This window comes from Acidobacteriota bacterium (assembly GCA_009861545.1).
Lineage (GTDB): Bacteria > Acidobacteriota > Vicinamibacteria > Vicinamibacterales > UBA8438 > WTFV01.
Genome location: VXME01000135.1, coordinates 1 through 57,671, shown reverse-complemented (window position 1 = coordinate 57,671; position 57,671 = coordinate 1). Strand labels below are relative to the sequence as shown.

The window sequence follows — 57,671 nt, the reverse complement described above, 5'->3', positions numbered from 1 at the left end:
GGTCCGATCCCCGAGCGCCGAGGAAGCGGTACGGGTGCTGCTCGAGGCCGGCGCCGACGTCGACGCGGTGAACGAAGCCGACTTCACGGCGCTCCACGGCGCCGCTTTCCGCGGACTGAACGAAGTCGTGGAGTACCTGGTGGCGCAGGGGGCCGACATCGACGCGCGGGACTTCCGCGGACGGACCGCCTATCGGATGGCGGAAGGCTCGAAGCAGTCGTTCCAGTTCCAGAGCTGGCCGGAGACCGCCGCGCTGCTCGCGGAGCTCGGCGCCGACACGCAGCTCGGCATCCCCGGAACCGTCCAGGAACGCCTGCGCGACGTACCGGCCGCCGGCGCGAACGATCAGCCCTGACCGGGAGAGGAGATCAGCCCCATGCGATTCAGCACCGGAATCCGCGCTTCCACGGGACGATCGCGCCGCACCTTCCGGGTGGCCGCGACACTGGTCGCGATGGCGCTGGCGTCGACATCGGCCCCGGCCCAGGAGCGCAGCGCCGCCGCCGACTGGCCAACCTACAACCGGGACCTCGCAGGAACGCGCTATTCGCCCCTCGATGAGATCGACACGTCGAACGTCGCGTCGCTCGAGGAGGTCTGGTCGTACCGGTTCCATCCCGAGGACGGGTTCATCGAGGGACCGAGCCCGGCCGAGCTCTTCCAGCAGGTGACGCCGATCGTGGTCGACGGCGTGATGTACCTCGCGTCGGGCAATCGGGTGGTGGCCCTGCGGCCGGAGACCGGGGAGGAGATCTGGCGGCACGAGCTGCGCGAAGGGCTCGCATCGTTCCGCGGCGTCGCCTACGGGCCGGCCACCGACGCCCACGAGGCCCGCATCTACTTCACCAGCCTGTCGAAGGTCATCGCCCTGAACGCGGCGACGGGCGAGCGCGATCCCGCGTTCGGCGACGGAGGCGAGGCCGCGGTGCGCATCCCCTACACCGGGGTGCCGGTGGTCTACGACGACACCCTGATCCTGGGCTCGAGCGCCTTCGGCCCCGGCCAGCGGCACATCGCGCCCCATCTGAACCAGCCCAGGGGCGGGGGGGAGCCGACCCGGGCCTGGCCGCGGGCCCTCGACGCGACGACCGGCGCCCTGCGCTGGGAATTCCCGACCCTGCCCACCGAGAGCGACTTCGGCAGCGAGACCTGGGGCAACCAGAGCTGGCGCGACCGCATCGGGAACAACGTGTGGGCGTTCACGCTCACCGTCGACGAGGAGCGGGGCCTCGTCTACATGCCGGTGAGCAGCCCGGGGTCGAACTTCTACGGCGGCGACCGCCCCGGCGACAACCTCTTCGCGAACTCGACCATCGCCATCGACATCCGCAGCGGCGAGCTCGCGTGGTACTTCCAGAACATCCACCGTGAGCTGTGGGACTACAACCTGCCGCCGTCGCCCGGCCTGATGGACATCGAGCGCGACGGCGAGGTCATCCCCGCCCTCGCGCAGGTCGGCAAGTCGGGCTGGATGTTCATCCTCAACCGCGTGACCGGCGAGCCCGTCCACGGGGTGGAGGAGCGGCCGGTGCCCGCCGGCGACGTGCCCGGCGAGCAGTACTCGCCGACCCAGCCGTTTCCGCTCGCGCCGCCCGCGGTGTCGCGGGTGAGCATCGGTCCCGACGACGTCGTCACCGCCGACGACACCACGCCCGAGCACGCGGCCGCCTGCCGCGAGTTGTGGGACACGATCGGCTACTACAACGACGGGCCCTATACGCCCATCCGCTACCGGCAGGAGGGCACCCCGCCGTCGCTCGTGTTCCCGGGCACCGGCGGCGGCGTGAACTGGAACGGCACCGCCTACGATCCCGAGCTCGGCTACATCTTCGTCAACTCGAAGGACCAGCCGATCAGCGGCTGGATGACGGAGAACGAGCTGTACCCCTCGGACACCGACGACCAGGTGGCCTTCGTCCGCGAAGCCGGTCCGCCGTTCGAGGCCCCGATCTTCGACGCCGACGGCGAGCGGCTCGGCGCGCTCCCCTGCTTCAAGCCGCCCTGGGCCCGCCTGGTCGCGGTCGAGGCCGCCACCGGCGAGATCGCGTGGGAGGTGCCGCTGGGCATCGACGAGCTCCTGCCCGAAGGCAGGCGGCGCGTCGGCAGCCGCAACGTCGGCGGCCCCATCGTCACCGCCGGCGGCCTCGTGTTCATCGGCGCCACCGTCGACCGCCGTTTCCGAGCGTTCGACTCGCGCACCGGCGAGGAGCTGTGGTCCGCCGCGTTCGACTACAACGTCGAGGCGGTGCCGATCACCTACGCGGGAAACGACGGCCGGCAGTACGTCGCGGCCAACGTCTCGGCGCCGGCTACCGGCGAGCCGCGCGGGAACGAGCGACTGGTGGTGTTCGCGCTGCCGGACAGGTAGTCGGCACCCGGCTTCAAGCCATGCGGCCGTCCAGGCGTCGGCGCAGCGGGTCGGCCCATGTGGCTGCTGCCGATGCGGCCGAACCCGCTGGCGTCCGGCCAGCGGGTTGGCCGGGGATGGTGCCGTGGGAAGAGATTACGGGCTCCATCGAGCACTACATGTTGTAGCCATGGTTTTCCGTGCCCACTTTATTGGGGTACAATGCCTTGTGGCGCAAAATCCCCTTGGCGAAATCGTGCTGGCACGTTATACTCGCTTGCTGGGTGAAGCGCTTGGCCTGCCCCGTGGGGCGGGGAACCGTTCTCGCACGTCGTCCACCTGTCACTGGGAGTTGCCGAGGGGTGGAATCAATCCGGCCGTATTCCCACCGGGGCCACTCAGGAGGTAGGAAGCAAAATGAAACTTGGCATGAAGAGACCCATGATCGGGCTGGCTCTCGCCGCCACCCTTCTCGCGCCCGGCCTTGCGGGCGCCCAGGACTCGGGAACGATCAGCGGCACGGTCACGGACGCGACGGGTTTCGTCCTGCCCGGGGTCACCGTGGAAGCGCGGGACGCGGCGGGGGTCGGCGAGATCACCTTCACCGACGGCGCCGGCCAGTTCACGTTCAGCGGGCTGGCGCCGGGGACCTATGAGGTGATCTTCACCCTCCCCGGCTTCGACGCGCCCGCCCAGGTCGTGGAAGTGGGCGCCGGCGTCACCGCCAGCGTCGACGTCGTGATGGACATTCTGCTGCAGGAAACGGTGGCGGTCGTAGGCACGCGCGCGGAACCGCGGTCGATCGCCGCCTCCCCGGTGCCCATCGACGTCATCACCGCCCAGGACTTCACCAGCCAGGGCGACATGGACCTCACCAACCAGTTGCGGACGGTCGTCCCGTCGTTCAACGTCAACACGCAGCCGATCAGCGACGCCGCCACCATCGTGCGGCCGGCCAACCTGCGCAACATGGCGCCGGATCACACGCTGATCCTGGTCAACGGCAAGCGCCGCCACCGCGCCGCGGTCATCGCCTGGCTGGGCAACGGCGTCGCCGACGGGGCGCAGGGACCGGACCTGTCGTCCATTCCCTCCATCGCCCTGCGGCAGGTCGAGGTGTTGCGCGACGGGGCGGCTGCGCAGTATGGCTCCGACGCCATCGCCGGCGTCATCAATTTCGAGTTGAAGAACGCGCGCTCCGGGGGCAGCATGGAGTTCCGCAGCGGCCAGTACTTCGACCAGAACGACGGCACCCCGGCGACGTGCGGCCCCGTCGGCCGCTCGTGCAACGGCATCGGGGGCCGCGCGCCGAGCTACACGTTCGCCGGCAACGCAGGTCTGCCGCTCGGCCCCGAAGGGTTCCTGAACCTCAGCCTGGAGTACGGCGGCGTCCAGCCGACCAACCGCGCGGTGCAGGACGGCGGTACGATGGCGGTGATCAACGGCGGCAACACCAACGTGCGCGACACGTCGCGCGTCTGGGGCGTGCCGCTGGTCGAGGACGACCTGAAGTTGTTCGCCAATTTCGGCAGCGGGGGCGAGCAGGCGGAGTTCTACGGCCACACGAGCTACGCCAGCAAGGTGGTGACCGGCGGGTTCTATTTCCGCAACCCCAACAACCGCGGGAACGTGTACTCGGAGGACGGCGGCGAGACGCTGCTGGTCGGCGACGTGCTGGCGGCGCAGGGCATGGGCTCGGCCAACTGCCCGACCGTGAACGTCACCAACGGCACGCCGGATCCGGTCGCCTTCGCGGCGGTCCGCGACGATCCCAACTGCTTCACGTTCCACCAACCGTTCCTGGGCGCGCAGAACGGTCTGCCGGGCGGCTTCACGCCGCAGTTCGGCGGCGACGTCTACGACTACTCGCTGGTCTCCGGCGTGCGCGGGACCACGCTGGCCGGGGTCAACTGGGACATCAGCGGCAGCACGGGCCGCAACCACGTGCAGACCTTCATCTTCGACACGGTCAACGCGTCTCTCGGCCCGGAGAGCCCGACCCGGTTCGAGCCGAACCTGCTGCAGCAGACCGAGACCAGCCTCAACGCGGACATGTCGTACGCGGCGAGCGACATGATCAACGTCGCCGGGGGCCTCGAGTGGCGGAACGAGCAGTACCACCTGGGCGAAGGCGACCCGGCGTCGTGGGCGATCGGCCCGTTCGGCGCCCAGGGCTTCAGCTCCGCCTCCAACGGCTACAACGGCACGCGGCCCGAGAACGCCGGCACGTGGGACCGGGCCAACGTTGCGGGGTACGGCGACATCGAGATTCACGGCGTCGACAACGAGTGGAACCTCGGCGCCGCCGTCCGCATCGAGGACTTCTACGACAGCTTCGGCACCACGATGAACAGCAAGCTGTCGGGTCGCTACGGCTTCACCGACATCTTCGCGGCGCGCGCCGCGGTCAGCAGCGGGTTCCGCGCCCCGACCCCCGGCCAGCAGAACGTCCTGAACGTGACGACCGAGTTCGACTACGAACTGGGCGACCTGATCAACAACGGCACCATTCCGTCCACCTCGCCGGTCGCGGCGTTGCGGGGCGGCGTGCCCCTGCAGCCGGAACAGTCGATCAACTACTCGCTCGGGACGGTCGTCGACACCGGTCCGTTCACGTTCACCGCCGACTACTTCCGGATCAACGTGTCCGACCGGCTCACCATCACGCGGAACTACAGCCTGTCGCCGGAAGAGGTCGCGACGCTGCTCGCCGGCGGGATTGCCGAAGCCGGCAACCTGGCCGCGTTCCGCTTCTTCGTGAACGACTTCTCGACCCGCACCCAGGGACTCGACCTCGTCGCCACATGGACCCCGCTGGCGCTCGGCGCCCGGACGACCTTCAGCGGCGTCTTCAACTTCACGGACACGGAAGTGACCGAGTTCGGCGCGGAGCACATCGACCAGGACCGCATCGCGGCGCTGACCCTGGGGCTGCCGCGGATGCGCTGGAACATGGGCATGAACCACTCCGCCGACCGCTGGACCCTGATGGCCCGGCTGCACTACTACGGCTCCTACTGGGATCGGGAGGACGCGCGCTCGGCGTTGGGCGGCGCGATGTCGTACCTGTATCCGCTGTACTCCGGCAAGCCGCTGGTCGACCTGGAGGTCGGATTCCCGTTCAGCGACTTCACGCTGTCGGTCGGCGCGCAGAACATCTTCAATACCTACCCGGACCAGAATCCGGGCGCCGTCGCCGGCGTGGGCAACCGCTACGGCCAGTTCGGGCCGTTCGGCTTCAACGGCGGCTACTACTACACCCGCGTCAGCTTCGGGTGGGGCGGCTGAGGTGGCCCCCGGACACCACGACGACGTTCGTGGTGTCCGGGCCTCGACCGCAGCCCTGAATCGGAGACGGCATTCCGGCAGTTCGGACCGCGGAATGCCGTCAGCCGAACAGCCGGCCAGCAGAACGCGTTCAACGTGACCACCGCGTTCATCGGCGGGCAGTTGGCCAACCAGGGCGTCGTCCCGGCCACGTCCGCAGTCGCGATGGCTCGCGGCGGCGGGTTCCAGAGCTCTGTCATCGACGACTTCCGCACCGCGACGCTCGAGCAGGGACTGCCGAACACCCGCCGGAACCCGGTGTTCGGCAACGGTCAGACCTGCTTCGCGTCGCGGAATCGTGCAGCCACTAGCGAAAACGCCGATGTAATGATAGTGTAGACACGAATTTCGGCTGCATGGGAAAGGGCCTTGATGCACCGACGGAACCGCAGGATTGAGTGGATCTGTCTGATCCTGGGCGTGTTCTCGGTGCCCATTGCGGCTTCCTCCCAGGACGCCGCCGTCCACGGCACGGTCACCGACACGACGGGCTTCGTTCTTCCCGGCGTGACCGTGGAAGCGCGCGACGCGGCCGGCAATCCGGCGGGAACCGCCGTCACTGACGGCGCCGGCCGGTTCACGATTCCCTTGCCGCCCGGCGCCTACGCGGTGACGTTCACGCTGCCCGGCTTTCAAGAGACCGTGCGCGACGCCGTCGAGGTCGGCGCCGGAGCCACGGTCACTCTCGACGTCGAGCTGGCGGTGGAGCTGGAGGAGCGCGTGGTCGTGGTCGGCAGCCGCGCGCAGCCGCGATCGGTGACCGAATCGCAGGTGCCGATCGACGCCATTCCCTTCCAGGACGTCGCCAGCCAGGGCCTCACGACGCTCGACTACCAGTTGCGGACCCTGGTTCCCTCGTTCAACGTCGCCACGCATCCGATCAGCGACGCGGCCACCCTCGTGCGGCCGGCCAGCATCCGCAACCTCGCGCACGACCACACGCTGGTGCTGGTCAACGGCAAGCGGCGCCACCGCTCGTCGGTCATCGCCTGGTTCGCCGGCGTGACCGACGGCTCGCAGGGACCGGACATCTCGACCATCCCGACCATCGCCCTGCGGCAGGTGGAGGTGCTGCGCGACGGCGCCTCGGCGCAGTACGGCTCGGACGCCATCGCCGGGGTGCTCAACTTCCTGCTCAAGGACAACCCGACGGGGGGCAGCTTCGAGCTGAACACCGGCACCTACCGGGCCGGCGACGGCGACGCCTACAGCGTGGCCGGCAACGTCGGGCTGCCGGTCGGCGCCAACGGCTTCGCCAACCTCAGCCTGGAGTACGGCAACGCCGATCCGACCAACCGCAGCGTGCAGCGCGCCGACGCGGCGGCGCTCATCGCCGCCGGCAACACCGACGTCGCCGACCCGGCGCAGATCTGGGGCAACCCGACCATCGAGGACGACCTGAAGCTGTTCGGCAACTTCGGCAGCCTGCTGGGCAGCGGCCTGCAGTTCTACGGCCACACCAACTACGCCAGCAAGCGGGTGACCGAGGGGTTCTACTTCCGGAACCCCAACAATCGCGCCAACATCTACAGCCTCGACGGCGGCGAGACCCTGCTCATCGGCGACCGGCTCGCCGCGCAGGGCATGGGCTCTGCCAACTGTCCCGTCGTGCGCGTCACCGACAACGTGCCGGACCAGGCGGCCCTCGCGCAGGTGGCGGCCAACCCCAACTGCTTCTCGTTTCGGGAGATCGCGCCGGGCGGCTTCACCCCGCGGTTCGGGGGCGTGGTCACCGACCTGTCGGCGGTGGCGGGGCTGCGGCGAATCGCCGACAGCGGCCTGACCTGGGACGCCAGCGCCAGCTACGGCTCGCACGAATCGGACTTCTTCTTCCAGAACACGGTCAACGCCTCACTCGGCCTCGACACGCCGCGCGACTTCGACCCCGGCCTCTACCAGCAGGAGGAGGTCAACCTCAACTTCGACGTTTCCTACGCCGCTTCCGACATGGTGAACTTCGCGGCCGGCACCGAGTGGCGCGACGAGAAGTTCACGATCGGGGCGGGCGGGCGGCCGTCGTGGGAGGTGGGTCCGTATGCGGCGCAGGGCTTCGTTTCCGGCTCCAACGGCTTCCCCGGCTTCCCCGACTACACCGCCGGGGCCTGGAACCGCAGCAACGTCGCGGTCTACGGCGACCTCGAGCTGCGGGAACCAGACGACCGGTGGTCCTTCGGCGGCGCGCTGCGCCTGGAACACTTCGACCTGTTCGGCGCCACCACCAACGGCAAGATCTCGGCCCGCTACGCACTGACCCCCCATGTCGCCCTGCGCGGCGGGGTCAGCACCGGGTTCCGGGCACCGACGCCGGGCCAGCAGCACACGCTGAACGTGCAAACGACCATCGACCCCGAGACCCTGCAGCTCGTCGACAGCGCCAACGTGCCGTCCACCTTCCTGGCCGCCACTCTGCGGGGCGGGGTGCCGCTCGAGCCGGAGACGTCGGTCAACACGACGGCCGGCGTGGTAGCCGACAACGGGCCGTTCACGCTGACCGCGGACTACTTCCGCGTCGACGTCGCCGACCGGCTCGCCCTGTCGCAGACCTTCACGCTCACCGAGGACGAGCGCGCCCTGCTGCTGTCGGAGGGCATTGCCTCGGCCGGCACGCTGGCCTTCTTCCGGTTCTTCATCAACGACTTCGAGACCCGCACCCAGGGCGTGGACATCGTGTCCACTTACACGCCGCCGGATCTCGGGGGCGACACCGTGCTGAACTTCACGTTCAACTACACCGACACCGCGGTGACGAAGGAGACCGACCTGCTCGGCCCCGGCGAGGTGCTCGGCCTCGAGCGCGGCGTGCCGAAGACGCGCTGGAGCATCGCGCTCAACCAGCAGCTCGCGCGGGTCCGCCTGCTCGGCCGCCTCAGCTACTACGGCTCGTGGGTCGACCACTTCGACGCGCGCTTCGTGCGCGGTCCGGACTCGCCGCTTCTGAACGGCCGCTCCATCGTCGACCTCGACCTCAGCATCCCGCTCGGCGAGGGCGTGACGCTGTCGGTCGGCGGCCAGAACATCGCCGACACCTTCTCGGATCGGATGGACCTGTTCGCCGAGATCTTCGGCCTCCCCTACAGCCAGTTCACGCCGTGGGGCCTGAGCGGCGGGTACTACTACGCCCGGCTCAACTACGGCTGGGGCGGCTAGCGCGCGCCGGCCGAAGGCGATCGGAGCAGTACGCAGCGTGAACCGGCCTGCAACGACCAGGATGATCGCGAGACTCGGCCTCGCACCGTAGCGGGTGGTCGTGGTCGGCAGCCGGGCGCAGCCGCGCTCGGTGACCGAGTCGCAGGTCCCGATAGACACCATCCCCTACGAGGACGTCGTCAGCCAGGGCAGCACGGACGTCGGGGATCAGTTGCGGACGCTGGTCCCCTCCTTCAACGTCAACCCGCAGCCGGTGGGCGACGCGGCCCGGATCATTCGCCCCGCCAACCTGCGCGGCCTCGCGCCGAACCACACGCTGGTGCTGGTCAACGGCAAGCGCCGGTACCGGGGCGCGGTCATCACCTGGATCGGCAACGGCTTATCCGACGGGGCGCAGGGCCCGGACATCTCCGCGATCCCGTCCATCGCGTTGCGGCAGATCGAGGTACTGCGGGACGGCGCGGCGGCGCAGTACGGCTCGGACGCCATCGCCGGGGTGCTGAATTTCCAGCTCAAGGACGATCGAAGCGGCGGCAGCCTCGAGCTGCACACCGGGGGCTACGGCGCGGGCGACGGCGGCGCCTACACCGTGGCGGGCAACGTCGGGCTGCCGCTGGGGCAGACCGGCTTCGCCAACCTCAGCATGGAATACGGCAACACCGCCCCGACCAGCCGCAGCGTGCAGCGGGACGACGCGGCGCTGCTGATCGCGGCGGGCAACGACGCCGTGGCCGACCCCGCCCAGATCTGGGGATCGCCCACCATCGACGACAACGTCAAGCTCTGGGGCAACTTCGGCCACCTGTTCGCCGGCGGCGTGCAGGCCTACGGTCATGCCAACTACGCCAGCCGGCGGGTGGAGAGCGGTTTCTTCTTCCGCAATCCGAACACGCGGGCGGCGGTGTTCAGCGCCGACCGGGGGCAGAGCCTGCTGATCGGCGACGCGCTCGATGCACGAGACGGCACCCTCGACGGATCCGCCGGCTGCCCCGGCGGTGCCGGTCTCGGCAGGAAGGCCCGACCAGACCGCCCTCGCACAGGTGTTCGCGGATCCGCACTGCTTCTCGTTCCAGGAGCGCTTCCCCGGCGGCTTCACGCCGCAATTCGGCGGCGACGTCCTCGACGCGTCGCTGGTCGTCGGCCTGCGCGGCCAACTCGCCGGGCACATCCTGTGGGACGCAAGCGCGAGCGCCGGCTCCAGCGAAGCGGATTTCTTCATCTACGACACGGTCAACGCCTCGCTCGGGCCGGCGACGCCGACGATGTTCGATCCCGGCCTCTACCGGCAGGACGAGATCGGACTCAACGTCGATCTCGGCTTTCCCGTCAACGATCGCGTGCACCTCGCCGGGGGCGCCGAGTGGCGGGACGAGCGCTTCACGATCGGCCTGGGCGACGAGCCGTCGTGGCAGATCGGCCCGTACGCGCCGCAGGGCTTCAGCGCCGGCTCGAACGGCTTCCCCGGTTTCAGTCCGATCGCGGCGGGGGCCTGGAGCCGGGCCAACACGGCCCTCTACGGCGACATCGAGGTGCGGGGCCGCGACGACGGGTGGTCGTTGGGCGGTGCGCTGCGCCTGGAGGACTTCGAGGACTTCGGCACGACCACGAACGGCAGGCTCTCCGGACGCCTGCGCCTCGCCGCCGGCGCCGCGCTGCGAGCCAGCGCGAGCAGCGGCTTCCGGGCGCCGACCCCGGGCCAGCAGAACGCCTTCAACGTCTCGACCGAGTACGACCACGAGCTGATGGACCTGGTCAACAACGGCACCATCCCGTCCACCTCACGAGTTGCCGGGCTGCGCGGCGGTGAGCCGCTGCAGCCGGAACGGTCGATCAGCACCACGCTCGGCGCGGTGGTCGACGCGGGGGCGTTCAACCTCTACGACGAATGGTTCGACTCGCGGGACCTCTACGTCTACCACGGCGACGCGGTGGTCGACCTCGAGGCCGCGTACGCGATCAGCGAGTCGACCACCCTCACCATCGGCGGCCAGAACGCGTTCGGCAACGACCCGGAAGAGAATCCGATTGCCCGCGCCAAGGGCAACCGCTTCAGCGTGCAGACGCCGTTCGGCGCCAACGGCGCGTTCTTCTACGTGCGGATCAACTACGGCTGGGCGTCCGGCGGCTGATCGATTTCAGTCGACCAGCGCGGTGTCGGGAAACTGTGCGTACCAGCCGAACCAGAAGGCGCGCTGGGCCGGGACGCGGACCAGACGCACGCCCGCGTCGTCCTCCCGCGCGAGCGCGTCCTCGGACACCTGCCAGGCTCGTCCGGCCGCGTCTACCGCACGCCCGTCGTCGAGGCGCTCGAAGCGCACGGCTCCCGCGTCGTACACCCGGTTGGCCCCCTGCTCGCTGGTGACGATCACCAAGTTGCGGCCGGCGAACTCGTGGTGGAAGACACGGTTGCGCAACAGGAAGCGCGCGGTGACGGCCAGCGGCAGCAGCTCGCCGGGGCGTTCCGGATCCGGCAGACGCAGGACCAGCACCTCCTCCTTGTTCCGAAGGCGCGCGTCGCGGCGCGAGACCGCGAACATCAGGTCGTCGCTGCCGAAGTAGGTCCGATAGGCGGCGCCCTCGGCATAGTTGCGCCGGTGGCCGGTATCGAGCGACAGCACGGTGGTCTCCGGATGCCGGCGCCGCCACTCGCCCCAGGTGGTCGTCACCACCGCGCGCGGGCTCAGTCGCAGGCCGCTCCCGACCAGCTCGCCGACCACCGGGACCCCCTCGAACGTGTTCCAGAGGCTCTTCGTCTCGCGATCGAACATCAGCTTGTTCGACCGATAGAGGAGCCCGCTCGTCCCGAACGTCAGGTGCCGGCCGTCCGCCACGCTACCGAACGGGATCACGGTCCCGCACAACGTGCAGTAGACGATGGTCAGCTCCTCGCCGCCCAGCCGGTCGAGGGCCATTTCGTGCCAGGCCAGGATGCGCTTCGGGTAGGCGCGCGCCTCGCCGCCGACCGCGATGCCGAAGACGATGTGCTCGTCCGCCAGGTAGCCCGCGTCGGCGGCGTCGAGCCGCGCGGGGTACTCCAGCGGCGGTATGCCGTTCACCCCCACCCCGCCCCACTCGATCTCGTCGAGCCGGATGCGCGACGCCACCCCCCGCGGGAAGAACTCCGCGAAGCGCGGGTCGATCCGGCTGTACCACTGTCCCTTGAAGTAGCCGTGGTCGGGATGCGGGTCGTAGGGCAGAGACCAGATCCACTGCTGCCAGCCCGCCAGATCGCCTCCGAAGCGCTGCCCGGTCTGCTCCTGCAGGAAGCCGATGAGCGTGAAGAAGTGGACGAACCCCTGCCCGGGCGGGCGCAGCAGCCACGCCAGGTCCCAGACGATGCCGGCGTAGGCGTCACGCCACTGCGCACCGAGCTGCTCGAACGCGTCCCGGGAACGCGGCCCGCCCGGCACGCCGGCGTCCAGGAACAGCTGGATGTCCGGGTGCAGCTCCTGTTCCGCCGGCTGGGCGGCGGCGGGGGCGGCGAACATCAGGGCAAGGCACCCGATAACCAAGGTACGTCGTGGGACGTCGTGCATGGCGCGCATGGAACCTCCGCCCATCAGCGACCGTCGTTACTCGAGGTCCGGCGGGACCCTACGACGATGAACCTGCCGGGGCGGCGTCAGCGCATCGGTCCGGGCATCGGCCGCGAGCAGCAGCTCCTTCAAGTCCGTCTCCTTCAGCGGTTCGGCCATCGGCGCCTCACCGCACGCGCGGGCGGTCGTCCGGATCGCACAGGTCGCCGAGCTTGCCGGAACCGCCGCAGTAGCTCACGTCCTGGATCTGCACGGGGATGCCGTCCGGGTCGGGAAATATCAGCTCTTCGGCCGGCGGATCGGAATCGGCGCGCATGCGCACCCGCGCCTCGATGCCGTGCTCGGCCAGCCGGGCGACGATCTCGGCGGCGTCGAAGCCCTCCATCCCGAGGCAGTAGTGGTTGATGTGCGGCCGGTCCCCCTGCGAGAACGCGATGAACTGCGGGCCGTCGCCGATGCCCAGTACCGGCACCGCGGGCGCGTCCCAGTCGCGCTCGGTTCCCTGCGTGGTGACGAGCGGCAGTCCGAGCACCCGCTGGTAGAACTCCACCGACCGCTGCACGTCCGAGACGCTGAGGGTGACGTGATTCATGGTGCGCACGCGGATCGGCGCGGGAGCCGCGCCCTGCTGCGCCGCCGCGCCGCCCGCCGGGCGCGCCATCATCAGCGCGGAAAGGGCGAGCACGAGCTCCCGACGGGACATTCCGCCGCCTTCGTAGCGCCTGACGAGCTGTTCGATGGCTGCACTCATGATCTTCTCCTTCGGATGCACGGGCTGCGCACCTGGATCGCCTTCGCTGGGGTCAGTCTAGACCGGCGGGCAGGCCCATCGTCCGCCCGGACGAAACGACAGACCGGAGTCGCCGATGTCTCGGCGTGGCTGGCGCGATAGAGGAAGCGCCGAACACTTGCTACTCGCCGGCGCCCAGGCGGCGGAGCAACTCGACGGTGCTGTGGTGCGGCGCCGCGTTGCGGCCGCGGACCCGGCCGCGCTGGGCGAGGGCCAGCGGGGTCCGCCCGTCGGCGTTCCTGACGTCGAGACGCGCCCCCTGCGCGACGAGGTACTCGACGACGCTGTCGTATCCCCGGCCCGCGGCGCCGTGCAGCGCGGTGTTTCCCTCGGCGTTGGCGACGTTGACGTCGATTTCCCGATCGACGGCGATCGTCACCGCCTCCAGCATCATCCGCTCGCGCAGCGCCGGATCCGGCTCGCGGCGCGTGCTCTGGACCGGTGCGCTCTCGGCGATGCGGGAGAGGCGGTCCACCGAGAACAGCGGATCCCTGCCGCCCAGGCCGGCCGCGGCCATCAGCGCGGTCGTGGCGCCCTCCTCCACCTGCACGCGCTCGTCCCGGATCGACAGCGATCCGGGCCAGTACCTGGGGTAGTGCACCACCAGCGGATCGGCGCCGCGCTCGAGAAGCAGGCGCATGATGTCCGGGGCGTTGAAGCGCGCCGCCAGCCAGAACGGCGTGGCGCCGACGTAGGACGGATGCAGGTAGAAATCGACCGCGTCGCGCCGGACCGGGGTGGAGCGCCGCACTCCGGCGTGCGGATCCGCGCCGTGGTCGAGGAGCGCACGCGACAGCTTCGCGTCCTTGTGCAGGATGGCCGCGTGGAGCGCCGTGTAGCCGGCGTCGGCGGCGTTCGGATCGGCGCCCTGCTCCAGCAGGAGAACCGCGACGTCGCCGTGTCCGCTGTGGGCTGCCACGACCGCCGCGCTCGTGCCGTAGGGCGGCTGGTCGTTCACGTCGGCGCCGGCCGCCACGAGCAGCTTCGCCGAGGCGAGATCACCCACCCGTGCGGCGAACAGCAGCGGCGTGTAGCCGCCCTGCGGGATCTGAGTGACGTACTCCGGGTTCCACGGCTCGGGCGTCGTCTTGACGACCTCGGTCCAGACGTCCGACCGGGCATCGACCGCCGCGCCGTGGTCGAGCAGCGCCGCGACGACGTCCGGGTGCCGCTGGGCCACCGCCCACATCAGCGCCGTCTGGTTGCGACCGCCGGTCGCCGCCGGGTCGGCCCCGGCCTCGAGGAGTTGACGGGCCACGTCCGCCGCACCGACCCGGGCCGCCGTCATCAAGGGGGTCTCACCGGAGAGGAGCGGTGCGTTGGGATTCGCACCCGCGTCCAGCAACCGCCGCACCACGGCGGCGCTGCGGTTCTCGGCCGCCGCCCACAGCGGCGTCACGCCGAGATCGTTCGCCGCGTCCACGTCGGCGCCGGCGCGGATCAGCAGATCCGCCAGATCGACCTCGTCCCAATAGGCGGCCCAGTGCAGCGCCGTCGCGCCGTCGCCCTGGTGGGCGGTGACGTCAACACCCTCGTCGACCAGCGCGCGCACCACGCCCCAGTCGGCGCGCTGCGCCGCGTCGGCCAGCGGCCGCTCCGCCGCCGATGCGCCCGTCAGACTCGCAACGACCAGCCCCGACAAGACCGCAAATCGTCGACCAATCATCCGGCCCCCCGTCATCTGCATCGAAGTCCAGGCCAGTGTAGAACACTTGCGCGCTGCGCGCCGCCTGCGGCGCAACCGGTCGAGAAACCGGTCTCGAGGCCGCCCGCACGTCTCGAACGCGCAGGAGCGGCTGATCCTGCGCCGCGACACCCACATCGACGATCTGGCGAACAATCGCCAACCCGATCTACGCCGAAGTGGTGCCCCGGCACCTGAACCACGCCGTCCAGATGGGACCGCCGCAGCGGATGGCGTGGTACGTCGACGCGGACGGGCGCCCTGGACGTGGCCGGCCTGAATCTACCCGGCTACATGCTCCCGGATGGCGTCGCAAACGTCCGCAACGATGTTGCGCCCCTGGAAAACCCCACCTCGCTCACCCACGAGGTCGCCGTCGGCATCCCACAGCAGCATGGAGTGCGTGACGTCTTCATACTCGAACCAGACCGTGAAGTCGGCGCGATCCTCTCGCGCGGTCGGCACGATCCCCGCGCACTCGTCGCGCTGATCGAAAAGCGTGACGTACTCGTGTCGGGTCGGACCGTCGCTGATCTGGTTGGTGGCGAGCGGCGCCACGAAAACACGGTACGACGTCTGTGCGGCGGGCGCCGCCGACGGCAGGCCCAGCCACGCCAGCACGCCCAGACTCAGAAGCAGTCTGTTCATGTCACACCTCTGTCTTGCGTCACACCTCCGACAGCGTGTCGATCGGCAGCCTCGTCGTGCTGTCGCCCAGCCGGTCGAGCGGCAGGTCGAGCTTGTCCATCAGCGTCATCAGCAGGTCGGCGTTGGACGTGTCGCCCGGATACCGGAGATGCCGGCCGCCCTTCAGCTTGCCGGCGCCGCCGCCGAGGAGAACGAGCGGCAGGTTGACGCCCAGGTGCCGGGTGCTGTTGGAGATGCCCGCGCCGTATAGGATGGTCATGTTGTCGAGCAGCGACCCGTCGGCGTCCTCGGCCGCGCGCAGGCGCGCCAGGTAGTCCGCGGTGAGCTTGGCGTGGTACGCGTTGATCTTCGACATGACGGCGATCCGCTCCGGATCGTCCTCGTGGTGCGAAAGCGGATGGTGCGCGTCCGGCACCCCGATCTGCGGATACGAGCGGGTGCTCTGCTCGCGTCCCATCATGAACGTGACCACGCGCGTCAGGTCGGCCTGCAGCGCCAGGAACTGCAGGTCAAACATCAGACCCAGGTGCTCCTCGAAGACGCGCGGCGGCGCCGACGGCTGCTCGGTGAACGACGGCTCGACGTCGCGCTGCTGCTCGGCGAGCCGGATTCGGCGCTCGACGTCGCGGACCGCCTCGGTGTACTCGTCGAGCTTCGCTCGGTCGCGCGGGCCGACCGCCACCTTCAGGTCGGTCAGCTTGTCGGTCACCGAGTCGAGGATGCTCTGCTTCTGCCGCCGCCGCGCCCGCCGCACCGCCGGGTCGGCCGAGCCGCTGTCGCCGAACAGCCGCTCGAATACCGCGCGCGGGTTGTTCTCCATCGGCAACGGCTGGGTCGGCGTGCGCCACGAGATGGTCTGGGTGTAGGCGCAGCTCAGGCCGGCGGTGCACTGGCCGGCGTTGGCGAACTTGTCCATCGACACCTCGAGCGATCCGAGCTGCGTGGTCTTGCCCAGCTCGCGCGCGAGGATCTGGTCCATCGAGGTGCTGGCGAGCACGTCGGTCTCGTTGACCCCGCCGCGCGGTGTCCCGGTGAGGAACGACGCCGAGGCGCCGGCGTGCACGTAGGCCCACGAGGCGCGGAGCCCGGAGACGACGAGAAGCTGGTCGCGAAACGGCTCGAACGGGGCCAGGATCGGCGTCAGCTCGAAGTCGCGGCCCTCCTTCTCCGGCGTCCAGTACTGCATCGCCATGCCGTTGGGCACGTAGATGGCCTGGAAGCGGTGTATGGGCTTCGCCGCGGTCTTCGCCAGCGCGGTGAACGCGGGAGACATCGCATCGAGGAACGGGAGGCCCAGCGTCACGCCGAGGCCCCGCAGAACGGTCCGGCGCGGCAGTGATTTCCTGCTGATGGTCATGATGGCTTCCTTGATGTCCTTAGTTTGCGCCGTCCGCAGGCGCCGCGTTCCGCATCAGGAACGCCGGGCTCTTGACGATGCCGGCGATGAGCGCCGACCAGCGGTAGTCGTCGGCCGCCGCGTCCCGCACGACGGCGCGGACGGTCGGCCTGTCGACGTGCTCCAGACCGCGCCCGAGGGCGTAGGAGAGGAGCTTCTCGGTCACCGTGCCGGCGAACCGCTCGGGCCGCTCCAGCAGCAGCCCGCGCAGGCCCGCCATCCCCGCCACCGTCCGGCCGTTCGGCATGGTCGCAGTGGCGTCGATGGGATTGCCGAACTCGTCCGTCGTGCGCCAAGCCCCCAACCCGTCGAACTGCTCCAGCGCGAAGCCGGGTGGATCGATGGAGGCGTGACAGGTAGCGCACGCCGGGGCCTGCCGGTGGCGCTCCAGCCGCTCGCGCACGGTGGCGGTGCGGCCCCCGTCGCCCCGCTCCGGCAGCGCCGGCACGTCGGCCGGCGGCGACGGCGGCGGCGCACCGAGAATGGTGTCGAGCAACCACTTGCCGCGCAGCACCGGCGACGTGCGGGTCGGATACGAGGTCAGCGCCAGCAGGCCGCCGTGGCCGAGCAGGCCGCCGCGCTGCTCGCGGTCCGGCAGCCCGACGCGCCGGAAGCGCGACCCGTAGATGCCCGGAATGCCGTAGTGCCGCGCGAGCCGCTCGTTGACGAACGTGTAATCGGCGTCGAGCAGGTCGAGCACGCTGCGGTCCCCGCGCAGGGTGCTGGCGAGAAACAGCGTCGTCTCCTGCCGGAACGCCTCGACCAGGTTGTCGTCGAAGTCGGGAAACGGCACCGGGTCGCCGGTGACGTCCTCCAGATTGCGCAGGTGCAGCCACTGCATGGCGAAGTCGTCGACGAGCGACCGCGCGCGCGGATCGGCGAGCATGCGGCGGACCTGCGCTTCCAGCACCGCAGGATCGGTCAACGTGCCCTGCTCCGCCGCATCGAGCAAGGCGTCGTCCGGGATGCTGCCCCACAGGAAGAACGACAGCCGCGAGGCGACCTCCACGTCGCTCAGGCGGTAGGGCGCGCCGGGCGCCGCGCCGCTCGGATCACGCTCGATGCGCAGGAGGAAATCCGGATCCACCAACATCCGCTCCAACGCGAGCTGGATGCCGGCGTCGAAGCTGCCGCCGTCCTCGCGTCCGCTCTCGAAGAAGCCGAGCAGCGTGTCGACGTCTACCGCCGTCACCGGGCGGCGGTAGGCGCGCCGCGCCAGCCGCGAGACGATCTCGGTGGCGCACGACCGCTCGTCCTCGAACGCCGCGGTCTCGGGCCGGCAGGTGAAGATGGCGTTGCGGCTCGGCGTGTCGCCCGGCCCGGTCACGCGGTACGGACCGCCGATGGCGACCGCACTGACCGCGGCGTTGCCGTGGTAGACCTCGTCGTTCGAGAGGACCTCGCCCGCCTGCCGCGGCTTCAGGATGCCCTCCGGCTCGCGGACGTTGCGCACGAACGATACGCTCACCGTGCGCGGACCGGCCTGCACCGGCACCCGCACCTCGAGACGTTCGTCCGCCGACTGCAGGTACGCCTCCCATTCCGGGTCGCCGCGCTCGGCGATGGTGAACGTGACCGGCGCGGGCCGGCCGGGGGCCTCGCCGCCGACCGTCAACCGCTCGACCAGCTCGCCGTCGATCCGGACGTCGAGCAGGTGGGCGCTGCCCATGCCGAGGATGTAGTCCTGCCAGTTGGACCGCAGCTCGATCTTGATCAAGTAGTCGCCGTCGACCGGAAAGTGATAGGGAACGGCCGTCCCGCCCCGCGAGCCGAGCGGCAGGTCCTCACTCTGGCGCTCGTCCTGGAGCAGCAGCAGCGGCACGTCGAAAGTCTCGAATCCGGGGCCGGTCGGCGGCAGCCCGGTCGCCAGCCGCGTGATGGTGCGCGCCGCCGAGAGGTAGCGCTCGAGCTGCGCGGTGGAGATCGAGAGGACGTCGGCGTTGTTGTCGAAGCCGGTGTCCGAAGTCTCGTCGCCCGGCAGCAGCGGCGTCACGTCCAGATCCAGCGCGAGCAGGTCGCGAATCGCGTTGCGGTACTCGGTCCGGTTCAGCCGGTGGACGGTGCTGGTCCGGCCGGGGTCGGGGCTCGCCGCGGCGGCGCGGTCGATATCCCCCTCGAGTCGGCTCGCCACCGCGTCGTAGGTCACCTCGTCCGGGCGCGGGCGCCCCGGCGGCGGCATCGCGCCGGTCCGCAGCTTCTGGATCACCCTTTCGAAGACATCGGCGTGGCGGCTCGGGTCCGCGGCATCGACGGTGGCCGCGTCCAGGCTCAACCCGCCGGTCCGCAGGCGATCGTTGTGGCAGGTGATGCAGTAGCGGTCCAGGACCGCGCGGGGCGTGCCGGACACGGCCTCGGCGGCCGGGGCGGGCGCCTGCGCGGCCGGACGCGCCGGGTGCGGTTCGGGCCCGAGCCTGGCGGAAGACGTCTCGACCGCCGGTCCGGCCGCCAGAACGATGGCGCCGGCCATCATCATCGCGGCGCTCGACAACCCGAGGGTCCCGCGCCGAGTGCCGCCGTCCGGTCGCGTCATGCGATGCTCCTTGGGCTTGCGGGCGCTCCGGAATCGAGACACATGCCCACCGGTCGCATCGTACCCCGCGGCGCAGGGCCGGGCAACAGCGAATCGCGAGCGTGTTGTCCTGCGCGCTGGCGGAACGTGGCGGCGCGGCCGGGCGTTCTCGTTGGAGCTCCTGTACCGGATGGAATCGGATGGACAAATGGATGGGCCGCATGGCATCCTCCATATTGGATGAGAATGGATGGCGCAATGGATGGGCCGCCCGACGTGTCGTCGTTGCGGGTCAGTCATGAGATTCTCGGGCTCATCGCCGAGATCGATGAATTCAAGGGCGCGTGGCTCGCCATCGGGCGCCTTGCTCCCGAGCGGCTGTCCCGCCTGCGGCACGTAGCAACGATCGAGAGCGTCGGCTCGTCCACCCGCATCGAGGGAGCGAGACTCAGCGACCCGGAAGTCGAGCAGCTTCTCTCGGCCATCGAGGTCGGGTCGTTCACGACACGCGACGAGCAGGAGGTGGCGGGCTACGCGGACACGATGAACACGGTCTTCGCGGCCTGGGAGGTGCTCGACCTCACCGAGAACCACGTCCGTCAGCTTCACCGCGACCTGCTGAAGTACTCCGAGAAGGACGAGCGCCATCGCGGCGCCTACAAGACGCTCCCCAACCACGTGGAGGCGTTCGGTCCCGGCGGAACGCGACTGGGTGTCGTCTTCGAAACCGCGGCGCCTTTCGATACACCTCGGCTGACCGGCGAGCTGCTCACGTGGACACGGACCGGTCTGACTCGCCCTGCCGACCTGCACCCGCTGCTGGTCATCGCCGTCTTCGTCGTCACCTTCCTGGCCATCCATCCGTTCCAGGACGGAAACGGCCGGCTGTCGCGGATTCTGACGACCCTGTTGCTGCTGCGCGCCGGGTACGCCTACGTCCCCTACTGCTCTTTGGAAAGCGTCATCGAACGGAGCCGGGACGCGTACTATCTGGCTCTGCGCCGCACCCAGAAGACGTTGCGGACCGCCGAGCCGGACTGGGATCCCTGGCTTGCGTACTTTCTGACGGCGCTGCAACGGCAGAAGCGGCACCTGCACTCGAAGATCGAGCGCGAGCGCCAGACCATCGGCGACCTGGCCGAGCTCTCGCTCCGGATTCTGCAGCTTGCCCGCGACCACGGGCGCGTGACCATCCGTGCCGCGGCGGCGGCAACCGGCGCGAGCCGGAACACGGTCAAGGACCACGTGAGGACGTTGACCCGGGACGGCCGCCTGACGCGACACGGCTCCGGCCGGGGCACGTGGTACGCGCCCGCCTGGCTCCCGGATGGCGCCCCGGGGTCCGATGATCCGGAACCGGTGTAGGATTGCCGGCACCAACGCAATCCTTGGAGTCTGCGCGGCGGATGTGCTGACGCAGACGACGCTGCCCAGGGGGCCGAGCGTATCCGAAGCTCCGGTTCCAGAGCACCTACGGAGGTCACGTCATGCGCCAGTCGCTCTCGCTCACCGTGATGGTCGTGTTTCTCCTCTGCGCGTCCGCCCCGGTCAACGCCCAGCAGGAAGACGACGCCGGGCCGTGGCAGACCTACGACACCTCCGACGGCGAATGGATGAGCTACGCGGGCGACGTGCGCGGCACGAAGTACTCGCCGCTCGACCAGATCGACGCGAGCAACTTCGCCGACCTGGAGATCGCCTGGGAGTGGACCACCGTCGATCACTTCATCAGCCGATCGACGCCGGGCGGCGGCGAGTGGACGGCCCCGCTCGACACCGTGGTCGACACGCTGATCGAGGACACCCCCGACCTCTACCGCACCGGACACCGGCCGATCCTGTCGCGCCTGCAGGCGACGCCGCTGATGGTGGGCGGGGTGCTCTACTTCAACACGCCGCTGTCGCAGGGCGTGGCGGTCGACGCGGCGACCGGCGAGACGCTGTGGGTCTACAACCCGAAGGCCTACGAGGAGGGGACGCCCACGATGAGCAACCCCTGGTCGCAGCGGGGCGTCGCCTACTGGACCGACGGCGAGGGGGACGAGCGCATCTTCTGGGGCACCGGCAACGGCTACCTCATCTGCGTCGACGCGAAGACCGGGCAGCCGTGCCCCGACTTCGGCCCCGACGGCGGCGGCCGGGTCGACGCGATGGTCGGCCTGCCGCGGCTCGAACGCGAGGAGCGGGACTACCTGAACGCGATTCTGTTCGGCATCCACTCGCCGCCGATCGTCGTCCGCGACAAGGTGATCCACGGCTCGCACGTCGCCGACCGGCGCATCACCAAGGAGGCGGTGCCCGGCTGGGTACGCGCCTGGGACGTCCGCACCGGCGAGCACGCCTGGGACTTCCACACCGTGCCGAACGGCGCCGACGAGTTCGGCGTCGATACCTGGCTGAACGAGTCGTGGCGCTACTCGGGCAACGCCAACGTCTGGTCGATGCTCGCCGGCGACAACGAGCTGGGCCACGTCTACCTGCCGACCGGAACGACGACCAACGACTACTACGGCGTCGACCGGCTCGGCGACAACCTGTTCTCGGAAACGCTCATCGCCGTCGACGTGGAGACCGGGCAGCGCGAGTGGCACTTCCAGGCGGTCCACCACGGTCTGTGGGACTACGACTTCGCGACCCATCCGAACCTGGTGGACGTGACTGTCGACGGCCGCCCGATCAAGGCGATCGCGCAGGTCAGCAAGCAGGGCTTCGTCTACGTGTTCGACCGCGTCACCGGCGATCCGATCTGGCCGATCGAGGAACGCCCGGTGCCGCAGGAGACGAACATGCCGGGCGAGGTGCCGTCGCCCACGCAGCCCTTCCCGACGAAGCCGGCCCCGTTCGACTACCAGGGCGTGACCATCGACGACCTCGTCGACTTCACCCCTCAGATCCGGCAGATGGCTATCGAGGCGGTCGAGGGCTTCCGGCTCGGACCGTTGTTCACGCCGCTGGACCGGCCGATCGAGGGCGTCACGTACGGCACCATCATGCGCCCGCCGCCGGGCGGCACGGCGGGCTGGTCCGGCGGTGCGGTCGACCCCGAAACCGGAATGCTCTACGTCCCGTCGCGCAACCGGACCGCGGTGGTCTCGCTCTACCAGCCCGACCCGGCGCTCGGCGCCACCGTCACCTACACCCACGGCGCGCCGGAGGCGGAACGGCTGGCCCGGAGCGGCAACATTCGCCGCGAGCCACAGATGCCGCAGGGGCTGCCGCTGGTCAAGCCGCCCTACTCGCGGATGACCGCCATCGACCTGAACACCGGCGAGCACGCCTGGTGGGTGCCGACCGGCAACGGCGACCGCTACCGCAACCACCCGCTGCTGCGCGACCTGAACCTGCCCCCGCTCGGCGGGGACAACGCCATCAACGGCCCGCTGTTGACGAAGTCGCTCCTGATTTACTGCCTCACGGCCGGCGGCTCGAACGGGGGCCCGCGGCTGGTCGCCTACGACAAGGCCAACGGCGCGGAGCTGGCGTCGGTGGACCTGCCGTCGGGGGCCATCGGCACGCCGATGACCTACATTCTGGACGGCCGGCAGTACATCGCGCTGACCGTGGGCGGCGGCCCGCGGCTCATCGCCTTCGCGCTGCCGGACTGAGGTACGGGCACGCTGACCGTCCGGGTCCGACGCGGCGCCGGACATCGCGGTCAGCCGATGCCGGGGGCTGTCGGCGCTACGGCGGCAGCACGCCCGACGCCGACAGCACCAGCCGCACCACGTCCGCCTGGCGGGAAACGCCCTGCTTGGCGAAGATCCGCCGCAGGTACCAACGGACGGTACTCTCCTTCCGGCGCGTCGCCGCGGCAATCTCGCGGAGGCTGCATCCGGTGGCCAGCATCACCGCCACCGAGGTTTCCGCCTGCGTCAGATCCAGCGCCGAGGCCACGAGGACCGGATCGATGCGAGGCGGACGTCCCGGGTCGACCAACAGCACCAGCGCGGCGAGGCGCCGCGTGCGGTGGTCCTGCTCGCCCACCGGGCTGACGTGCAGCACCAGACGCGGTAACACGGACACCCTCCCGACGGTCATCGAGCCCCCGGCGCCCTGCCCGCCGAAGAGCGGCAGGGCGCGCGACAACAGCCGTTGCAGATGGGCGTCATCGGCCGGCTCGATGCCGCGCAGGACCCCGTCGTCGTCGATCAACCCGTCGCGTTGCCGCAGAAGCTCGACCGCGCGGTCGTTCGCGGCCGCGATCCGCCCCCTCCGGTCGAGGTGGATGACGCCGGCCCCGGTGGCGTCGAGCAGCCCCGCGAGCGACCTCCCGAGCGCCCCCGCCTCGACCAGCGCATGCCGGACGCGCATGAACTGGCGCACGTGGGAAAGAAGCCGCTCGACCATCCGAGTGCGCTCCGACCGCCAGCCGCTCGCATCGACGGGATCGGCGAGCACCCACCCGATGTGCGTTCCACCCGGCCCATTCAGACGCACGTTGAGGCTGTCCTGGGTGTCGGAGAGCCGCATCCCCTCGTTGTAGGTCGCCGACGTCCTCCTCTCCGTCTCGGTGAAGAGATCCCTCGCAGGGATCACCAAACCGTCGGGCAGGCTCCTCAAGCGCGGCGCGCGCTCGTCCTGGGACCAGTATTCGTTGAAATAGAGCCGCTCCAGGTCCGCGCGGCGTTGTCCCCGATAGCAGAACCGGGCGAAATGGAGTTGCGAATCCCGCGGCGAGCGCCCCTCGACAAGTATGAGGGCGTTCCCCTTGATGCCGCACGCGGCGTCGATGAGGGCGGCGGTTTCCGGCCAACCGGCCTCGTCGAAAGCAGCGTCGTACAGCTCCTGCAGGATACGGTCGTACAGCTCCTGTTGGCCCAAGTGGCGCCTCCCTGCCTTCAGTCGCTGCGCATCCCGACCGGCAACGCACAGAGTCCTGAGAGCGACGGGCGCCAGGACCGCCGCGACGAACGGCATCGAAGATGTCGATACCTGCCCTTGCCCTGTCGCTCGGCCCGTCCGAACAGCGACCCGACCGTAGCAGGAGTACCGCAGATGCACCTCTTCAGTCGATGCCAGAATTGGCAGGTTCAAGACGAAACGCACGCTTTCGCGAAAGCAAGGAATGGGTAGCTGGACCGGGGCCACGACTGCGCTCGCAGTGCCGCGGATGGCCCCCTTCGTCAACTGCCAGAATTGGCAGGTTCAAGACAAGAAGTCGCGATTCGGCCGGAACGGAGGGCGTAGGCGATCAGGTGGAGACACGTCGGGTCACTGGCAAGAGAGTTGCGTAATGCCGCCGCTTGAAGCCGCGCGAGCCCGCCCGGAACCTGTGCCTACCCGGCGGTTGCCGAGTGAACGGCCGCGGGTCGCGGTGACGGGGCGACCTGGAGGTACACGGTGGTCAGCGCGGGCACGACGAGCATCAGCATGGCGGTGGCGATGGCGACGCCGAAGCCGATGGATGCGCCGAACGGGATCAGGAACCGGGCCTGGGGCGCCGTTTCGAGCAAGAGGGGAGTAAAGCCGAGGAAGGTGGTCAGCGACGTCAGGAAGATCGGGCGAAAACGTCCCTTGGCGCCCTCGATGACCGCGGCCTTCGCGGGCGCCCCTTCCCGCAGTCGCTGGTCGATGAAGTCCATCATCACCAGAGAGTCGTTCACGACGACGCCGCAGAGCGCCACGGCTCCCATCGTGGATGCGAAGCTCATGTCGATCCCCAGGATCAGGTGGCCCAGGATGGCGCCGACCACCCCGAAGGGGACGGCGGCCATGACGATCAGCGGCTTGACGTACGATTCGAGCGGGATCGCCAGCAGCGCATAGATTACGAGCAGGGCCAGGACGAAGCCGCGGAGCAGGCCGCCCTGGAACTCGCTCTGTTGCTGCTGCTCGCCGCCGAACAGATAGGTGAGCCCGAAACTGGCGTCCGCCAACGCGGGAAGGACCGTGGTCGCCAGGATGTCGTTGACCTCCCCGGCCGTGATCGCGGCCCCGTCCACGTCGGCGGTGACCATGACGACCCGCCGGCCGCTCCGGCGATGAATCGACGACGGCGCATCCCCCGAGCTGACCGTAGCCACGCGACTGAGCGGCACGGCGGCTCCGGCCGGCGTGCGGACCAGATAGCGCTCGACGTCGGCGACGGCGTCACGCTCTTCCGCGGGAAGACGCACGTAGACCCGAACCTCCTCGCGGCCCCGTTGCAGCCGCAGCGCCTCGGCGCCGAAGAAGGCGGATCGCGCCTGCCGGGCGAGACCGTCGAGCGCAAGCCCGAGCGTACGCGCTTCCGGCCGCAGCTCGAGCCGGAGCTCCTGGAGGCCGGCTTCGCGATCCGCCTGCACGCCGAAGACGCCCTCCAGATCGCGCAGCTCCGCCACTACCGCGTCGGCGAGTTGATCCAGTCGTTCGGCGTCCGGGTGCGACAGCGCTATCTCGATGGGCAGCCCCAGGCCGAGCAGCTCGGCGCTGAAGGCGAGACCGCGGGCTTCCGGCAACGGGCCGACCTCTTCCCGCCACGCTTGCAGAAAGGCGTCGGTGCCGACATCCCGCTGTTCGGAGGCCAGCAGCTTGAACTCCACGGTGGCGACGTTGGCCGGCGGGTCGAGACCGGCCTCCCGGATCGCGCCTTCGGCCATGCGCTGCGGCAGACCGACCGTGAGAATGACCCCCGTCAGCAGCGGCGCCGCGTCTTCGGGCCGGCCCCGCGAGAGCCGGTCGAGGGCCCGCCGCCCCGCCGCCTCCAGCTCCCGCGCCACCTCGTGCGTCCGTCGTGCAGTCGTGCCCTCGGGCATCCGAAGGTTGGCCGTCGCGATGTCGCCCTCCACCTCCTGACCGAAGTTCACTCGGACGATCCCCGCGGGCACCAGAGCGACGCTGAGGACGATTGCGCCGAGACCCGCCGCGACCACGATCGCCGGGTGCCGGGTCGCCACGCCGAGTCCCCGGTCCAGGGGGCCTTCCACGAACCGCTGCAAGCCTCTGTCGACCTGCGCCTGACTCCGGGCGCAGGCCCGATCCAGGACGTTGGAAGGCCGCCGCCCGGGGCCGGGCAGGTGGGACAGGTGGTTCGGCAGGACGAAGAGCGATTCGACCAGCGAGGTGAGCAGCATGGCGATCAGAATCACCGGCACCGCGCGCATCAGCTCTCCCAGCCCGCCGGGAATGAAGAGGAGCGGAGAGAAGGCGGCCACCGACGTCAGGACGGCGAAGATCAGGGGCCGGCTGACGCGCCGCGTTCCGCGGATCGCGGCCGGCACGCCCGGCGTGCCCCGCATGCGTTCGCGGTGGACGCTCTCCGCCACCACGATGGCGTCGTCGACGACGATGCCGATGGCGAGGACGAACGCGAACAGCGAGATGGTGTTGATGGAAACGCCGGTGACCAGCATGGCGCTCAGGGCGCCGGCGCCGGAAACGGCGATTCCCAGGGCGACCCAGAACGCCAGCCGGATCTCCAGGAACAGGGCCAGCGCCACGAGGACGAGCAGCAACCCGAGGAAACCGTTCTCGAGCAGAATCGAGAGCCTTTCCCGATAGGCTTCGGCATCGTTGTTCCAGATGCCGATTCCGGTGCCGGCGGGAAGCGACGGAATCACCTCGCGGTCGAGGAGTTCCTCGACGGCCCGCGTCACGTCCAGCACCTGCTCGTCGGCAGCGCGGTAGACCTCGATGAACGCCGCCGGCCGCCCGTCGTAGCGAACGATCAGATCGCTGCTCCGGAAGCCGTCGCGCACCTCGGCGATGTCACCCAAACGTACCAGCGTGCCGTCGGCGCGGCTGAGGACCGCGAGCTCCTCGAAGTCCTGCTGGTCGTAGCGCTGCCCGGTGGTGCGTACGCGGACCTGCGCGTCCCGGGTCTCGATACGCCCGGCCGAGAGGTCGAGCGAACCGCGCCGTACCGCATCCGATAGGTCCTCGAGCGTGAGGCCCAGCGACTGCAGCCGCCGGCGCGGCGCCTCGATCGATATCTCGTAGCTCCGCACCCCGCTCGTCTCGACCTGCGAAACCGCGGGAAGCGCGCCGATGGCGTCCTCGGTGCGGTACGCCAGCTCCTTCAGGGCCCGCTCGGAGACGTCCCCGTAGAGCACCAGGCGCATGACGCTCTGGCGATTGGTCATCTCCCCGATCTCCGGACGCTCGGCCTGCGCCGGGAACGTCTGGATGCGATTGACCGCCGACGCGACATCGTCGAGCGCCCGACTCATGTCGGTACCCGTCTTCAGCTCGACCATGACGGATGCAACCCCCTCCGCCGCCACCGAGGTGACCTCCCGCACGCCGTCGAGATTGCCGACCTGCTCCTCGATCTTGACGACGATGGACTGCTCCACCTCCTCCGGCCCGGCGCCGGGGTAACGCAACGTCACCTCGATGACGCCGAACGACAACTCGGGGAACGCTTCCTGAACCAATCCGGTCAGCGACAGGAGTCCCGCCGCGACGATGAAGAACATCAGGAGGTTGGCGGCGACACCGTTCCGCGCCATGTAGGCGATGGCGCCGCGCCGTTCTTGCGCGGCGCCATCCTGGCCGTTCACTGTTGCCCTCCAATCGAGGACCCGCACGCCGTGTCGTCCATCACCAACCTTCTTTCCGTCTACCTGCAGCGCCAGCGAATCGCAGCATCGTGGACTTCACCCGGTCTCCGGGGGCGTGTATGACCACGCGTCGACGGCGAAGCGCCACCGGGCGTCGACACGGTCGATTACGGCCTGGTCGAGTCCGTAGCGGTTCTTCCGGTACGTCGCCCGCGGCCCGAGATACTCCGCGAAGTGGTCCTTGGCCCGCTCCCAGTCCGGGAGGGACAGGTCCGCATAGACGCGTTGCAGCTCGTGGAGGGGACGGGTCTCCAGATCCTCGAACCGCACTTCGGTCAGATGCCCCGGCGGGATACGGAACCGGTCCGCAAGATACTGGCGCATCGACCGCTCGTACGCGTAGAGGATGTGCTCCTCGAATTCCTCCCAGCCGATTTCCTGCAACTGGTTCGGCGGCAGGATCCGCCGGAACATGTGCGTCAGCGAGCGGTACACGACGTAGGGATTGCGGACGATGTGAACGAATTTCACCCCCGGGAACAAGCGCAGGATGTGGGGCACGCGCGCCAGGTTGGACGGACTCTTCAGCACCAGGCGCCGGCCACCGGCAATCACCGTCGCCTTGCGGGCCACATCGAGGTAGGTCCGTTCCCACCGCTCGATTTCCCGCGGCGTCAGGCCCTGCATCGCCGCGTACCGGTCGTAGCAGCGCCTGGCCGCCCGCGGGAACGAGAGGTGGTGCAGGAACGACTGATGCGACAGCCCGGCGATGGCGATCTCTTCCTCCTGCGGCAGGTCGAGCGATACGTCCATGTTGTCCATGGGCCGTTTCGCGGGGAGATGTCTTGCGATGAGCGGCTTGAGGAATCGGCGGCCCACGAGGCAGCACGCCGGCGCGATCGCCTGGTACGTGGTGACGCCGGCATGATTCGGATCGCAGACCAGCAGGTTGTGCAGATGGGTCGTGCCGCTGCGGCCGTATCCGAGGATCATCACCGGCGGCGTCTCGATGGGCGTCCGCCGCACGCGGCGTCCATGGATCGCGCTCTCGGCGAGGCGCAGCGGGAGCGTCCCGAGGCTGGTCGGCAGAATACGGGCCAGCGCGCCGCGGCGGCGGGGCGCCACGCCGCCATGCTCCCGCAGCAGACGCCACCAGACACGGAGCGGCGCGAGGGCGAACATGTGCTGCCGCAGGGTCGAGTCGGCCTGTATGGTCATGTCGAGTATCTCCGCTCGACCTTCATCCTCGAAGGTCTCCCACCCGCGGTCGGACCTGCCGGCAACGACGTCATTCCCGCCGGCGTTTCTGACGGAACCGGAACGAATCGGCCGGGTGGGGAGTGGGTGCGTGCTCGATTCTCAAGCGATAGTCCGGCGGATCGAGCGCCGGCGCGACGTCGTGCAGGATGGTCGCCATCGTGAGCACGATCTGCGTTTCGGCAAACCCGTTGCCCAGGCAGCGGTGTACTCCCAGGCCGAAGGGGGCGTACGCCCCTGGCGCGCGGTGCTCCGCCCGAGCTGCCGTGTAGCGCTCGATGTCGAACCGCTCCGGATCCGGAAAGCAGTCGGGCAGGCGGTGCGGCACCGTGCTGCCGATGATGACGCGCGTGCCGGCCGGGATCGCGTAGCCTTCGAAATCGAACGCGTTGGTCACGGTGCGGGTCAGCGCGGGAGCGACCGGATGCATGCGCAGCGTTTCCATGGCGACGCGGTGCGTGACGTCCAGCGCCCGCAGGCCCCCGGCCGTCGGTTCTCCCGGAGCAGCGAAGAACGCATCCGCCTCGGCGGTCATGCGCTCGCGCAGATCCGGATGCCTCAGCGTCTCGTAGAGCATGAAGGCCAAGACGTTCGCCGCGGTATCGATCCCGGCGAAGAAGGGCCCCAGAACCGAAATGACGAGATCGACTTCCGGCATGAACACGGGGTCCGTACGGTGCAGGTCGAGCAGATCGTCGATCATGTCCGGGTCCCGGCCGCCGCGTCCTTCCGGTTCGTGGTCGGCCAGCACCTTCCGGTACAGCTCGTTCAGCCGCCTGCGGGCGCGTTGGACGCGGGGGCGCCTCATCAGCAGGCCGGGGCGGTGGTGCGTCATGCGGGCCTTCAGCAGCGCGGTGAAGAACAGAATCAGATCGTCGAGGTAGCCCTGGGCCGACACGCCGGCGATCAGGGTGCAGATCTGTTCGGTGACGATGCGCTGAAACGCGTAGTGGCCGGCAATGGGCCGGTCCACCGGCCAGCCGGCGATTTCCTGTCGGACGACGCCGATTGCCTCTGCCAGTCGGCTCTCGATCCGCCCGCGGGAATAACCCCTGGCCTGCACCTTCCGCAGACGCAGATGATCGGCGCCATCCATGCTGATCAGCGAGCGCATCGAGCCGAATTCGGCGTTGAAGTCCACCCATCCCTCGAACGAACGGAAATGCGTCCTGCCCGCGGCGTTCATGAACAGGTTGGCCTGCGGGCCGGCAAGTACCACGTAGTGGCGATGGAATGCCCGCACCCGAAATACGGGACCCATCCTGAGATACTGGTCCGTGAGAAAGGCGCTCACATCGCCGGCCATCCGAAACGCGTTTCCGACCATCGGCAATCCCCGTGCGATCGGTATCTCTCCCAGCGGACGGACGGAGACGGAAGGGCACGCGGGAGCTTCGTGGTCCCGGATGGCCGCGGTAACCGCCCGGCCAATCAGGTCCATCCGTCGCAGCAGCTCCACCCGTTCCCTTGTGCGGGCCTGCTCCGAGCGCGACAGCAGCGCCTCGAAGATCCCGCACGCGTCGGCCAGACAGATGATCGCTATGTCGCGCGGGTCGGGGACGTCGTCCTCGAAGAGTATGCGCATCACGCGCAAGCGGACGTCATCGATGGACTTGCCGTCGATGGCCGGGTAGCGGCGGGAACGCGCTACGCGGGAGGACAGAAAGAAGAGCCCCGGGACATCGTCCTCGATGATGCCGCGCTCTATCAGCCTCGCGAGCGCGGCGTCGTGGATGTCGTCGGCGCGCCGGGACGTGCGCTCGATCCAGTACCCGGTGTCGTACGTCCGGGATGCCCGCGCGATGTCGGCCAGCGTGGGATCGAGGAGCCCGTCTTCGAGCGGTGCCGGATCGACGAGCACGAGCTTTTCGAGGTCCGTGTCTATGCGTTCCTCCAGGGCCAGATCCATCAATACCGCGCCGGCGAGCACGGTGCTGAACGTGTGTCGCGGGAGACTGGGAGGGACGGTCTCGCCACGCTCTTCGTCGAGCAGCAACAGGCTGATTTCTTCGGCGAATCTCAACATGCTCTACAAGGGTGTGAGCGTCCTGGCTCAGTCTCATGGAGCGTTGGTTCGCGAAGCACCCGCATCACATACTACGGAATCATCCGGCTCGGAATCTCCCTTCAAACGAAGGGAATTTATTACCCGCCAGGTGGATTGGCCTGAGCACATTCCACCCACTTGTTTCCTCGGGATTCCGGGCCGCAGCCGTCAAATTCCCTCCGTTTGGAGGGGCGACAGTTCCCGACCGGGTCGGCTATGCTGGTCTGTTGCCGCGGTGTTGCTCGTGAAAGCCGGTGTCTTCGTCAGCCTCACTACCGGCTGCCCGAGTCGCGGCCAGCGGAATCGTCACTCCCCTGCCTCATCTTGCAGATACCGACCTCGAGACGCGGCGGCTCGGCGATGGGGCCGTTCTTCCTCCTTCGGAGCCGGCTGTCACCGGTTCTGCTTGCCTGTCTTTGCAGCAGTTGCGCGCTCGCGCCCCGGCCGGCGCTGCCGGAACTGACGGGCCAGCCGGTCACGGAGCTGCCCGGAAGCTTCGCTGCCACCGCCGCGTCGGGCAACCACGAACCGCTGGAATGGTGGCGGGCGTTCAACGATCCGGTGCTCGACGAGGTCGTCGGGTCGGTGTTGGAATCCAACTTCGACATGGCGGAGTCGGTGGCCCGGGTGCAACAGGCCAGGGTGCGGGCCCGCCTGACCGAAGCTGCGGTGCTGCCGGTCGTCCGCGCCGGCGCGGGCGCCGACAGCTTCGACGTGCCCATCAACGCCGGCATCGGCGCGCAACTTGGGGAGCTGGGTCTGGACGAAGCGTTCGGGGGCGCGGACGGGGGGTTCACGTGGCCCGAGCGGATAGGGCTCACCACGTACTCGTTGTACGCGGACTTCGCGTACGAGCTCGATTTCTGGGGTCGCGTCCGGCACGCGTCGCTCGCGGCGGGAGCGGATCTGAGGGCCTCGGAGTCGGATGCGCACGCGGCGCGAATCGGAGTCCTGACCGAGACCATCACGGCGTACTTCGACATCGTCGACTCTCGGCGGCAGATCGCAATCGCCGCTGAGATGGTGTCCACCCTGGAGGAGCGCGAGCACCTGGCGGAGACCCGCTACGACCGTGGACTGACCGATTCACTGGACCTGTATCGGGTGCGGCAGGACCTGCGCGACACGCAGGCCCGCCTGCCGCAACTCGATGCCGGACTTGCCGCCGCGGAAGCCCGTCTCGCCGTGCTCCTGGGCGGCTATCGGGAAGACGTGGCCGAGTTGCTTCCCGATTCACTCTCGCCTGAGCAGATCGCCGACCCGGTGCCGGCAGGCGTACCGGCGGACCTCCTGGTGCAGCGGCCGGACGTACGGACCGCGGGACTCCGGTTGGAAGCCGCGGCCCACGACATCGAGGCGCGACGCGCGGAACTGATGCCGTCGCTTTCGCTATCCGGGTCTGTAGGACTCCAGACAACGGACATCGGCGGGCTCTTCAACGTCCAGCAGTGGTTCGGCAACCTGGTGTCGAACTTGCTCGCGCCGGTCTTCGACGGCGATCGCCTCGCGGACAACGTCGCTCTGGCACACGCCCGCTTCAACGAGCTCGCGGCCGCGTACGGGCGCACGGTGGTGACGGCCGTGAACGAGGTCGAGTCGGCGCTGGCCGGGCTGCGGAGCGAGAACCTGCGCCATGCCCTGCTGTCCGCCCGGCGGGAGGAGGCGCGGGAGTCCCTCGCACTGCGATCGCAGCGGTACCAATCGGGGGTGGGCGGCTACGCCGACTTCCTGGACGCGTTGCGCACACGGCTGACCGTCGAGTCGGCTCTCTCGGACTCGGCGCGCAGTCTGGCCCTGGCCCGCCTCGCCGTCCACCGCGCGCTGGGCGGCTCCTGGACCCGCCCGCAGACCGCGCCTGCACCGCTGATGGCGACCTCCGATCCGGAGGAGTAGTCGGAGGGATCCATGAGCCGCCGGGTTGGCTACGTCGTCGCCGCCGCAATCCTCACAGGTTCCCTGGCCCTGGCCAACCTCATGGTCTCGCTACGGCCCGAGCCGGCCCGCCGGGAGCCGCCCTCGCGAGTTCCCTTCGCCATCACCGAGCCCGTGGCGGCCGCCGCCGGAGCAATCCCCGTCCACGGGGCCGGCACGGTGCGGCCGAGCGCGCAGATCGACGTGGCGGCCGAGATCAGCGGCCGGGTCGTTTGGGTGAGCTCGGTCTTTCAGACCGGCGGCCGGTTTGGCTCGGGCCAGGCGCTCTTCCGCCTCGACGACGCCGGGCACCGTCATCGAGTGGAGCGGGCGCGCGCCGTTGTCGCCGTGCAGGAGGTCGAGCTGCTGAAGGTCGAGGAAGAAGCGCGGATCGCCCGCGACCAGTACGAGCGGTTCCGACGCCGGCAGGCGGCGGATTCACCAGTCGCGGACACCGGCCCGTTGGCGCTATGGGAACCGCAGTTGCGGGCGGCGCAAGCCGCGGTGGACCGGGATCGCACCGCACTGGCCGAAGCCGAGCTGGGACTCTCCCGGACCGTCGTACGCGCCCCGTTTGCCGGCGTCGTGCGGGCCGAGTCGGTGGACGTCGGGCAGTTCGTGACGGCGGGCGAACCGGTGGGGCAGCTCTTTGCCGCCGACGCGGTGGAAGTGGTAGTCCCGCTCTCCGACGCCGACGCGGCGCTCATCCCGGGCCTGTGGGACCTGCGGCCGGGAGATGCCGATCGGCGGGTCACCGCTCGCGTCGTCGCCGACTACGGCAACGCGAGCCATGCGTGGGCGGGCTACGTAGATCGAGTCGAGGCGGCGCTCGACGAGCAGACGCGAACGCTGGACGTTGTCGTGCACGTGCCGACGCCGTTCGCGGGCGGCGTCCCGGTACAGCGCACGGGTCGCCCCGAAACCGATCCGGTCGCCGGCGCCGACGAGGTTCGCAGCCCGCCCCTGCTCGTGGGCAAGTTCGTGGAAGTGCGCATCGACGGCCTCGCTCCCGAGCGCTACTTCCAGGTGCGCAGGTCGGCGCTCAGGCCCGGGAACGAAGTCTGGGCAGTGCGCGATGGCGTGCTGACCATCGTTCCCGTTCGTGTCCTGCAGCGCTCCGATGACAGCATCTACGTCACAGGCACTCTGACCGCGGGCCAGCCGCTCGTCGTCGGCGGGATCGAGATCGCGACCGAAGGCATGGCCGTTCGGACAGCGGCGGAAGTGGACCACTGAGGGCCGATCTGCCGGTCCGACACCCGGGGCTGCGGGACGCCGAGCCGCTCGGCGATCCGCGGTACTCGCGCCGACCGCCAGGCTCGCAAGCTCGACGGTACTCAGGTCGATTGGGCCAACCGGCGGTATTCGCCGAACGAAATCAGCTTGCCGCCCCGTTCGTCCCAGAGCGCCAGATTCAGCGCCTTGAACCCGTTCCGCAACGTGATTCGGTGGGCGGACCACAGTTCCGGATTCTCGTCGTGACAGCGCTGCAGGCGGTAGTTCGGAATGCGGGTACTCAGATGGTGCACGTGATGCAGACCGATACTGGCGGTCAGCCATTGCAGCGGTTTCGGGAGCGCGAGCCAGGACGCGCCCTGCAACCCGGCGTCGAAGTAGTCCCACGCGCCGAACCGGTGCCAGTAGGCGTCCTCGAACTGATGCTGCGTATGGGTGAGCCAGCCGGCGAACGCGCCCCCGTACAGCATGATCATGCCCTGGATTATCAGGATCTGTTCCAGGCGTTCGACGCCGACGACAAGCCAGATGCCCACCAGCACCGCGGCCAGGGCGGCGTTGGTCCCCCATACCGACCGCCATTCCCGGGTCCAGGAACGCGGCATGCCCCAGGGAAAGCGATGCACGACGACGAACTGCAGTGGAGTCAGGACGCCCATCAACACGAACGGGTTGCGAATCAGGCGGTACCCGAGCCGGCGCCACCATCCCAGCGCGGTGTACTCGGCGACCGTGAGCGTGGGTATGTCACCGCCGGCGCGCCTGTCGAGGTTGCCCGAGTGTGCGTGGTGCGCTACGTGAATCCGCTTCAAGTAGTCGTAGGGCGTGAGGGACAGCATCGCGACTACGGTGCCTACGGCGTTGCACACGCGTTGCGACGTGAAGTAGGAACCGTGGCTGCAGTCGTGCTGAATGATGATCAGCCGCACCATCAGACCCGCGGCAGGCAATGCGACGGTCGCGGTCGCCCAGTAGCCGACCTCCACGCTCCGGAGCAGTAGGGCCCACGCGGCGCCGTACAAGAGCAGGGTGACGGCAAGCTGCAGCAAACTGCGACGGTTGTCCGGCCTCTCGTAGGGCGTCAGAATCGCTCTCCAGCGTTCCTGCGAGACCGCCTTGCGGATCAGCAGATCGAGGGCGCCGGGGATCGCGGCGGCGGACTTGGGGGCCACTCTTGCTCCTGAACTCCCATGGACAAGCGTGTTGGCAGCTTGGCATATCGCTCATGGCCACGCAAGAAACATGGACGCCGGCCACGTTGCCCTGTCGCCGTTGGTTCGGACGTCGCCATGCGGCGGAGACATGTCGATCGAGGACGGCGTCGGGTACTCGCCGCGTGCCCGTGAGGCACGGCCGGCTTCAGTCGGACCGCAGCGCCTCCACCGGATCGATCCCGGCCGCCCGGCGCGCCGGGCCGACGCAGGCGACGACCGTCGCCGCCGCCAGCACCGCCAGCACCATCGCCAGCGTCACGGGGTCGCGGGGAGACGTCTGCACCAGCAGGCTCTCGATCAGGCGGCCGACCGCGAACGCGCCGGCCGATCCCGCGATCAGCCCGGCCCCCACCTGCGCGAGCCCGCGGCGCAGAACGACCCAGATCACCTGTCCGGGCGGCGCGCCGAGCGCCATGCGGATGCCGATCTCCTGCGTCCGTTGCGTCACCGAGTACGCCGTGACCGCGTAGATCCCGACCGCCGAGAGGACCAGCGCGATCGCCGCAAAGATGCCGAACAGGCCGCTGAAGAGCAGGTACGTCCAGCGCACGTCCCGGAGCCGGGCCGACATCGACTGGGCGCCGAACACCGGCAGTTCGGGGTCGACGCCCCGCACCGCCGCGCGAAGCTGCGGGACGAACGCGGCAGGCTCGCCCGCCGTCAGAAGTTGCAGGGCGAGCGACCACTGCGGCGCGGCCGGGCTGCCGGTGTAGAGCCGATAAGGCAGGTAGACGACCGGATCGGGGTCGGGCTCCCGCAGGGCGGCCTGCCGAATGCTCGGGCTCACGCCGACGATCGTCAGCCACGGGCTGGCCGGGTCGTCCCGCGCCTGCAGGCGGATCCGCCGCCCGAGAGGGTCCTCGCCGGGAAAGAACCGGGCGGCGAAACGCGCGTTCACCACCACCGACTCCGCCCCGGCGCGGCCGTCCTCCAGCGTCAGCGCGCGCCCCCGCGACAGCGAGACGCCGAGCGACTCCAGATACCGGGCGCCGACGCTCAGCGTCGTCACGGTGGGTGCGAGCCCCCCGTCAGACGACGGACGCCCGTCGATATCGAGCGACCGCTGCAACCCGCCGAAGAGAGGGAGAGTGGTGGCGACGCTCGCTGCGCGAATCCCGGGCATCGCGTCCAGGCGCCGCTGGAGCTGCTCGACGAACCGGAGCCGATCCGCCGGTTCGGGGTACTTCCGGGCGACCAGCGTGACTTGTCCGGTCAGCACTCGAGCGGAGTCGAACCCGAGATCGATCCAGTAGAACTCCTGAAAGCTGCGGATCATCAGGCCCGCGCCCGCCAGCAGGACAACCGCGAGCGCCACCTCGACGACCACCATCGCCGCGGTCAGGCGGCGTGCGCGCACCCCGCCGGCGCCGGTGCGCCCGCCTTCCCGCAGCAGCTCGCCGAGCGGCGTCTTCGAGACGTGCAGCGCCGGCGCGAGCCCGAAGAGCACGCTCGAGCCGACGCACGCGAGGGCGAGGAACGCGACGACCGCGCCGTCGAGGTGGAAGGTCATCCAGAACGGCTTGCCGATGTCGCGTGTGGCGACGTCCAGCAGGCGAATGCCGGCGGCCGACAGCCCAAGGCCGGCGGCGCTGCCCGCCGCGCCGAGCGCGAGGCTCTCCGTCAACAACTGGCGGACGATCCGCCACCGCGTGGCGCCCTGCGCGACCCGGATGGCCACCTCGCGCGCCCGCTGCGCCGAGCGTGCAATCAGCAGGTTGGCAACGTTGGCGCAGGCGATGAGCAGAACGAACGCCACCACGCCCATCAACGTCAAGACACTCAGCTTGATGCTGGCGGGGTTCGCCCAGTCGTTGAACGTCTGGACCACGGCGTCCGTGTGCTCGTTCGTGTCGGGATACTGCTGGCGGAGCCGACCCGCCAGCGCGCGCATCTCGGCATCCGCCGCGTCGAGATCGACGCCCGGAGCCAGCCGGCCGACGGTCGCCAGCACCCGGTTGTCGCGGCGGTCCAGAGCAGCGGTCGGCTGCAAAGGCTGCCAGGTATCCGCGTTCAGCGGGAACCGCATCCCTTCCGGCATGACGCCGACGACCATGGACGGCTCGTCGTTGACCCGCACCACCCGGCCGAGCACGCCGGGATCGCCCGCGTAGCGGTCCTGCCACACGTGGTGGCTCAGGATGATGGTTCGCTCCGCGCCCCGTTCCCCTTCCTCGGGCCGGAAGTCCCGGCCGAGCAGCACCGGTTGGCCGAGCAGGCGGAACGTGTTCGGTGTGACCAGCGATCCGTTGACCCGCTCGGGAGGGCGGCCGGCGTCGCTCAGGTTCGCGGTCCCGCCGGCCGTGAAGGCGGCCAGTCCGCTGAACGAGGCGGCCGCGGCCCGATAGTCATCGAAGTCCCGAAGCGAGACACCCCCGGTCTGTCCGCTGTCGCCGTCGCGTGACGAGACGCTGATGATCCGTCCGGGCTCGTCGAACGGCAGGCCGCGGATGAACGCGGCATGGACGATCGCGAAGACGGTGGCGTTGGCGCCGATGCCGAGCCCGAGCGCCGCCGCCGCCATGACGCTGAGCGACCGGTCCTGCACCAGACGCCGAAGAGCGTGCCGGAGATCCTGCCACAACATCACGTACCCACGATGATGAGTCGCTGACGCTCTATCGGAGCGACCTCTGCATGGCTTCGATGCAGAACGCCGTGGTCATCGCTTCGGAGGCGAAGCCGCGCGGCGGCAGCACGTGCAACGGACCCTCGTTGGCCGCCACCCAGTCGGCCCATCCGGGTGGTTCCTTCCAGGCCACACACGGCCGCCAGCTTCCGTCGCGACGTTGGGCCTCGATCAGCCTCCCGACGACCGCGCCCAGCACGCCTTCGTCGAGATCGAAGGCGAGCATGTCGAGCGCCGACAGCGCCTGCGCCGTACGCATGGGGTCGCCGAACCCGCCGTCGGCGCCGAGGCGCTCCAGGATGCGGCTCGCCAGGGTCGGACGCAGCTCGCCGAGGATGCCGTCGCGGAAGCGGCTCGCGCGCGCCAGCGCGAAATGGAGATCCACGGGCTCGATGTAGTACGGCGAGGCGTCGGCCTCGCGCCGCTCCGCGACCACGGCTTCGATCCAGCGCTGCGCCGCTTGCGTCTCGGCGTGGTCTCCCATGTACGCGAGCACGTTGGCGTTCACCACGGCGTCGACCTCGTTGTCGAGTCCGCGCGGCCAATCGTCGCCCGGCATCCACAGGACGAACCGACCGTCGCCGTCGCGATGCGCCAGGAGCACGTCGAGATTCCGACCCCAAAGGCTGCCCATGCGGAGCCACGGGTGCGGACCCACCGCCAGCGCACAGATCGCCGTATCGTCGACGGACGGAGGCAGGCTCGGGTAACTCCATACGCCGGGGTACTGCATACGGCTTCTGATGAACTCGCGCGTCCGCGCGACCAGTGCCCGGGCTCCGGGATGGTGGCAGGCGTCGAGCGCGAGGGATCCGAGCGCGGCCGCGAAGGGCGGATACTCGCGGTGCCGGGCGCCGACGAGGCCAGTATTGTCGTATCGCCAGCAGGGCCAGCTCCCGTTCGGCGCCACGACGCTCTCCAGGAAGTCGAGGCCGCGCTCGACCGCCGCCCGCGCGGCTTGCCGCAACCGTTCGTCCACCCCGTCTCCTCGTAGCCTGCCTCATGCCGGCTGCGCCGGCCGATAGCGGATGAAACCCGAATCGAGTATGCCGCGCGGGTCGAACGCCGCCTTGCAATCCACGACCCGCGGCCACAGGTCGCCGAAGTGCGCGCGCCACTGCTCGTGGTCGTAGTCGATCCAGCCGGACAGGTAGCGCTTGCCGCCCATCGTCGTCAACCGCCGGCCGGCCGCCTCCAGACCCGGCAGCAACCGTGGCAGCGCCGCCGGCTTGACGGCGGGCAGAATGGCGAATCCCATCAGCAGTTCGCCGGCGGGAAGCGCGAGCATGGGGGCGCCGAAGCGGTCGCGGCGCGCCGCCCACAGGAGCACGGCCGTGTCGGTCGGCAATGCTGACGGCAGGCCGGCCAGTACTTCCGCGACGCAGCGCCCGGCGTTGCGCCAGGGAAGGATCCCCTCGATCCACGGATGCGCCAGACGCCGGTCCGCTCGGTCCCCGGGCCCCAACCGATCCGGGCCGAAGGGCACATCTCGGGCCGAGCCATCTTCCGCGCCCAGAAGCCGGCCGCCGTGCAGGCCGGCGAGGGCCCGGTCGGAGTCGCACTCGCCGTCGAACTCGGTCGTCAGGCTCATGACGTAGCGTCTCTCCGCGAACGGCGACCCGCGCGCCAGCAGACGCTCGAGCCCCATCGCGCGAGGAAGGCAAGTGGAGGCGATGTACTCGAAGCGGTCGTCGGAAACGACTTGCTGCTGGTCCTGCATGAGCGCTTCGATGTCGTCGTAGGCCAGGAAGAAGGTGCGCACATCGGGCAGCGCTCTGCGCAATCGGATTCGTGCCTCCGTAATCACCGCGAACTGGCCCAGCCCGCATCGCACGCAGTCGAACAGCGCCGGGTTCTCCGTTCGCGAGCAACGCAACTGTCGGGCGTCTCCGGTCACCGCGACGAGCTCGTCGACGTTGTCCGTCTGCGCGCCGTAACGATGCGAAGAGGCGCCGAGGCCACCCGTGGACAGCGTGCCGCCGACGGTGACGTCCAGGCTCGTCGTCAGTACCGGCGGGAGATAGCCCCGGGCCTGGACGTGGCGGACGAGCCTGCGCCACGTCGCTCCTGCCTGAACGCGAACCGCGCCGTCCCGGATCTCGCCGATGCGGTCGAGGCCGGTCAGGTCGAGCAGGATGCCGCCGTCGGTCAGCGACTGCCCGGCCTGGGAGTGACCCGCGCCGCGAACGGCTACGGGGCAGCGCGTGTGACGGGCGAAGTCCAGGGTCCGACGTACGTCCTCCGGCGATTGGGGCGTCACCACCGCACGGGGCAACTTGCGGACCATGCGACCGAAGTCGGTGCTCGCCGCCTCGCGGCCTTCATCGCTTTCGCGCAACGCGACGGCGGTACGCAACGGCGCAATGTCCACAGCCCTAATCGGCGCGTCGGCGTCCTTCACGGCATCGACCAGCGATATAGCCTGTCCGCGGGCCTGGATCGACTCGACAGGGTGAGGCGCCGCGCAGTGGCGGTTGGCATCCGCGGCAAGCCAAGCGTCTCCGACGATCCCGCTACAGATAGTCGAATGTTACTCTGCCTAACGATTGGCTTCGGATAGTCGCGTTAATATCGCGTTCTATAGCATACTATCTCCAAATAATCACAATTGCGCTTGTGCCGTTGTAGTGGCTCAGTGTACAAACAGTGAGGCATTGCTGCTGGCAGATCGAGGCTTGTCAGGAGGTGGATGGATGGCTCAAGAGTTTCAGACCGTGGAGGAGTTTCACGACTACGTGCGAAACAAGGCGGTCGAGAACGAGGAATTCCGGGCTCGTTTGCTGGCCGATCCCAAGGCGGTGATGGAGGCAGAGCTGGATCTGTCCATCCCGGACGACTTCACCATCGAGGTGCACGAGGACAGCGCGACGACCGCGCACCTGGTGCTTCCGCCTTCGGCCGCGCTCGCCGAGGAGGACATGCGCACCGTCGCCGGCGGCGGCGGCTGGTGCTCGCCCGTCTGACCGTCTGGCCGGCGCCGCGGCCGCTCGCTTGACGCCGACGACGCCGGATAGCGAATCGGAAGCGGAGACACGCGACTGGTCGACAGGTCCGAAGCCGGCTCGCGGCTGGACGGCAGTCCATCCTTCGGGAGCCTGCTCGGAGGCATGAGGCGGGTGTTCCCTCCGGCCCTGCTGAGCGGCGGGGGGTATGAGCGTCTTCGCGCGATGGCCGGGCGGTTGCCCATCGGTGTGATCGACCAGCAATTCGGTTTCGAGTTCGCGCTTTGCCGCGAAGCGGCCGAGGCTGACTTTTGCGTGTTTCCCGTCCGCGGCTCCGCCCTTGCCGCGCACTACATCCGCGCCGGCGAAGTGGCGCCGGCCGGTTCGGCCGCGGCCGCTCTCGGCGCCTGTCTCGCCCGGCAGGCGGGCGACCCCGCCTCGTTTCTGTCCCGCAAGGAGGGCGCCGTCGTCCTCGAGTACGACGTACCGGAGGTCCTGCCGGAGGAACCGGCGCCGCCGGGCATCTTCTTCGTGCCCGGCACCCCTTCGGAAGGCGCCGCGCGGGGACTCCACGACGATCCGGCAGCCACCGTCGCCGCACTGTGGGCCGCGGCCGGCTGGCGCGCCGACGCCGCGGAGCTGCGGCAGGTCGAGCGCGTGTGCGAGGCCCTTTCCGGCACGAGCCACGTCGGCCAGGCGGGCGTGATGCCGGCGCGGCGGCGCGCCGTGCGCCTCGTCGTGCATCGCATCGACACTGCCGAGCTTCCCGGCCTGCTCGAACGACTGCGTTGGCCGGGCCCTCCCGCCGCGGCCATGTCCGTAGTGAGGGACACGAGCGAGCTCACCCGACCCGGGGCCGTGCTCAGCCTCGATGTCACCGCGTGCGGCATCTCGCCCCGCCTGGGGCTGGAGCTGTTTCGTCCCGTGGAGTGGTCTCGCATCGACCGCGCGGGCTGGCTGCCGGTGATCGACCGGCTGGCGGACAAGGGGTGGTGCGTGCCTGCGAAGGCGGAGGGCCTGCGGGCGTGGCCGCGTTCCACGCGGCTGATCGGCCCCGCAGGGGTCTACCGGGTCCACCAGACCATCAACCACATCAAGGTCGTCGTCGCACACGGCCGCGTCGCCGCCAAGGCCTACGCGGCGATGGTCGTCCGTCCCGCCGGGAACTGACGGCGGTGCGGCAGACAGAGGAGAAGCGGAGTTTGCCTGCATTGGACGGCATGAGGGTCCTCGACATGACGCAGTTCGAGGCCGGTCCTGCGTGCACGCAGGCATTGGCGTGGCTGGGCGCCGACGTCGTGAAGGTCGAGATGCCCGGACGCGGCGACCGGGCGCGCGGCGTGGACCGGGCTCGCAACGAGGCGTACGCCCCCTTGTTCTGCGCGTGGAACGCCAACAAGCGAAGCGTGGCGATCGACCTCCGCAAGGACCAGGGCCGCGCACTGTTTCTGCGCCTGGTGCCGACGTTCCACGTGCTCGTGGAGAACTACGGGCCCGGCGTGATGGAGGGTCTCGACATCGACTACGAAGTGCTGCGCGCCGTCAATCCGGGGCTCATCTATGCACGCATCAAGGGGTTCGGCAACCGCGGCCCGTATGCCGGCTTCGCGGTCCAGCAGCCGATCGCACAGGCAGCGGCAGGCGCGTTCTCGATCAACGGCGAACCGCAAGGACCGCCGATGATGCCGGGATCGATGGGCGATGCCGGCGCCGGCGTATACGCGGCGGTGGCCGTGTTGGCGGCCTGGGTGCGGAGGCTGCGCACCGGACGGGGCCAACAAATCGACCTGTCGATGCAGGAGGCCATGACGTTCTTCGTGCGCGGACGCGGCGCCATCGGCTCGCGTTGGGGCGCCCGGGCGGCACCGCGCACCGGTAACGCCGGCGACGTGCCGCCAGGCAATCTCTATCCCTGCAAGCCGTTCGGCCCCAACGACCATGTCTATCTCATGCCGCTGACGGAGCAGCACTGGGAATCGCTGTGCGCGGCCATGGGCCGCCCCGAGCTGCGCGTCGACCTGCGTTTCTACAGCACGCGCTGGCGCATCCAGAATCACCGGGCGCTGCGCGAGGAGATCAGCTCGTGGACGAGGGCGCGGACCAAGCTCGAAGCCATGGAGACCCTGGCCGCGGCCCGCGTGCCTTGCGCCGCGTGCCTGGACACGGCAGAACTGCTGCGCGACAGGCACCTGACCGAGCGCGGTTTCATCGAGGAGCTGGACCTGCCGGTGCACGGCACGGTGCGCGTTCCGGGTTTCGCGCCCCGCATGTCCAGGTCCCGCGTACCGGTGAAGCGCCCGCCGCGCCTGGGAGAGCACACCGACGAACTGCTCGGCGCCGAGCTCGCGTTGGACGATGCGCAACTCGATGCACTGCGAGACGCCGGCGCAATCGGCGGCCCGCCGCGATTCGAGTGACTCGATGGACGGGCGGAGGTGCGAGATGCCGGCACTGGATGGAATGAAGGTCCTCGACATGACCCAGTACGAGGCCGGACCATCCTGTACGCAAATCCTGGCGTGGTTCGGCGCGGACGTGGTCAAGGTCGAGCCGCCCGACCCTGGCGACGGGGCCCGCGTCTTCGGACGCGACGGCTCCAGCGGCTACTCGGCGTTCTTCTGCGCCTGGAACGCGAACAAGCGCAGCCTGGCGGTGGACCTCGGCAGCGGGCAGGGTCGAGAGTTGTTGCTGCGACTGGTGCCGGTGTTCGATGTCTTCGTGGAGAACTACGGTCCGGGCGTGATCGAACGGTTCGATATCGGCTACGAAACGCTCGGCGCCATCCACCCGGGCCTGATTTACGTACGCATCAAGGGTTTCGGCGGCAGCGGCCCCTACGCCGGCTTCCACAGCGTCGATCCGACCGCGCAAGCGGCGGCGGGGGCGTTCTCCGTCAACGGCGAGGCGGCCGGGCCGCCGCTGATGCCCGGTCCGACGATGGCCGATTCGGGTACCGGCCTCCAGGCGGCGATGGCGGTGCTCGCGGCCTGGGCGCAAAGGCAGCGGACCGGTGAAGGGCAGTTGGTCGAGTTGTCGATGCAGGAGGCGGTGACGTACTACCTGCGCTCGCATTTCTTCACCGGCTCGAGGTGGGGCGCGCGGGCGGCGCCGCGCACCGGCAACGCACACGGTCTGCCGCCGGCCGGCCTGTATCCGTGCAAACCGTTCGGCGCCAATGACTACGTCTACCTCCAACCCCTCACCGATGCCCACTGGGACGCCCTGTGCAAGGCCATGGATCGCGCCGACATGCGCAGCGATCCGCGCTTCTACAGCCCGCGCTGGCGCCTGCAGAACGCTGACGCGCTGCGCGAGGAGATCGTTGCCTGGACCCGTGAACGCACCAAGTACGAGGCCATGGAGACCATCGCCGGCGCCGGCGTGCCCTGTTCGGCGTGTCTGGACACGGCCGATCTGCACCGGGACCGGCACTTGGCCGCGCGCGGCTTCATCCACGAACTGAATCTGCCGGTGCATGGCAAGGTACGGATGCTGGGGTTCGCTCCGGGACCTTCGGCATCGTGCGTCTCGATGAAGCGCCCGCCCCGCCTCGGCGAGCACACCGACGAGGTGCTCGACGCGGAGCTGGACCTGAGCACCGCGGAACTCGAGGCGCTGCACGACGCCGGCGTCATCCGGGACGCCGCTCGTCGGTAGCAAGACGACCGACGCCGTCGCGAAGCGCTCCCGCGAGCCCTCCTCAAGCCAGTTGGCGACGCGCCAGGTCGCGAAAGACGCCCGGCGTCTCGATCAGTTGCGCAAAGGTCCCCTGCTGCGCCACCCGCCCCTGGTCGAACACGTAGATGCGGTCCGCCTTGCGGATGGTGGACAGCCGGTGCGCAACGACGATACGGGTGACGGCGAGTTCCTCGATCCGCGCCATGACCTGTGCCTGGGTGTTGTTGTCGAGGAAGCTGGTCGCCTCGTCGAGCAGCAGCACGCGCGGCCGGCGCACGAGTGCGGCAGCCAGCATGATGCGCTGGATCTGCCCGCCGGAGAACACCGCCGAGCCCTCGGTGACGACGGTGAGCATGCCCATCGGCATCGCCCTGATGTCGCCATCGACGGCGGCGAGCCGGGCCGCACGCCAGGCGTCGTCCAGCGTCAGGTCCGCGGCCAGGCCGATGATGTTGTCGCGCACCGTCCGCGGCTGCAGCGAACCGTCCTGGACCACCACGCCGACCTGCTGCCGCACGGCGCGCAGGTCGACGCGCTCGAGATCATGACCATCGTAGTACACCACGCCGGACGAGGGTTTCTCGAGTCCCAGGAGGATACGCAGCACCGTGCTCTTGCCGGTGCCCGTACCGCCGACCAGCGCCACGAACTCGCCGGGTCGAACGTGGATGGCGACGTCGCGCAGCACCAGCGGGCCGTCCTCGGCGTAGCGGAAGCTCACGTTGTCCAGGCGCACCTCGCCGCGCAGCTCGGGCGCGGGTCCTTCGCCGGCAGCGCCCCGGGGCGAAGCCTCGAGGATCGGCGAGACCTGCTCGCCGGCCGGCACGATGGCGGCCACGTCCGACACGGTGCGGCCGAGCGCGGCAATGGCCGACATCAACACCATGTATGCGGCGTAGACGGTCAGAAAGGCGCCTGCCGACAGCGCGGCGGGTCCCCTCTCGTATGCCACCGCGAACAGCGCGGCGGTGGCCAGCAGGGGCGCGGCAGCCGTGAACGCCACCAGATGCTCGTTCAGGACGCCGACGTGCATCTCGCTGCGCTTCTGTTCACGGTAGCCCTGCGCCCACCGCGTAAACGCCGTCCACTCCTTGCCCGTGGCGCGCAGCTTTCGCGCGGCGCCGATCAACTGCAGCAGTACGCCGGCCAGCGAGCGCTCGGCCGCAAGCAACCGCCGGTGATGAGGCACCTGACGCAGGCCCAGTGTGACGGTGAAGGCCAGCGAAGCGAGGCCACCCGCAAGCCCCAACCAGCCCATCGCGGTGTCGTAAAGGAAGAGCAGGACGAACGTCGGTAGCAGGAAGACGGTCGACAACAGTGCGCCCATGACCACGCCCGACAAGTGATTGCGCAAATCGTGGAACGCCATGGCGCGCGTCGCCAGGTCGCCGGCTGTGAAGTTGCGGAAAAAGACGGCCGGCAGGTCCAGCAGGCGGTCCCAGAGCGCGGCGGTGAGGCGAGCCGCCGCGCGGCCTTCGAGACGCATCAAGGCCGTTCCCTCGATCACTTCGAGCAAGCCCACCGTCAGCGCCAGCAAGACCATCCCCGCCGTCAGCCAGGCCAGCGTTCCCACGCGCCCCGCCGGCGCTACCTCATCGGCAAAGACGCCGACAAGAACGGCGGGCGCCAGCATGGCCAGGCCCGCCAGCAGTCCGGCCGTCGCGAACCGGACCACGTCACCCCCCCACCTGTGGAACGCGACCCGTGCCAGGGCGCCCACGCCGGACACCCGACCATCCGGCAGCGACTGATAGAAGAAGACGGCGTTCGCGTGCAGCGCCGCAGCCCGGCCGGCGTTCACCGATTCAGCGCGTCCCGACGCCGGATCCACCATGCGGTAGCGCCCCGACCGGCCCGGAAGCAGCGCGATTGGCGCGCCGTCCTCGCGCCGAAACGCCAGCATCGCCCCACTGTCGCCGAGCCACCAGCGATCCCTGGCCTCGAGCGCGACGTCGCGCCCGCGCACGCCCGACGCGGTCAGAATACCGTCCAGCGACGGACCGGTCTCGGCGCCGGCGCCCTGGCGCACCTGGGGCGCCCGCGGCGCCCGAAACCGGATGCCCTCATGGCGGCCGATCAAGGCCAGCGCCTCCTGTAGCGCGGCGCCGCCTGCTTGTTCCGGCCGGGCGCCGCGCGCGTCGACCACGTCGCAGAGACTGCGGCGCGCGGCATCTTCGCTTTCCCGGCGATGCCGCGTTTGCGCGGCGCGCAGGTTGACGGCATCGGCCAGCAACAGGCGGCGATTGAGGTCGTGGGCGCCCAGCGACAGGCGATGGAACTCGGCCAACGCCGCCAACAGACGCCCCTCGCGATGCAGTTCCCGTGACGAGACGCCCCGCTGCCGGGTCGGGCCGGACACGCTGACCCAACTGCCCGGCGCGACGGGCACGAAGCCGGAACCGGTACGGTCGGGCTCCTCCGTGCCCAGAAACGCCAGACCGACCTCTCTGCCCGACATCCACACGACGCCGCCCTTGGTCGATACGACCTCGCCGGCGTTCAGGTCGGCCAGCACGCCGGCGGCAAGAAAACAGTCGATCGGCTGCCGATGAGTGACGTCCAGAGCCACCGCGGCCGAGATGTCGGCAATCCAGGCGTCCGCCTGATCGACGACGGCGCCGCCTTCGTCCGCCGCGAGGAAGGCTGCGCACGGCACGCGCCGCAGTTCGGAATCGGGTAACCCCTTGGCTACGATTACGTTCGGACCCTCGTCCGCCTGGAACAGCAGCCGGCCGCGCGTCGCGCGCAGAAGATGCTTGAACTCGACCAGTGCGCCGCCGTCCTGTTCGCGCGCCACGAACACGTCCACCGAACCGCGGGCGACGAACCACAGCGCATCGGGATCGTCGAGGCGAATGGGCCGATTGCCGCCTCCGGCGAACGGCGCCCCATGTGCCAGGGCGAGGTCCGCGAGCCCGCTGGCGGCAACCTCCACAGCGGAGTCCAAGCGCTGCCCGTCGGTTTGAGGGGCGGACCGTCCGGTTGCGTCCGCCATACCTATTCGGCCTCCATGAGCTGACGGTAGAGGCCTTCCGTGTCCGCCATCAGTTCCTGATGGGTCCCGCGCTGAACCTCGCGACCGTGGTCGAGCACCACGATCAGATCACTGTCCCGGATGGTGCTCAGGCGATGGGCGACGATCAGGCACGTGATGCCGCGGCGGCGCAGGGCGTCGTCGATACGCAGTTCGGCGAGGGGGTCGAGCGCACAGGTCGCCTCGTCGAGAATCAGGACGCTTGGATTCGACACCAGCGCCCTGGCGAGTTCCAGACGCTGCTGCTGGCCGCCGCTGAAGTTGCACCCACCCTCCAGCACGGGCGCGTCGTAGCCCTGGGGCCGCGCGATGATCTCCGCATGGATGTCGGCATCCGTGGCCGCGGCCACCAGGGCCTGATCCGGCGTCTCCCGATCCCACATGGTCAGATTGTCGCGCACCGATCCGGCGAACAGGAAGATGTGCTGGTCGACGAGCGACACGGAGTCCGTCAGGAGATCGCGCGGCACCCTGGCGAGGGGCTGACCGTCGAACAGGACCTCGCCGGACCAGGGCCGATGGATGCCCGCCGCCAGCGAGGCCAGCGTGGACTTTCCCGAACCGGTCGGCCCGACGATGGCCACGCGCTGGCCGGGTTCGACGACCAGGCTCACGTCCTCCAGCAGGGGTCGCTCGGTGGCCTTGTAGCCGAACGTCACGTTCCGCAACTCCAACCGCCCCGTCAGTCGCAGCCTCCTCGCGAAAGCCGGCGGCCTTTCCGCGAGCGCCTCGCCGCGCCTTGTCAGGAGGGCGTCCTCGGGCGCGTCGAAGACATCGTCCAGGCGCTGCAGGTGGCCGTCGAGCACCTGGAACAGGTCCGCGAACTGCACGAACCGCCCGATGGGCAGCAGAAAGCTCGCCGCCAACATGTAGAAGCCCATCATCGCGCCAAGGGTCATGTCGCCCGACATCACGCGCAGGCCGCCCAGGCCGAGCACGGCGGCGTTGCCGGCGATCAGGAACAGATCCGGCAGCGCCGCAATCACGTGGCCGAGCTCCGTGAAGCGCTGTCGGACCAACAGCTCGCGGGCCTGGAAGCCGGTGAAGTGAACGAAGAAGTCGTTCTCGGCCGCCACCGCCTGCAGGTTGTCGATGGTGCGCAATCCGTGCATGCCCGTCGCCTGCAGGTGGCCTGCTTCGCGCTGCAACCGGCGGTTCTCGTCGATCCGCGAGCGGGTCAGCGTTCGCGTGAGAACGGCGCTCGCCGCCCCCAGGGCGACCACCACCGCGGCCAACAGCGGGTCGTAGACGAACATGAGCACCACGAACAGAAGACTGGCGACGAGCTCGATGACGACACCGACGAACTGGCCGGTCGCCACCGTGGCGACCTCGCTGATGGACTGCATCCGCGCGGTCAGATCGCCGGCGTAGCGGTGGGTGAAGAACTCGGTGCGCAGTCTGAACAGGCGCGCGATGAAGCGGTCCGCACGCGCGATCGAGAGCCGCACCGAGAGCAGTCGCAGGCAGCGTTCCCGGAGCCAGGTGAGGAGGTAGACGAACCCTCCTGCGGCAGTTGCGCCGGCGATCAGCACCGCCGCCCAGGAAGGCTCCCGGCCGCTCAACACGTAGTCGACGAACACGCCGAGGAGCAGCGGAAGGGCCAGCGCCGTCAACGACAGCAACAAGCCGCACGTGAACGCGAAGGCGAGGGCCGCCTTGCCGTCCCGGAGCCAGGGCCACAGGCGGCGCACGATGCCGGGGCGACGCCCGCCCGGCTCGAATTGCGGGCCCGGCTCGAAACTCAGGGCCACGCCGGTGAACGCCTCGTCGAACTCGTCCGCGTCGATGGTCCTGCGCCCGCTGGCGGGGTCGTTGACGTAGTAGCGGCCACGTGCATGGCCTTCCAGGACCAGGAAATGGCTGAACTTCCAGTACAGGATGAGCGGCATGCGCATGCGGTGGAGCTGATGGGGCTCCCTGCGCCAGCCCCGGACCTCGAGACCGAACTCCCTGGCGGCTCGCCAGATGTCGGCGCCGTTGCTGCCGTCGCGAGTCACCGCGCACGCGGCGCGCAACTCTTCTATAGGCACCCAGCGGCCGAAGAACGCGAGCACGATGCCGAGGCTGATCGCGCCGCACTCGGTCTGATCGTTTTGCAGCAGCGGCGGCGTGCGGACGCGTCGCCGGCGTTCGCGCCCGGACGCCAGGCCCATCAGTCGCCGTCGCTCCCGAAGAGCAGGGAGGCGAACGAACGGTGACCCAGGACGATGCGCAAGGTGCCGCTGGCGCCGTCGATGACCTGCAGCGGGTCAGGCTCCATCAGCGTGGCGCGCAACAGATGGGAGCGCACCGGCGGCTCGAGCCCGAACTCGGTCAGCCACCGCGGCGGCGGTACGACGCGGGGGGATACATCCTCGACGCGCGCCGGCAGGACCTGGGGCGCGCCCGTGCCTGGCACGGCCAGACGCACCTGCGCGTGCATGCCCGGCACAAGACGCATGGCCTCCTCGCGCGTGACGAACCCCAGCGCCTCCACGGGGCGGGCGGATGCTGCGCGAATGCGGGCCGCGAACTCGCCGGCCGCGATGCGCTGGCCGGCCGCCAGTGCGAGCGTCACCAGTTCGCCGCGCCGGGGAGTCGTGATGTCCTCCGTCATGAAGCCATCGGCGCCGCGTTGCGCGGTCACGGAGCGCGCCGAGGCAAGCAGGGCGCGGAGGTTCTCGTTGGCCGCCATGTCCTGTGGGGCGTCGCCGCTCTCCATCGACTCGCGGAGGCGGCGCAGGACGGCGCCCCATCGCTCCGCTTCCGGCGTTCGCACGCGCGCGATGGGCTGACCAGGGGTTACCGTGTCGCCGACCTCCGAAAGCACGTCGACGACCACGCCGGACACGCTGGCCACCACGTCGATGCGCTCCCCGGGCCGGACCAGCACCGTCTCGATGGAGAGGCTGCGCTCCGCCCGACCGAGCAGGCCGTAGGCCAGCAGCACGACCAGCGCCACGCCCAGTCCCGACACCAACAGCCACTCGTGGGGCGCCGTGACCTGCAGCCGGGCGTCGACGGTCTCTCGCCGCGCACGTCGGGCCAGCGCCTTTTCGCGGAACATGGTCTGGAAGAACACGGCGCTCCTCTGGTAGTCGACGGGTTGGGCCGCCCCTTCACACAGTGGCATTACTCCTGCTACGTCAAATCCCAGCCGGGCAGGGCGGCCGCCTGCCGGATCCACGTCGCCATCTGCGCCTCGTCCAGGCCGTCCTCGCGGATGTCGACCCAGCGCGAGTTCTCGTCCTTGCCGGAGCCGGGGGGCACAGGTCGCAGCGACGCGCCGCGGAAGAAGGTCACCTTGACGTAGCGGGTGAAGACGTGGACGTTCAGGAACCAGCCTTGGCCCTCGACGCCGTAGAAGGGCGAGTTCCACCGCACGCACTTGCGCACGGCGGGCACGGTGCGCACGATGAGCTCGTCGAGACGGCGCCCGAGATCGCGCTTCCAGCCCGGCATCGCCGCGATGTAGGCCTGCACGGGGGCGTCGCCGTCGGCCTTCGCGATCCGGGGGTTGCCGCCGGCGAGGAGGACCACCTTTCCGCCCGTCGGCCTGGCGGCGGCCTTCCTCGCGGCCGGCGCACCGGGAGCAGGCATGGCGCATTGTACCGGTGTACGATTGCCTGCACTCATAGAAGGCCCGACCGTGTTCACGCCGCGGACGCCGCGGCCCGCAAAGAGGTTTCACCATGCGCCAGTCGATGCGTTTCGCGCCGGTTCTCCTGCTCGCGGCCCTGCTCTGGGCAGTGCCGCCCGCCCACGCGCAGCAGGACAGCGCTCCGGGTCCGTGGCAGACCTACGACACTTCCGACGGCGAGTGGCGCAGCTACGCCGGCGACATCGGGGGCAAGAAGTACTCGCCGCTGGATCAGATCGACGCGGACAACTTCGCCGACCTGGAGCTGGCCTGGGAGTGGACGTCGGTCGACCACCGCGTCAGCAAGACCACGCCGGGGGGCGGCGAGTGGTGGGCCCCGCTCGACGCCGTGGTCGAGGCGCTCGTCGCGGAGACCCCCAACCTCTACCGGACCGGCCACCTGCCGAGCCCGACCGGGTTCCAGGCCACGCCGCTGATGGTCGGCGGCGTCCTCTATTTCAACACGCCGCTGTCGCAGGGCGTCGCCGTCGACGCCGAGACCGGCGAGACGCTGTGGGTCTTCAACCCCAAGAGCTACGAAGAGGGCACGACGACGATGACCGGGACGTGGCGCCAGCGGGGCGTCGCCTACTGGACCGACGGCGAAGACGACGAGCGCATCTTCTGGGGCACCGGCAACGGCTATCTGGTGTGCGTCGACGCGAAGACCGGGCAGCCCTGCGCCGACTTCGGTCCGAACGGCAGCGGCATGGTCGACGCCATGAACGGCGTCCCGCGCGCCAACCGCGGCGAGCGCGACTACCTGAACGCCCTGCTCTACGGGATCCACTCGCCGCCGATCGTCGTCCGCGACAGGGTGATCCACGGATCGCACGTCGCCGACCGCCGGATCACCAAGGAAGCGATCCCGGGCTGGGTCCGGGCCTGGGACGTGCGCACCGGCGAGCACGCCTGGGACTTCCACACCGTGCCCAACAGCGCCGACGAGTTCGGGGCCGACACTTGGCTGAACCAGTCCTGGCGCTACTCGGGCAACGCCAACGTCTGGTCGATGCTGGCCGGCGACAACGAGCTGGGCCACGTCTACCTGCCGACCGGAACGACCACGAACGACTACTACGGGGCCGACCGGCTCGGCGACAACCTCTTCTCCGAAACGCTGATCGCGGTCGACGTGGAGACCGGCGAGCGCGAGTGGCACTTCCAGGCGGTCCACCACGGGCTGTGGGACTACGACTTCCCCACGCATCCGAACCTGGTCGACGTCGTGGTGGACGGCCGCCCGATCAAGGCGATCGCGCAGGTGAGCAAGCAGGGCTTCGTCTACGTCTTCGACCGCGTCACCGGCGATCCGATCTGGCCGATCGAGGAGCGTCCGGTGCCGACGGAGACCAACATGCCGGGTGAGGTGCCGTCGCCGACGCAGCCCTTCCCGACGAAGCCGGCCCCGTTCGACTACCAGGGCGTCACCATCGACGACCTGGTCGACTTCACGCCGGAGGTCCGGCAGATGGCGATCGAAGCGGTCGAGGGCTTCCGGCTCGGACCGCTGTTCACGCCGCTCGACCGGCCGATCGAGGGGGTCACGCGGGGCACCATCATGCGCCCGCCCGACGGCGGCACGGCCGGCTGGGCCGGCGCGGCGGTCGATCCCGAGACCGGGATGCTCTACATCCCGTCGCGCAACCAGGCCACGGTGATCCCGCTGTACGAACCCGACCCGGCGCTGGGCGCGACCGTGGCCTACACCCACGGCGCCCCGGAGGACGAGCGGCTGGCCCGGCGCGGCGCCATCCGCGACAGCCCGCAGATGCCGCAAGGGCTGCCGCTGCTCAAGCCGCCCTATTCGCGCATGACCGCCATCGACCTGAACACCGGCGAGCATGCCTGGTGGGTGCCGACCGGCAACGGCGACCGCTACCGCAACCACCCGCGGCTGCGGCACCTGAACCTGCCGCCGCTCGGCGGCGACAACGGCAGCAACGGCCCGCTGCTGACGAAGACGCTGCTGATCTACTGCCTCACCGCCGGGGGGACGAACAACGGCCCGCGGATCGTCGCCTACGACAAGACGGACGGGACGGAGTTGGCCTCGGTCGACCTGCCGAGCGGGGCCATCGGCACGCCGATGACCTACCTGCTCGACGGCCGGCAGTACATCGCGCTGACCGTCGGCGGCGGCCCGCGCCTGGTCGCCTTCGCGCTGCCAGAACGCCATAGTAATCCGTAGTCGTCCGAAGAGAGTCGGAATCCCCCGTTTTTATTGAGTATAGCGTGGGGGTCTGTCTACCTTCCTCCGAACATATTCCGCCTGTTCCAGATCAAATCGTGGTATATTCGTGGTATGCACAACGACGGAGGATCCGCATGGCAGGACGACTCAGAGCCAAGCAGATCGCCGCCTTGCCCCCAGGACGACACGGCGACGGCGGCACCCTCTTCATCGTCGTCGAGCCCGGCGGCCGAAGCCGCCACTGGGTCCAGCGCTTGACCGTCGACGGCAGGCGCCGCGACCTCGGGCTCGGCGGCTATCCATACGTCGGGCTCGCCGAGGCACGCGCGGCCGCCTTCGCCAACCGCCAGTTGGCCCGCCGTGGCGGGGACCCGACGGCGAGCGTGCGACAGTCGAGGATCCCCACGTTCCGCACCGCGTGCGAGCGGGTCGCCGAGACCGCAACGTGGAAGGGCGACGGGGCGAAGAACCGGCGGAACGCGCTGGAGAGATACTGCGGTTCCCTCATGCCCCGCCGCATCGACCAGATCCGGCGGCCGGACGTGATCGCCATCCTGGTCCCGGTCCTGGCCGAGAAGCCGGCCACCGGGTCGAAGCTGCACGGGTGGATCCGTGGGGCGCTGGCGTGGGCCGTGGCTGGCGAGTACGTGGAGTTCAATGTCGCCGACGGCATCGGCGCGGCGTTGCCATCCGGTCGGAACGCCCAGAAACACCACGCGGCGCTGCCTTACCAGGAGGTAGGAGCCGCAATGCACACGATCGCCGCTTCCGGGGCGAGCGACGTCGTAAAGGCCTGTCTTCGGTTCACGATACTGACCGCCGTTCGCTCAGGCGAGGCACGCGGCGCCCGGTGGAGCGAGATGGACCTCGAGGCAGCGGAATGGCGGATATCGGCTGAGCGCATGAAGGCGGGACGCGAGCACAGAGTGCCATTGTCGCGTGCCGCCACGGACACGCTGGAGCGCGTCAGGAGCCTGCACAGTCCGGCTGGCTTGTGCTTCCCGTCCCCGATACGCGCCAGCAAACAGCTATGCCCGTCGACGCTGAAGACCGCCATGAAGCAACTCTATGGCGACCGCTGCACGGTGCACGGCTTCCGCTCCTCGTTCCGCGACTGGGCGAGCGAGCAGACAAGCGTGCCGCATGCGGTGGCCGAGGCGGCGCTGGCGCACCAGGTAGGAAGTGCCGTCGAGCGCTCGTACGCCCGCTCGGACCTGTTCGACAAGCGCCGTGGCCTGATGGACCGGTGGGCGGAGTACGTGACGAAGTGAGCTGCCCGGCGGTAGTGCGAGGAACCAGTGGCCATTTCCAGAACCGCCATCGAACGAGCTCTCGATGACCTCGTCTCACATGAGGAGGGGATGCGTTTTCAAGCCCTCGCGGTAGTACTCGGCAAGAAGCGTTGGCCCCAACTCATTGCCCACGAGCGAAAGAAGGACTTCGGCCTCGACGCCTACGCGCCTCCGAGCCAGACCCCGGAGGGAGTCGGCAAGGGACTCGCCGCCTCAATCACGCCGACGCTGAAGAAAATCTCTTCCGACGCACAGACCGCAAGGACCAAGTTCCCTGAATTGAGGCAGCTCCTCTTCGTGACGGCCGGCAAAGTCGGCAACGCCGACCGAATGAAGTGGGAAAACGAACTTCAGCACGAACACCGTCTCGAGCTCCTCATCATCGGACGCGAGGAGATCATCACTCTGCTGATGATCCCGGAGAACGCCGACCTCGGTCCCCGCTTCCTCCGCCTCGATGTCGATTCTGGAACGCAACTCGCCGATGTCATTGACAGAACTCGGGGGGCTGCAGTCGCGGTCACGCGCGCTTGGGCCCGCAGAACACAAGGACAGCCGCTTGTCGATCTCGCGGCGGTGCGGCTTGATCCGAAGGGCGCGGAATCCTCGGACGAGCTGTCGCTTGAGCAGATCGACCAGTTGCTGTCCCAGAGCCGCCGCATCGTTCTCGAAGGGCCCGCTGGCCGCGGAAAGACGACGACGTTAGTACAGCTTGCACAACGCCCGCGCAACGCTGGCACGCCCCTGTTGGTCGACTTTCCGGCTTGGACGTCATCGCGCCAAGGAATTCTCGAGTACATCGCCGGGATGCCTGATTTCCTGGCTGCAGGGCTTACGGCCACCGACCTTGCACGCGTGCAGCAGACAGAACCGCTCTTGTTCTTGTTGAACGGCTGGAACGAGATCGCGGAGTCGAATTCCGCGCATGCCAACGCAGCACTCCGAGAACTCGAACGCCATTTCCCGAGCGCCGGTATCATCGTCGCAACCCGCACGCACCACTTGACGCCGCCGTTGCCCGGCGCACTACGCGTGCGGTTGTTGCACCTTCGCAGGGCGCAGCGTAAAGCGTACCTCGTAGCTCGCCTTGGCGACCAAGGAACTGCACTTCTCACCCGCCTCGACGCGGACCTGTCCCTCGACGAGCTGACCCTCACGCCGTTCATTCTTTCGGTAGTCGCTTCACTGTTTGAGGTGGATGCCGCGATTCCCTCCACGAGAATCGGTGTCCTTGCCCAGGTCGTCGGCGTGCAGGCAGAACGCGACGAACATAGAAACGCGCTGCAAGCACCACCGATCTTCGGCCACCAAGTGGATTATCTGAAGGCCCTTGCAACTGAGATGACCCGCTGCGGTGCGGTGCTATTGACCGAGGCTGATGCCTGCGCCACGGTTGCCGCCGTTTCAGGCGAACTTGCGAATAATGGGCAGATCGACCTCGTGGGACCACCGACCATCCTAGCGGCGCTCGCGGGTCACCATCTTCTCGAGCGTGTTGACTATCCAGAGGTGGCGTTTCGGTTCGAGCATCAGCAACTTCAGGAGTACTTCGCTGCGCTCGACATTCGCGAGCAGCTCTTCAACCTACTAGATGACTACAATGTAACCGACCGCTTCGCGGTCGACTACGTAAACGACCCAGCATGGGCCGAACCACTACGCATGATCGCTGAAGCCTGCGCCGAGCCGGCTGATGATGGCGGAACCAACGAGAAGAATACGCGCGCCGGCGCCAAGTTGGTGGAGATGGCCCTTGCCGTCGATCTCGTATTTGCCGGCGAACTAGCGCAGCTTTGCGGCCTCGGTGTTTGGGACAAGGTCCGCGCCCTCGTCGGCGAGCGCTTCCGCACCGTCTATGCATTCCCCGACGGCAACTACCGCCACTATGCGGTCGCTGCAATGCTCGCCGCCGCCCACGACGACTTCAGCGACATCATCGTGCCGCTCCTCTCGGACAACGACCAGCAAACGCGGCTTGAAACGTACCGGCTGTGGCCGGATCTCCGAGTCTCGTCGCTTGGGCAGAAGTGGCGCGATGAGGTGCGCGGCTGGACAGAGGAGGCGCGAGCGGATTTCGTCTCGGAGCTGCTTCATCATCGCATGGATGGCGATGTCGCGATTTTCGCTGTTGACGACGACAGCATCGTGGTGAAAAAGGCTGCGGTCGAAGGCCTTATGTGGACTAGGTCTGAAACCATGCTGACCGTCGTCCTGAAATCGATGGATCCACAGACGTTCGAGCAAGTTGTCCGCGAATACGTGGACCTAATGCCCACGGCGATCAGGTCCAAGACCGTCACCGCGATGCGCAGTTTCATTGAGAGCAGTACCGACCATCCTGCGCGCCTCCGAGCCGCGCTCGATTTGGTCGGAATCGGCGAGACAGACTTGGACAGCGTAATCAAGGATGCAATGGCTGCGCTTCCCGCGGGCGACATGAGGACCCTGGCTCAGCATTACATCCAACCAGCGCTCGAATACCTATGTAGTGTTCGGTCGAAAACCCCGCAAGTGATTGATTCTACGGGGTGTAGCGCGGATTCAGGGTGGCGAAGATCGTCAGATTGCCGTATTCTCGGAGGTGATTCCCCGAGGATCGACGCACTCGGGCAATATCTTTTCGCGAATTGACATCATGAGAGAAGTTCACCGGTCGCAGTTACAGATCGGTCAGGTGCCGGTCGAGAGAATCTGGATCAACCCAGTAGTGTCCCAGGAATTACTCCAATAGATTCAATAGGTTACCGGGACCTC

At 69.2% G+C, this 57,671-nt stretch carries 35 protein-coding genes and 1 pseudogene (1 of these 36 running past the window's edge); 18 read left to right on the top strand and 18 right to left on the bottom strand.

The window, feature by feature from the left end:
• The 7 genes and pseudogenes from F4X11_21270 to F4X11_21240 form a co-directional block, all read left to right on the top strand.
• Positions 1-355, top strand: the 3' end of a protein-coding gene (locus F4X11_21270; GenBank protein ID MYN67524.1) for a hypothetical protein. It extends 1,259 nt beyond the left edge of the window; only the last 355 of its 1,614 coding nucleotides appear in the window; its start codon lies off the left edge, out of view; its stop codon occupies positions 353-355.
• A gap of 21 nt (positions 356-376) precedes the next feature.
• Entirely contained in the window at positions 377-2,368 is a 1,992-nt protein-coding gene (locus F4X11_21265) for a PQQ-binding-like beta-propeller repeat protein (protein MYN67523.1), read from the top strand.
• Between the two features lie 396 nt (positions 2,369-2,764).
• Positions 2,765-5,635 carry a TonB-dependent receptor gene (locus tag F4X11_21260; protein ID MYN67522.1) on the top strand — a complete coding sequence of 957 codons (2,871 nt, stop codon included), beginning with the start codon at positions 2,765-2,767 and terminating at the stop codon, positions 5,633-5,635.
• 135 nt (positions 5,636-5,770) lie between these two features.
• Positions 5,771-6,013 carry a hypothetical protein gene (locus F4X11_21255; GenBank protein ID MYN67521.1) on the top strand — a complete coding sequence of 81 codons (243 nt, stop codon included), beginning with the start codon at positions 5,771-5,773 and terminating at the stop codon, positions 6,011-6,013.
• Between the two features lie 33 nt (positions 6,014-6,046).
• Positions 6,047-8,821: a TonB-dependent receptor gene (locus tag F4X11_21250; GenBank protein MYN67520.1), complete on the top strand. Its 2,775-nt coding sequence runs from the start codon at positions 6,047-6,049 to the stop codon at positions 8,819-8,821.
• 94 nt (positions 8,822-8,915) lie between these two features.
• A pseudogene (locus F4X11_21245) lies at positions 8,916-9,716 on the top strand (TonB-dependent receptor plug domain-containing protein).
• 55 nt (positions 9,717-9,771) lie between these two features.
• Positions 9,772-10,950 (top strand): TonB-dependent receptor, encoded by a 1,179-nt coding sequence (locus tag F4X11_21240; protein MYN67519.1) that lies wholly within the window; start codon positions 9,772-9,774, stop codon positions 10,948-10,950.
• 6 nt (positions 10,951-10,956) lie between these two features.
• On the opposite strand, the gene F4X11_21235 is transcribed toward F4X11_21240, so the two are convergent.
• The 6 genes from F4X11_21235 to F4X11_21210 all read right to left on the bottom strand — a co-directional run bounded on the left by F4X11_21235 (position 10,957) and on the right by F4X11_21210 (position 19,405).
• Positions 10,957-12,309, bottom strand: coding sequence for a DUF3179 domain-containing protein (locus tag F4X11_21235; GenBank protein ID MYN67518.1), 1,353 nt, complete (start codon positions 12,307-12,309; stop codon positions 10,957-10,959).
• Positions 12,310-12,523: 214 nt separating this feature from the next.
• The gene (locus F4X11_21230) at positions 12,524-13,108 is read right to left on the bottom strand and encodes a hypothetical protein (protein ID MYN67517.1); all 585 of its coding nucleotides are present in this window, start codon (positions 13,106-13,108) and stop codon (positions 12,524-12,526) included.
• A 160-nt stretch (positions 13,109-13,268) separates the two neighbouring features.
• Entirely contained in the window at positions 13,269-14,987 is a 1,719-nt protein-coding gene (locus tag F4X11_21225; GenBank protein MYN67516.1) for a hypothetical protein, read from the bottom strand.
• 126 nt (positions 14,988-15,113) lie between these two features.
• Entirely contained in the window at positions 15,114-15,479 is a 366-nt protein-coding gene (locus F4X11_21220; GenBank protein MYN67515.1) for a hypothetical protein, read from the bottom strand.
• 19 nt (positions 15,480-15,498) lie between these two features.
• Positions 15,499-16,836: a DUF1552 domain-containing protein gene (locus F4X11_21215; GenBank protein ID MYN67514.1), complete on the bottom strand. Its 1,338-nt coding sequence runs from the start codon at positions 16,834-16,836 to the stop codon at positions 15,499-15,501.
• Positions 16,837-16,855: 19 nt separating this feature from the next.
• A complete protein-coding gene (locus tag F4X11_21210) occupies positions 16,856-19,405 on the bottom strand; it encodes a DUF1592 domain-containing protein (protein ID MYN67513.1) in 2,550 nt (849 codons plus the stop codon).
• Positions 19,406-19,642: 237 nt separating this feature from the next.
• Between F4X11_21210 and F4X11_21205 the strand changes: the two genes are divergently transcribed.
• Both F4X11_21205 and F4X11_21200 read left to right on the top strand, forming a co-directional pair.
• Complete coding sequence (locus F4X11_21205; protein ID MYN67512.1) at positions 19,643-20,749, top strand: Fic family protein; 1,107 nt, start codon at positions 19,643-19,645, stop codon at positions 20,747-20,749.
• A 122-nt stretch (positions 20,750-20,871) separates the two neighbouring features.
• Positions 20,872-22,989 carry a pyrroloquinoline quinone-dependent dehydrogenase gene (locus F4X11_21200; GenBank protein MYN67511.1) on the top strand — a complete coding sequence of 706 codons (2,118 nt, stop codon included), beginning with the start codon at positions 20,872-20,874 and terminating at the stop codon, positions 22,987-22,989.
• Between the two features lie 76 nt (positions 22,990-23,065).
• Here the strand turns inward: F4X11_21200 and F4X11_21195 are convergent, their stop codons facing one another.
• From F4X11_21195 to F4X11_21180, 4 genes are all read right to left on the bottom strand, one after another.
• Complete coding sequence (locus F4X11_21195) at positions 23,066-24,205, bottom strand: hypothetical protein (protein MYN67510.1); 1,140 nt, start codon at positions 24,203-24,205, stop codon at positions 23,066-23,068.
• A gap of 455 nt (positions 24,206-24,660) precedes the next feature.
• On the bottom strand, positions 24,661-27,864 hold the full coding sequence (locus tag F4X11_21190) for an efflux RND transporter permease subunit (protein ID MYN67509.1): 3,204 nt from the start codon (positions 27,862-27,864) through the stop codon (positions 24,661-24,663).
• 96 nt (positions 27,865-27,960) lie between these two features.
• Positions 27,961-29,082, bottom strand: a complete 1,122-nt coding sequence (locus F4X11_21185; GenBank protein ID MYN67508.1) for a sulfotransferase — start codon at positions 29,080-29,082, stop codon at positions 27,961-27,963.
• A 70-nt stretch (positions 29,083-29,152) separates the two neighbouring features.
• A complete protein-coding gene (locus tag F4X11_21180; GenBank protein MYN67507.1) occupies positions 29,153-31,147 on the bottom strand; it encodes a cytochrome P450 in 1,995 nt (664 codons plus the stop codon).
• A 237-nt stretch (positions 31,148-31,384) separates the two neighbouring features.
• Here F4X11_21180 and F4X11_21175 point away from each other — a divergent pair, with 237 nt between their 5' ends.
• Together F4X11_21175 and F4X11_21170 are read left to right on the top strand one after the other, a co-directional pair.
• On the top strand, positions 31,385-33,061 hold the full coding sequence (locus F4X11_21175; protein MYN67506.1) for a TolC family protein: 1,677 nt from the start codon (positions 31,385-31,387) through the stop codon (positions 33,059-33,061).
• A 12-nt stretch (positions 33,062-33,073) separates the two neighbouring features.
• Positions 33,074-34,315, top strand: coding sequence for an HlyD family efflux transporter periplasmic adaptor subunit (locus tag F4X11_21170; protein ID MYN67505.1), 1,242 nt, complete (start codon positions 33,074-33,076; stop codon positions 34,313-34,315).
• Positions 34,316-34,416: 101 nt separating this feature from the next.
• Here the strand turns inward: F4X11_21170 and F4X11_21165 are convergent, their stop codons facing one another.
• The 4 genes from F4X11_21165 to F4X11_21150 all read right to left on the bottom strand — a co-directional run bounded on the left by F4X11_21165 (position 34,417) and on the right by F4X11_21150 (position 40,511).
• A complete protein-coding gene (locus F4X11_21165; GenBank protein ID MYN67504.1) occupies positions 34,417-35,487 on the bottom strand; it encodes a fatty acid desaturase in 1,071 nt (356 codons plus the stop codon).
• A 187-nt stretch (positions 35,488-35,674) separates the two neighbouring features.
• Complete coding sequence (locus F4X11_21160; protein ID MYN67503.1) at positions 35,675-38,116, bottom strand: ABC transporter permease; 2,442 nt, start codon at positions 38,114-38,116, stop codon at positions 35,675-35,677.
• Positions 38,117-38,144: 28 nt separating this feature from the next.
• Positions 38,145-39,134: a hypothetical protein gene (locus F4X11_21155; GenBank protein ID MYN67502.1), complete on the bottom strand. Its 990-nt coding sequence runs from the start codon at positions 39,132-39,134 to the stop codon at positions 38,145-38,147.
• Between the two features lie 21 nt (positions 39,135-39,155).
• Complete coding sequence (locus tag F4X11_21150) at positions 39,156-40,511, bottom strand: FAD-binding protein (GenBank protein ID MYN67501.1); 1,356 nt, start codon at positions 40,509-40,511, stop codon at positions 39,156-39,158.
• A 337-nt stretch (positions 40,512-40,848) separates the two neighbouring features.
• On the opposite strand from F4X11_21150, the gene F4X11_21145 reads away from it, so the two are divergent.
• The 4 genes from F4X11_21145 to F4X11_21130 all read left to right on the top strand — a co-directional run bounded on the left by F4X11_21145 (position 40,849) and on the right by F4X11_21130 (position 44,754).
• The gene (locus F4X11_21145) at positions 40,849-41,118 is read left to right on the top strand and encodes an NHLP leader peptide family natural product precursor (GenBank protein ID MYN67500.1); all 270 of its coding nucleotides are present in this window, start codon (positions 40,849-40,851) and stop codon (positions 41,116-41,118) included.
• A gap of 144 nt (positions 41,119-41,262) precedes the next feature.
• Positions 41,263-42,267, top strand: a complete 1,005-nt coding sequence (locus F4X11_21140) for a hypothetical protein (GenBank protein ID MYN67499.1) — start codon at positions 41,263-41,265, stop codon at positions 42,265-42,267.
• Between the two features lie 32 nt (positions 42,268-42,299).
• Entirely contained in the window at positions 42,300-43,514 is a 1,215-nt protein-coding gene (locus tag F4X11_21135; protein ID MYN67498.1) for a CoA transferase, read from the top strand.
• The gene (locus F4X11_21130; protein ID MYN67497.1) at positions 43,453-44,754 is read left to right on the top strand and encodes a formyl-CoA transferase; all 1,302 of its coding nucleotides are present in this window, start codon (positions 43,453-43,455) and stop codon (positions 44,752-44,754) included. Before F4X11_21135 ends, F4X11_21130 begins: the two co-directional genes overlap by 62 nt.
• A gap of 43 nt (positions 44,755-44,797) precedes the next feature.
• Here F4X11_21130 and F4X11_21125 read toward each other — a convergent pair whose 3' ends face one another.
• The 4 genes from F4X11_21125 to F4X11_21110 form a co-directional block, all read right to left on the bottom strand.
• Positions 44,798-47,710 (bottom strand): NHLP bacteriocin export ABC transporter permease/ATPase subunit, encoded by a 2,913-nt coding sequence (locus tag F4X11_21125; protein MYN67496.1) that lies wholly within the window; start codon positions 47,708-47,710, stop codon positions 44,798-44,800.
• Between the two features lie 62 nt (positions 47,711-47,772).
• Complete coding sequence (locus tag F4X11_21120; GenBank protein MYN67495.1) at positions 47,773-49,965, bottom strand: NHLP family bacteriocin export ABC transporter peptidase/permease/ATPase subunit; 2,193 nt, start codon at positions 49,963-49,965, stop codon at positions 47,773-47,775.
• Positions 49,965-50,924, bottom strand: coding sequence for a hypothetical protein (locus F4X11_21115; GenBank protein ID MYN67494.1), 960 nt, complete (start codon positions 50,922-50,924; stop codon positions 49,965-49,967). The genes F4X11_21120 and F4X11_21115 overlap by 1 nt, the downstream gene beginning before the upstream one ends.
• A gap of 8 nt (positions 50,925-50,932) precedes the next feature.
• Positions 50,933-51,427 (bottom strand): hypothetical protein, encoded by a 495-nt coding sequence (locus tag F4X11_21110; protein MYN67493.1) that lies wholly within the window; start codon positions 51,425-51,427, stop codon positions 50,933-50,935.
• A 56-nt stretch (positions 51,428-51,483) separates the two neighbouring features.
• On the opposite strand from F4X11_21110, the gene F4X11_21105 reads away from it, so the two are divergent.
• From F4X11_21105 to F4X11_21095, 3 genes are all read left to right on the top strand, one after another.
• Positions 51,484-53,622: a PQQ-binding-like beta-propeller repeat protein gene (locus tag F4X11_21105; GenBank protein MYN67492.1), complete on the top strand. Its 2,139-nt coding sequence runs from the start codon at positions 51,484-51,486 to the stop codon at positions 53,620-53,622.
• 137 nt (positions 53,623-53,759) lie between these two features.
• Positions 53,760-54,896: a tyrosine-type recombinase/integrase gene (locus F4X11_21100; protein MYN67491.1), complete on the top strand. Its 1,137-nt coding sequence runs from the start codon at positions 53,760-53,762 to the stop codon at positions 54,894-54,896.
• A 27-nt stretch (positions 54,897-54,923) separates the two neighbouring features.
• The gene (locus tag F4X11_21095) at positions 54,924-57,548 is read left to right on the top strand and encodes an NACHT domain-containing protein (GenBank protein MYN67490.1); all 2,625 of its coding nucleotides are present in this window, start codon (positions 54,924-54,926) and stop codon (positions 57,546-57,548) included.
• Positions 57,549-57,671: the final 123 nt, after the last annotated feature.

Excerpts from the sequence above, each read along its gene's own strand:
- F4X11_21170 (MYN67505.1), top strand. The coding sequence starts at position 33,074 with ATGAGCCGCCGGGTTGGCTACGTCGTCGCCGCCGCAATCCTCACAGGT.
- F4X11_21185 (MYN67508.1), bottom strand. The coding sequence starts at position 29,082 with ATGACCATACAGGCCGACTCGACCCTGCGGCAGCACATGTTCGCCCTC.
- F4X11_21105 (MYN67492.1), top strand. The coding sequence starts at position 51,484 with ATGCGCCAGTCGATGCGTTTCGCGCCGGTTCTCCTGCTCGCGGCCCTG.
- F4X11_21115 (MYN67494.1), bottom strand. The coding sequence starts at position 50,924 with ATGCCACTGTGTGAAGGGGCGGCCCAACCCGTCGACTACCAGAGGAGC.
- F4X11_21235 (MYN67518.1), bottom strand. The coding sequence starts at position 12,309 with ATGTTCGCCGCCCCCGCCGCCGCCCAGCCGGCGGAACAGGAGCTGCAC.
- F4X11_21265 (MYN67523.1), top strand. The coding sequence starts at position 377 with ATGCGATTCAGCACCGGAATCCGCGCTTCCACGGGACGATCGCGCCGC.
- F4X11_21120 (MYN67495.1), bottom strand. The coding sequence starts at position 49,965 with ATGGGCCTGGCGTCCGGGCGCGAACGCCGGCGACGCGTCCGCACGCCG.
- F4X11_21145 (MYN67500.1), top strand. The coding sequence starts at position 40,849 with ATGGCTCAAGAGTTTCAGACCGTGGAGGAGTTTCACGACTACGTGCGA.
- F4X11_21260 (MYN67522.1), top strand. The coding sequence starts at position 2,765 with ATGAAACTTGGCATGAAGAGACCCATGATCGGGCTGGCTCTCGCCGCC.
- F4X11_21130 (MYN67497.1), top strand. The coding sequence starts at position 43,453 with ATGCGCAACTCGATGCACTGCGAGACGCCGGCGCAATCGGCGGCCCGC.
- F4X11_21175 (MYN67506.1), top strand. The coding sequence starts at position 31,385 with ATGCTGGTCTGTTGCCGCGGTGTTGCTCGTGAAAGCCGGTGTCTTCGT.
- F4X11_21205 (MYN67512.1), top strand. The coding sequence starts at position 19,643 with ATGGATGGGCCGCCCGACGTGTCGTCGTTGCGGGTCAGTCATGAGATT.
- F4X11_21180 (MYN67507.1), bottom strand. The coding sequence starts at position 31,147 with ATGTTGAGATTCGCCGAAGAAATCAGCCTGTTGCTGCTCGACGAAGAG.
- F4X11_21220 (MYN67515.1), bottom strand. The coding sequence starts at position 15,479 with ATGAACAGACTGCTTCTGAGTCTGGGCGTGCTGGCGTGGCTGGGCCTG.
- F4X11_21140 (MYN67499.1), top strand. The coding sequence starts at position 41,263 with ATGAGGCGGGTGTTCCCTCCGGCCCTGCTGAGCGGCGGGGGGTATGAG.
- F4X11_21100 (MYN67491.1), top strand. The coding sequence starts at position 53,760 with ATGGCAGGACGACTCAGAGCCAAGCAGATCGCCGCCTTGCCCCCAGGA.
- F4X11_21230 (MYN67517.1), bottom strand. The coding sequence starts at position 13,108 with ATGAGTGCAGCCATCGAACAGCTCGTCAGGCGCTACGAAGGCGGCGGA.
- F4X11_21240 (MYN67519.1), top strand. The coding sequence starts at position 9,772 with ATGCACGAGACGGCACCCTCGACGGATCCGCCGGCTGCCCCGGCGGTG.
- F4X11_21215 (MYN67514.1), bottom strand. The coding sequence starts at position 16,836 with ATGACCATCAGCAGGAAATCACTGCCGCGCCGGACCGTTCTGCGGGGC.
- F4X11_21200 (MYN67511.1), top strand. The coding sequence starts at position 20,872 with ATGCGCCAGTCGCTCTCGCTCACCGTGATGGTCGTGTTTCTCCTCTGC.
- F4X11_21210 (MYN67513.1), bottom strand. The coding sequence starts at position 19,405 with ATGACGCGACCGGACGGCGGCACTCGGCGCGGGACCCTCGGGTTGTCG.
- F4X11_21250 (MYN67520.1), top strand. The coding sequence starts at position 6,047 with ATGCACCGACGGAACCGCAGGATTGAGTGGATCTGTCTGATCCTGGGC.
- F4X11_21110 (MYN67493.1), bottom strand. The coding sequence starts at position 51,427 with ATGAGTGCAGGCAATCGTACACCGGTACAATGCGCCATGCCTGCTCCC.